At 42.2% G+C, this 57,671-nt stretch carries 56 protein-coding genes (1 of these 56 cut by a window edge); 2 read left to right on the forward strand and 54 right to left on the reverse strand.

The window, feature by feature from the left end; all coding sequences use genetic code 11:
- Positions 1-5: 5 nt before the first annotated feature.
- The 31 genes from NTX44_07670 to guaA all read right to left on the reverse strand — a co-directional run bounded on the left by NTX44_07670 (position 6) and on the right by guaA (position 34,151).
- Entirely contained in the window at positions 6-566 is a 561-nt protein-coding gene (locus NTX44_07670; protein ID MCX6121483.1) for a hypothetical protein, read from the reverse strand.
- Positions 567-797: 231 nt separating this feature from the next.
- Positions 798-1,238 carry a hypothetical protein gene (locus NTX44_07675; protein ID MCX6121484.1) on the reverse strand — a complete coding sequence of 147 codons (441 nt, stop codon included), beginning with the start codon at positions 1,236-1,238 and terminating at the stop codon, positions 798-800.
- On the reverse strand, positions 1,235-1,435 hold the full coding sequence (locus NTX44_07680; GenBank protein ID MCX6121485.1) for a hypothetical protein: 201 nt from the start codon (positions 1,433-1,435) through the stop codon (positions 1,235-1,237). Before NTX44_07680 ends, NTX44_07675 begins: the two co-directional genes overlap by 4 nt.
- A 3-nt stretch (positions 1,436-1,438) precedes the next feature.
- Positions 1,439-2,551, reverse strand: coding sequence for an alpha/beta hydrolase-fold protein (locus NTX44_07685; GenBank protein ID MCX6121486.1), 1,113 nt, complete (start codon positions 2,549-2,551; stop codon positions 1,439-1,441).
- A gap of 183 nt (positions 2,552-2,734) precedes the next feature.
- The gene (locus tag NTX44_07690; protein MCX6121487.1) at positions 2,735-3,976 is read right to left on the reverse strand and encodes an ABC transporter permease; all 1,242 of its coding nucleotides are present in this window, start codon (positions 3,974-3,976) and stop codon (positions 2,735-2,737) included.
- Positions 3,977-4,005: 29 nt separating this feature from the next.
- On the reverse strand, positions 4,006-5,238 hold the full coding sequence (locus NTX44_07695) for an ABC transporter permease (GenBank protein ID MCX6121488.1): 1,233 nt from the start codon (positions 5,236-5,238) through the stop codon (positions 4,006-4,008).
- 11 nt (positions 5,239-5,249) lie between these two features.
- Entirely contained in the window at positions 5,250-6,347 is a 1,098-nt protein-coding gene (locus tag NTX44_07700; GenBank protein ID MCX6121489.1) for an efflux RND transporter periplasmic adaptor subunit, read from the reverse strand.
- A gap of 150 nt (positions 6,348-6,497) precedes the next feature.
- The gene (gene pgl, locus NTX44_07705) at positions 6,498-7,280 is read right to left on the reverse strand and encodes a 6-phosphogluconolactonase (GenBank protein ID MCX6121490.1); all 783 of its coding nucleotides are present in this window, start codon (positions 7,278-7,280) and stop codon (positions 6,498-6,500) included.
- An 11-nt stretch (positions 7,281-7,291) separates the two neighbouring features.
- Entirely contained in the window at positions 7,292-8,770 is a 1,479-nt protein-coding gene (zwf, locus tag NTX44_07710) for a glucose-6-phosphate dehydrogenase (protein MCX6121491.1), read from the reverse strand.
- Between the two features lie 46 nt (positions 8,771-8,816).
- Positions 8,817-9,599, reverse strand: a complete 783-nt coding sequence (locus NTX44_07715; GenBank protein MCX6121492.1) for a hypothetical protein — start codon at positions 9,597-9,599, stop codon at positions 8,817-8,819.
- Positions 9,600-9,601: 2 nt separating this feature from the next.
- Positions 9,602-10,999: an MFS transporter gene (locus NTX44_07720; GenBank protein ID MCX6121493.1), complete on the reverse strand. Its 1,398-nt coding sequence runs from the start codon at positions 10,997-10,999 to the stop codon at positions 9,602-9,604.
- Positions 11,000-11,033: 34 nt separating this feature from the next.
- On the reverse strand, positions 11,034-13,238 hold the full coding sequence (gene glgB / locus NTX44_07725) for a 1,4-alpha-glucan branching protein GlgB (GenBank protein ID MCX6121494.1): 2,205 nt from the start codon (positions 13,236-13,238) through the stop codon (positions 11,034-11,036).
- Complete coding sequence (gene nadD / locus NTX44_07730) at positions 13,216-13,845, reverse strand: nicotinate-nucleotide adenylyltransferase (GenBank protein ID MCX6121495.1); 630 nt, start codon at positions 13,843-13,845, stop codon at positions 13,216-13,218. The genes glgB and nadD overlap by 23 nt, the downstream gene beginning before the upstream one ends.
- 15 nt (positions 13,846-13,860) lie before the next feature.
- On the reverse strand, positions 13,861-14,976 hold the full coding sequence (locus NTX44_07735) for a glycosyltransferase family 1 protein (protein MCX6121496.1): 1,116 nt from the start codon (positions 14,974-14,976) through the stop codon (positions 13,861-13,863).
- Positions 14,977-15,065: 89 nt separating this feature from the next.
- Complete coding sequence (locus NTX44_07740; GenBank protein ID MCX6121497.1) at positions 15,066-15,962, reverse strand: glycosyltransferase family 2 protein; 897 nt, start codon at positions 15,960-15,962, stop codon at positions 15,066-15,068.
- A complete protein-coding gene (locus NTX44_07745; GenBank protein MCX6121498.1) occupies positions 15,952-16,827 on the reverse strand; it encodes a glycosyltransferase family 2 protein in 876 nt (291 codons plus the stop codon). The genes NTX44_07740 and NTX44_07745 overlap by 11 nt, the downstream gene beginning before the upstream one ends.
- 10 nt (positions 16,828-16,837) lie before the next feature.
- Entirely contained in the window at positions 16,838-17,518 is a 681-nt protein-coding gene (locus NTX44_07750) for a class I SAM-dependent methyltransferase (GenBank protein ID MCX6121499.1), read from the reverse strand.
- Complete coding sequence (locus tag NTX44_07755; GenBank protein MCX6121500.1) at positions 17,515-19,110, reverse strand: oligosaccharide flippase family protein; 1,596 nt, start codon at positions 19,108-19,110, stop codon at positions 17,515-17,517. The genes NTX44_07750 and NTX44_07755 overlap by 4 nt, the downstream gene beginning before the upstream one ends.
- An 81-nt stretch (positions 19,111-19,191) precedes the next feature.
- The gene (locus NTX44_07760; GenBank protein ID MCX6121501.1) at positions 19,192-19,854 is read right to left on the reverse strand and encodes a phosphoribosylanthranilate isomerase; all 663 of its coding nucleotides are present in this window, start codon (positions 19,852-19,854) and stop codon (positions 19,192-19,194) included.
- Positions 19,854-20,693, reverse strand: coding sequence for a hemolysin family protein (locus NTX44_07765; GenBank protein ID MCX6121502.1), 840 nt, complete (start codon positions 20,691-20,693; stop codon positions 19,854-19,856). Before NTX44_07765 ends, NTX44_07760 begins: the two co-directional genes overlap by 1 nt.
- 11 nt (positions 20,694-20,704) lie before the next feature.
- Positions 20,705-21,433, reverse strand: a complete 729-nt coding sequence (gene truA, locus NTX44_07770; GenBank protein ID MCX6121503.1) for a tRNA pseudouridine(38-40) synthase TruA — start codon at positions 21,431-21,433, stop codon at positions 20,705-20,707.
- Between the two features lie 8 nt (positions 21,434-21,441).
- Positions 21,442-22,176: a hypothetical protein gene (locus NTX44_07775; GenBank protein ID MCX6121504.1), complete on the reverse strand. Its 735-nt coding sequence runs from the start codon at positions 22,174-22,176 to the stop codon at positions 21,442-21,444.
- A 14-nt stretch (positions 22,177-22,190) separates the two neighbouring features.
- Positions 22,191-23,561, reverse strand: a complete 1,371-nt coding sequence (gene mtaB / locus NTX44_07780) for a tRNA (N(6)-L-threonylcarbamoyladenosine(37)-C(2))-methylthiotransferase MtaB (protein MCX6121505.1) — start codon at positions 23,559-23,561, stop codon at positions 22,191-22,193.
- A gap of 24 nt (positions 23,562-23,585) precedes the next feature.
- Positions 23,586-25,358, reverse strand: a complete 1,773-nt coding sequence (gene rpsA / locus NTX44_07785; protein ID MCX6121506.1) for a 30S ribosomal protein S1 — start codon at positions 25,356-25,358, stop codon at positions 23,586-23,588.
- Between the two features lie 103 nt (positions 25,359-25,461).
- The gene (locus NTX44_07790; protein ID MCX6121507.1) at positions 25,462-26,397 is read right to left on the reverse strand and encodes a 4-hydroxy-3-methylbut-2-enyl diphosphate reductase; all 936 of its coding nucleotides are present in this window, start codon (positions 26,395-26,397) and stop codon (positions 25,462-25,464) included.
- The gene (cmk, locus tag NTX44_07795; protein ID MCX6121508.1) at positions 26,388-27,080 is read right to left on the reverse strand and encodes a (d)CMP kinase; all 693 of its coding nucleotides are present in this window, start codon (positions 27,078-27,080) and stop codon (positions 26,388-26,390) included. The genes NTX44_07790 and cmk overlap by 10 nt, the downstream gene beginning before the upstream one ends.
- Before the next feature lie 234 nt (positions 27,081-27,314).
- Entirely contained in the window at positions 27,315-28,040 is a 726-nt protein-coding gene (radC, locus tag NTX44_07800; GenBank protein ID MCX6121509.1) for a DNA repair protein RadC, read from the reverse strand.
- A 3-nt stretch (positions 28,041-28,043) separates the two neighbouring features.
- The gene (locus NTX44_07805) at positions 28,044-30,038 is read right to left on the reverse strand and encodes an ABC transporter substrate-binding protein (protein ID MCX6121510.1); all 1,995 of its coding nucleotides are present in this window, start codon (positions 30,036-30,038) and stop codon (positions 28,044-28,046) included.
- 65 nt (positions 30,039-30,103) lie between these two features.
- Entirely contained in the window at positions 30,104-31,801 is a 1,698-nt protein-coding gene (locus NTX44_07810) for a hypothetical protein (protein MCX6121511.1), read from the reverse strand.
- 5 nt (positions 31,802-31,806) lie between these two features.
- The gene (locus tag NTX44_07815; protein MCX6121512.1) at positions 31,807-32,529 is read right to left on the reverse strand and encodes an ABC transporter ATP-binding protein; all 723 of its coding nucleotides are present in this window, start codon (positions 32,527-32,529) and stop codon (positions 31,807-31,809) included.
- A gap of 77 nt (positions 32,530-32,606) precedes the next feature.
- On the reverse strand, positions 32,607-34,151 hold the full coding sequence (gene guaA, locus NTX44_07820) for a glutamine-hydrolyzing GMP synthase (GenBank protein MCX6121513.1): 1,545 nt from the start codon (positions 34,149-34,151) through the stop codon (positions 32,607-32,609).
- 118 nt (positions 34,152-34,269) lie between these two features.
- Between guaA and NTX44_07825 the strand changes: the two genes are divergently transcribed.
- Together NTX44_07825 and NTX44_07830 are read left to right on the forward strand one after the other, a co-directional pair.
- Entirely contained in the window at positions 34,270-34,980 is a 711-nt protein-coding gene (locus NTX44_07825) for a YebC/PmpR family DNA-binding transcriptional regulator (GenBank protein MCX6121514.1), read from the forward strand.
- A 243-nt stretch (positions 34,981-35,223) separates the two neighbouring features.
- Positions 35,224-36,432: a hypothetical protein gene (locus tag NTX44_07830; GenBank protein MCX6121515.1), complete on the forward strand. Its 1,209-nt coding sequence runs from the start codon at positions 35,224-35,226 to the stop codon at positions 36,430-36,432.
- Positions 36,433-36,518: 86 nt separating this feature from the next.
- Here NTX44_07830 and NTX44_07835 read toward each other — a convergent pair whose 3' ends face one another.
- The 23 genes from NTX44_07835 to metG all read right to left on the reverse strand — a co-directional run.
- On the reverse strand, positions 36,519-37,079 hold the full coding sequence (locus NTX44_07835) for a class I SAM-dependent methyltransferase (GenBank protein ID MCX6121516.1): 561 nt from the start codon (positions 37,077-37,079) through the stop codon (positions 36,519-36,521).
- A gap of 53 nt (positions 37,080-37,132) precedes the next feature.
- Entirely contained in the window at positions 37,133-37,507 is a 375-nt protein-coding gene (locus NTX44_07840) for an STAS/SEC14 domain-containing protein (protein ID MCX6121517.1), read from the reverse strand.
- Between the two features lie 191 nt (positions 37,508-37,698).
- Positions 37,699-38,088, reverse strand: coding sequence for a hypothetical protein (locus NTX44_07845; GenBank protein ID MCX6121518.1), 390 nt, complete (start codon positions 38,086-38,088; stop codon positions 37,699-37,701).
- Positions 38,089-38,409: 321 nt separating this feature from the next.
- Positions 38,410-38,988 carry a class I SAM-dependent methyltransferase gene (locus NTX44_07850; protein MCX6121519.1) on the reverse strand — a complete coding sequence of 193 codons (579 nt, stop codon included), beginning with the start codon at positions 38,986-38,988 and terminating at the stop codon, positions 38,410-38,412.
- 45 nt (positions 38,989-39,033) lie between these two features.
- A complete protein-coding gene (locus tag NTX44_07855) occupies positions 39,034-39,549 on the reverse strand; it encodes a hypothetical protein (protein ID MCX6121520.1) in 516 nt (171 codons plus the stop codon).
- 130 nt (positions 39,550-39,679) lie between these two features.
- The gene (locus tag NTX44_07860; protein MCX6121521.1) at positions 39,680-39,949 is read right to left on the reverse strand and encodes a hypothetical protein; all 270 of its coding nucleotides are present in this window, start codon (positions 39,947-39,949) and stop codon (positions 39,680-39,682) included.
- A 416-nt stretch (positions 39,950-40,365) separates the two neighbouring features.
- Positions 40,366-40,746, reverse strand: coding sequence for a hypothetical protein (locus tag NTX44_07865; protein MCX6121522.1), 381 nt, complete (start codon positions 40,744-40,746; stop codon positions 40,366-40,368).
- A 45-nt stretch (positions 40,747-40,791) separates the two neighbouring features.
- Positions 40,792-41,412 (reverse strand): LysE family transporter, encoded by a 621-nt coding sequence (locus tag NTX44_07870; protein MCX6121523.1) that lies wholly within the window; start codon positions 41,410-41,412, stop codon positions 40,792-40,794.
- Positions 41,413-41,738: 326 nt separating this feature from the next.
- The gene (locus tag NTX44_07875; GenBank protein MCX6121524.1) at positions 41,739-44,468 is read right to left on the reverse strand and encodes a T9SS type A sorting domain-containing protein; all 2,730 of its coding nucleotides are present in this window, start codon (positions 44,466-44,468) and stop codon (positions 41,739-41,741) included.
- Positions 44,469-44,851: 383 nt separating this feature from the next.
- A complete protein-coding gene (locus NTX44_07880) occupies positions 44,852-45,415 on the reverse strand; it encodes a DinB family protein (GenBank protein MCX6121525.1) in 564 nt (187 codons plus the stop codon).
- Between the two features lie 73 nt (positions 45,416-45,488).
- Entirely contained in the window at positions 45,489-45,923 is a 435-nt protein-coding gene (locus tag NTX44_07885) for a hypothetical protein (protein MCX6121526.1), read from the reverse strand.
- A gap of 23 nt (positions 45,924-45,946) precedes the next feature.
- A complete protein-coding gene (locus NTX44_07890; GenBank protein MCX6121527.1) occupies positions 45,947-46,429 on the reverse strand; it encodes a GNAT family N-acetyltransferase in 483 nt (160 codons plus the stop codon).
- Between the two features lie 139 nt (positions 46,430-46,568).
- A complete protein-coding gene (locus NTX44_07895; protein ID MCX6121528.1) occupies positions 46,569-46,973 on the reverse strand; it encodes a nuclear transport factor 2 family protein in 405 nt (134 codons plus the stop codon).
- 215 nt (positions 46,974-47,188) lie between these two features.
- The gene (locus tag NTX44_07900; GenBank protein MCX6121529.1) at positions 47,189-47,395 is read right to left on the reverse strand and encodes a hypothetical protein; all 207 of its coding nucleotides are present in this window, start codon (positions 47,393-47,395) and stop codon (positions 47,189-47,191) included.
- A 3-nt stretch (positions 47,396-47,398) separates the two neighbouring features.
- On the reverse strand, positions 47,399-48,547 hold the full coding sequence (locus NTX44_07905; GenBank protein MCX6121530.1) for a hypothetical protein: 1,149 nt from the start codon (positions 48,545-48,547) through the stop codon (positions 47,399-47,401).
- A gap of 252 nt (positions 48,548-48,799) precedes the next feature.
- Entirely contained in the window at positions 48,800-49,411 is a 612-nt protein-coding gene (locus NTX44_07910; protein MCX6121531.1) for a hypothetical protein, read from the reverse strand.
- Positions 49,412-49,749: 338 nt separating this feature from the next.
- Positions 49,750-50,844, reverse strand: a complete 1,095-nt coding sequence (gene mqnC / locus NTX44_07915) for a dehypoxanthine futalosine cyclase (GenBank protein MCX6121532.1) — start codon at positions 50,842-50,844, stop codon at positions 49,750-49,752.
- A gap of 11 nt (positions 50,845-50,855) precedes the next feature.
- Positions 50,856-51,707 (reverse strand): nucleotide-binding protein, encoded by an 852-nt coding sequence (locus NTX44_07920; protein ID MCX6121533.1) that lies wholly within the window; start codon positions 51,705-51,707, stop codon positions 50,856-50,858.
- A 243-nt stretch (positions 51,708-51,950) separates the two neighbouring features.
- Positions 51,951-53,819 (reverse strand): aminofutalosine synthase MqnE, encoded by a 1,869-nt coding sequence (gene mqnE, locus NTX44_07925; GenBank protein MCX6121534.1) that lies wholly within the window; start codon positions 53,817-53,819, stop codon positions 51,951-51,953.
- A 14-nt stretch (positions 53,820-53,833) separates the two neighbouring features.
- Positions 53,834-55,627: a UbiD family decarboxylase gene (locus NTX44_07930; protein MCX6121535.1), complete on the reverse strand. Its 1,794-nt coding sequence runs from the start codon at positions 55,625-55,627 to the stop codon at positions 53,834-53,836.
- A gap of 18 nt (positions 55,628-55,645) precedes the next feature.
- Positions 55,646-56,197 (reverse strand): UbiX family flavin prenyltransferase, encoded by a 552-nt coding sequence (locus NTX44_07935; protein ID MCX6121536.1) that lies wholly within the window; start codon positions 56,195-56,197, stop codon positions 55,646-55,648.
- Positions 56,194-57,042, reverse strand: coding sequence for a putative 4-hydroxybenzoate polyprenyltransferase (gene ubiA / locus NTX44_07940; protein ID MCX6121537.1), 849 nt, complete (start codon positions 57,040-57,042; stop codon positions 56,194-56,196). Before ubiA ends, NTX44_07935 begins: the two co-directional genes overlap by 4 nt.
- A gap of 55 nt (positions 57,043-57,097) precedes the next feature.
- Positions 57,098-57,671 carry the end of a methionine--tRNA ligase gene (metG, locus tag NTX44_07945; GenBank protein ID MCX6121538.1) on the reverse strand. It continues 1,499 nt past the right edge of the window, so only the last 574 of its 2,073 coding nucleotides appear in the window; its start codon lies beyond the right edge, outside the window; its stop codon occupies positions 57,098-57,100.

Genomic DNA, 57,671 nt, shown 5'->3' on the forward strand with positions numbered 1-57,671 from the left:
GTATTTCAACGTCCGACAAATGTTTTGATGTCTCCTCCATACTCCCATTCTTCTTCTCTATTTGACTTAAGTACTTTTTTTGCGCGCGCACGAAATGCAGGAGTCGCATAGGGAAGCATTTTCCGTACTATAATCTCAAGCTCCCTCTTGAGTTCCGGCTCTTCCTGCGTAATATTTGCAAGCACTGTCATAGAAAATGTTCTCACAGCAATAGGTTCATCGATCGAAGAGATTAGTGCAAAACAAAGATTTGCCACAACTCCCTGCAACTCGCGCGGTATGTCTGCAAACTGAAGTATACGCACAACATTGCGCTTCACGGCGTCGGGCACCCATGGTTCCTGCATTTTTTTTATCATTGGTTTAAGCCATGGGGAAACCAACTCGGGATGTAATTCAGCGCAATGACCGATAATCCAAGCTGATTTCTTCGCCAGCGGAGCCTCCCCTTGCAGGAATAATTCCATCAACAGTTGAAAGCGGTTCTTGTCTTTCCCCACCCACTTGACAAGCTTTACTACTTGCTCTTTTGTGCGAACGGCAAGTATTTCTTTTTCAATATCCATAGATAGAAAAAATAAACCGGGTCACCGGATGATTATACATCTTTCGAAAATATATCAAGCGTTGTTCGCTTCTGCCATCCCATGCGGTCACAGAATAATTCCGCTTCCTTGTTGTCACGATAGACAAAGAAATGGCATTTTGTAATCCCAACCCTGAGAAGTGCGTCTAGCGACCGCTGAGTTAAGTTTCGGCCGATCCCTCGTTTCCAGCGAATAAAACAACATGTATTTCTATTTCAACCCGAACTTCCTGATGTGCTCGTACAGAAGATATGCAGTACCGCCAGCCTGAACAGCTCCAAGAAGTGTCTTAAGCATACGGAACTCGTTCTGTTTAGCCAATTCCTGTTTCCATGGTGAGACAACATCGATCTGTTGTTGGAATTGTCCGGAAAGTGAAGTTGGAAGACTCGTGATTGATTGATGCAAAGACAATGGTACATATTCAGGGACGTCGCGCAATGATGATGGAAGAAGAATGTCTGCGTCAAAACTACGTAAGAGAGATTGATTGATAAGCGGTTTTTTGACAAGAGTATCGCGCACTTCCATTTTGCTCTGTTCTTGTGCGGAGAGAGCATAAGTCGCAGAAAAACTCAAGACCAAAATCCATACCACACAAGGTATAACTTGTGCAATGAGATTTCCAGATCGACCATGGATCGGCATCATTGTTCGTTTTCTTCCTTTTCAAGTGAAATATCGTTTCGGCAAACAACGCCGCCGTTTTGCGAACTATCAAACGACAAATCTTTCTTGAACAAAACAGTGGAACGAGCACAATTGATTTTCTTACTGAGCCTTTCCTCAGCCATATCAAATGAGCGAGTGTCGTTGTTTGCCGTGTTATGTGCCGTAGCCGACGCCAACTGCTATTCTTTGTATATTTCCCGAAGGCCGCGACTGATTGATGGAGCGACCCCGGAAAGATGTGTTTCTCTTTCGAACACCACGGTCTGCAGATGAAGACCCGGATAATGCCTGCTCTGCAGTAAGTCCTCAAGTTGCTTCACATTCGTTGTCGTCGCAGTCTCGGTGTAAGCGCGTGGTTCGAGTCCCCCGATTGATATGAACACCCTTGCGGGGAGATCCGAATGTCCGGCTGCATACTCCGCTTCATACTTAAACGTGACAAGACTGTCGAACCAGATGGATGGACTTCCGATGATATACCTCTTGAACATTTCGGGTTGGTGGAAAAGCGCATAGAGTCCAAAGAGACCTCCGTACGAATACCCGGCATATCCCACATCCCCCGACACCCGATAATTCTTCGTGATAAAGGGGAAGAGTTCTTCCCTCATAAACCGGATGAACCGCGGCGCGCCACCCGTCGGCCAACCGAGCTTCTGAGGATCAGGAATTGGGGTTGGGGTAAGGTCTCCGCTGCGCAACTTGAATACCGTACTCAAATTGTCTGTCTTATACCCCAGGCCGACGAGAATAAGTTGCGGCAATTCCCTGCCTATCTGCATCATTCGAATAATCTCATCTGTAGCAGCAAACATCAAATTTGCATCTGTTAAATACAGAACCGGATAATAGGTTGTATCAGTCAACCGATAGTTTTCCGGCAATGATACGAAAATCTTGATCTCTTCGCCGATGATTGAGGAATGTATGTACCTGACCTCTGTTTTGGGAAGCGTTACCGCTGCGTAAGTCATCGAGTCTGCCTGTTGCGCATTCGCGCAAGAGACGCACACAGCGAGTGTGAAAAGAAACACTTTGTAGTTGGCGAATCGCATGATACTAATTCCTTTCAAGATGGCTATGGCACATAACAAACATATATACGCAACACATACGACAGATGTTCCTGCTTTCGTTTCTTTGATAAATATTTGCGCCCCGACCAAATCAAGCTTCGATTCGCCATCCACTACCTTTCCTTTGATTGTTCCTTTCGGTATGTTTGTCTGTGCCCGGATGCACAATGGAATAAGGAATAAGACCATAAAGACCAAATGAATGTTCAATTTCATTGTAACCCCTCATACATTGATTTCAGACTTTGTAATTATGCTATTGACAACGATAAACTATGAAGATTGTTGCGGATTTTCGTCAGAACCGATGGGTTGAGACTACTAAACCGATGGGATAAGACCAAAGAAGAGAAACGAGCCCATACAATAATCTGAACGAGGAAAATAAAAGTGTCGCGTTCATTCGTAGCGCAGCGATTCGACCGGATCAACGCTGGCGGCTTTGCGGGCAGGAAAAACTCCTGCCATAAAACCAATCGCAGAAAGAATTCCGACCGTGATAAGAACGAGTGAGAAAGAAAGAACAGGCCTGCCAACAAACTGCATAGCCCCCTCTTCTGCGGGAAACATCCACATTATCGATACAATCGCATAGCAGAATAAAATCCCGATCGTACCTCCTGAAAGAGCAAGGAGTAATGATTCGAAAATAAACTGCGCCATTATATAACTCCGACGTGCACCGACTGCCATTTTGATGCCAATTTCTCTTGTTCTCTCTTTCACAACAACATACATAACATTAGCAACTCCAACACCTGCAATAAGCAGCGTAAGGAATCCAATAGAGAAAAGAAAGATAGAAACACCAAACCCGATTTTATTGCTGATCTTTTCAGCTTCGATAAAATCCCACATCTGAAGAGCGCGCTCGTCTTTCGTATCAAATCTGTATTTACGGCCGAGGACTTCATAAATAGAACTTTTTATCATTTCCTGTCTGCCCGGATCCGACGGTTGGAGGACAATGCTATTCACATTTTTATATCCATAGGATGTACGAAATGTCGTATATGGTATAATCGCGCGACGAGTATCGGGACCGTTATTCATCGCTGTTTGTACTTTTTTTTGAATGATGCCAACCATAATGTAGGGAACGCGATCAACCATAATGGTCTTGCCTATCGGATCTTCCTCTTTAAAAAGATCCTTTGCGATTTTTGTGCCAAGGACAAGAACGCGTCTCTGCTGCTCGACATCCACTTCATTAAGAAATCGTCCGCCGCTTGCCGGATACATACGCCGCATTTCTTCAAATCCGGGATCAACTCCCTCACACTCCGTCGTTGTATTATTTTTCCCGTAACTAAGAGTCACATTATTATGATACTGAGGAGAAATCAAACCTATACCCGGTACAGACTTACTAATTAATTCGACATCTTCCTCAACAAACCGAATTCTTCTTCCTTTTGGTAATCCCTGATACACAAGCCCAGTTTCCCCACCGTATAAAATAATGATACGATTACCAGCATTCATCATTCCTTTCATCATTTGCTCACCCAGCCCCCGCCCAAATGACAGAAGCAGTACAACGGCAATCGTCCCCCACGTGATGGCGATAAGCGTCAATGCGGCACGTGTACGATGCGCACGAAGATCATACAGGAAATCTCTAAATAGTTCAAAAAACATAATAAGCTATGAATGAAGTGACAAGAAAATTATGTTCTCAGACATTCAACAACATCAAGATTGGATGCGCGCCGAGCGGGCATCAATCCTGCTAATAAACCAACAGTAATCAAAACGAATACTGTGATAAGGACAACTTCCATCGACAAAATTGGTGTTCCCACATATTCTTTGATCGGTAAGAAACTTAAAGCAGCGATAATGCCATACGAAATAATAAATCCAATCGCTGAGCCTGTAAAGACTATAAAGAAAGTTTCAGAAAAGAATTGAAAAAGAATATTTACTTTCGTTGCACCAACGGCACGCTTCACACCGATTTCTTTAATGCGCTCCTGCACAACGATAAACATGATGTTCGCGACACCGAGCCCGGCAACTCCCAGCGTAAAACTACCGATAAGACCGAGAAAGATATTGATTCCAAGAAACATATAGAATGCCAACCGGTCAAAATCAGTGGTATCCCAAATCCATACTGCATTTTGATCTGTTGGATCGAATCTGTACTTCTTGCTCAGTGCTTCCCGAACCTGTTGTGCAGTTTCTTCACCCAAACGGGGATCTCTCACCTGATAAATAATATTATTCAAATAGACCGAGCCATAAACAGATTCAAACGTTGTGAGTGGGATAAAGATACGATCCTGATCTCTGCTATTATACGATGACGGTTGTGTTTTCTTTTGCATAACTCCAATAACAGTAAAAGGTGTTCGACCGATGAAAATCGTCTTACCAATCGCGTTTTGTTCGGCGAAAAGAAATTCTTTCACCTTGTCGCCGATAACAGCGACACGGCGCCTCTCTTGAATATCGAGCGTATTAATATATCGCCCACCGGCTTCCGGATTAATATTGCGTATATCACCGTAGACCACATTGACCCCAGAGATAAGCGGAGTCAGAATATTTTCTCCGACACGTGTCGGTGTCCGTTTGCCAAATTCCGGACTGATGCCGGAAACATTCGGTACCTGTGCAGCAATGAGTTTTGTATCCTCTTCAACGAACGACAGTGATCTCCCAATTCCATAACCTGCGTACGGTTTCGTTGTTTTCCCGGGCCACACAATCGCAAGCCCTTCGCCAATGCCATGCATATTCGCCATGGTTTGTTTCCTAAACCCAACACCAAAGGCTACCAGCACAACGATAGCCACCGTTCCCCAAATAATTCCGAACATCGTGAGAAAAGCCCGCAGCTTCTGCGCCTTTAAATCGACAATAAATTCCGATATAATTGTGCGAAACGTCTCCATAAGAATCTCAACTAATCGATTTTCTTTACAGGTTTTTCAAATACTTCGTCACTATCACTCAAACCAAAAACAACTTCAATATTAATCGCATCGCTCAAGCCTGTCTTGATATAATGTTTTTCATCTTTGCTTTTTCCCCTTGCAACATTAACAAATCCTGAGTCATTACTGAAGGTAATGACACGTTCAGGAATTGTCAAAACGTTGGTTTTCTTTTGAATGATGATGTTGGCATTTGCAGAATAGCCTGCACGAAGAACAGCATTCTTTGCAGCGGGAATAAGAATTTCTATCGGGAATACTGTAGAGTTATCTTTCTTTTCTGCCTTTAACCAGATTTTTCGAAGAATGCCGCGAATAGTATCGCTCGGCAATGCACCCACTTTCATTTCAACATCCATTCCTTCTTTCATCTTTCCCACATCGATTTCATCCACTGTTCCTTTAAAAATTAACCGCTCCATATTTGCCATCTTCATTAATACTGTACCTTCCTGATACGACGTCAATGGAGTTACAGGATCTCCAACTTCAATGGTTCTATTCAATACAAATCCAGAAATCGGAGCTTTTATGATCGATTCAATCTCCGTTTCGCCAATTTTGATCTTCCCGCTTTCCATCAAGGCAAGTTTTTCGATAGCAATTTTCAACCGAAGTTCCGATTCATCATATTGCTTTTGAAAATCCTCGTATTCTTTATCGGAAATGAGATGACTTTTCATCAGGCTTTCCTGACGCACGCGTTGCTTTTTCAAATTGTCTAAATCGACCTGACTCAATTGAACCTGACGTTTGGCGTCTGCAAGTTCAAGCGGTGTAGGATCAGGTCGCACTTCAAGGAGTGGTTCGCCGACTCTGACGTATACACCAACATCGACAAAGATGCGGCTGACCACTCCCGATACTTTCGATTTCACTGAAATCTCATTTTCGGGTTCGATAGTTCCTACGGCGAGTGCTTTATCTACCACCGTCCCTCTCACAACCTTGATCTTCGGAAGATCGCTTATGTCGGAGGATTTATTACTGCCGAAGAATAGAAACGAAGCACCGCCTAATACAATGACGGCTACAGAAGAAAGTATGATTTTCTTTTTCATAGTCATAGACGGATTACGTCCCATTTAAAGTGTCTGATGTATGATAAAAAGAATTTTAGCTTGAAACTATTATGAGATACGGAAGGAAATGCCTCATGTTACATTAAGATGAGATAAATATTTACTTTTAATAGCCCTCTCACGCCGGCACTGATCTTATTTATTAACCGAAGTCGCAACTCTTTCAATTATTATTGAAGAGTCTTCTTTCAACTGCAATGCCGCTTCCTCATCGATCATCCAACAGAAACTCCCTTCGATTGGTCGAATCAATGACGCAGGTAATTTCGTATCCGGGACTTTTGCGTCAAGAATACGCCGAACAATAGAAGCTTTCTTCTTGCCCGCGGCAAGGAAGACAATCTCATGGGATGCATTGAGAGCCGGAACAGTCAGTGTCACACGCCAATTATTGAATCGTTGCGTAAAAGCAGACCTCACAAGTGCCTTCTTTTCAAGTACGGCATCCGACCCAGGAAATAATGATGCAGTATGACCATCCTCTCCGACACCTAAGAGAACAAAGTCAAATACTACAGGAGCAGAACCGAAAACATTTCTAATTTCCTGCTCATATTTTTCTGATGCGATGGTTGGATCGATTTCCCCTTTTATCCTGTGCACATTTTCCGGAGGGATAGATATGTGCGATATCCATTCACGCTCTATCATACCATAATTACTGTTCGGATGATCGGGCGGGACGGCACGCTCGTCACAGAAGAATACATGAACCCGACTCCAATCAACTGATCCATTTGGTTTATTCTGACCCATGTGACGATACACGATCTTTGGAGTTTCACCACCAGAGAGAACAATGCAACATCTGGTATTTTTTTTTAGTGATCTGTGCATCACATCAATAATTTTACTCGCGACAGATGTTTCCAAATCGTTTCTGGTTTTCCAGATTTGGACAAGAGTTGGTTTTATCATCACAGATTGTGTCATGCACGATCAGATTTTTGATGTCCCTTACAATCTTGTATCCACCATCTCCCTTCACGTCCAATGAGGGTGTTTGCTGCATCCGGTCCCCAGCTGCCGGGCTGATACCGGAGCAACGGCGGGGCCAACTCACTCTCCCAGCCAGACCTAATGGAATCTATAAATTTCCAAGAAAGTTCAATGACATCACTTCGGGCAAATAACGATGCATCACCATGCAAAGCATCCAGTAGGAGCCGTTCATACGCTTCTGGAATAGCGCTCCCGCTGAAGGAATCACTGTAATGGAAATCCATATCAACAGGACGGGTCTGCAGCCCTTGATCAGGAACTTTTGCAAGGAAACACAGATGGATTCCTTCGTCCGGTTGAATGCACAGACTCAGCCGGTTGGTGAATAATTCCGTCTTCCCTGCTGCTACATCAAGTATTTGCGTCGGAGGGCGGCGAAACTGAATAGTTATTTCTGAAGATTTTTGTTTCATGTTTTTTCCCGACCGGAGATAAAACGGAACGCCCTGCCAACGCCAGTTATCTATATAGATCTGGATTGCAGCATAGGTTTCCGTCTGGGAGTTCGTGAGTATTCCTTCCTCGGAAAGATATCCATCATATTGGCCGCGAACCGTATACCGCGATGAATATTCCGGCGGAATTTCTCTTATCGCTTTTAATACTTTTACTTTCTCATTATGCAGTGCTTCCGCTTCAAAAACAACTGGTGTCTCCTTCGCCACGAGCATTAACAGATTTAAGAGATGATTTTGAAACATATCGCGCAATGTTCCTGTTTGATCAAAATATCCGGTGCGGTGCTCGATTCCGACGGACTCCGCAACGGTAATTTGAACATGATCGATATAATTTCTATTCCAGAGCGGTTCGAAGATGGCATTGCCGAATCGAAGCACGAGCACATTTTGTACAGTTTCTTTTCCAAGGTAATGGTCTATGCGATAAATCTGTCGCTCGCGCACCACAGAATGAAGTTCGCTGTTGAGAGCAATCGCAGACGCAAGGTCTTTGCCGAACGGCTTTTCAATCACAATTCGCCGGAAACCGCTTTGACCGGATTCCACTGTCAACGATGTTTCATGCAATTTTGCTATGATTTTGGAATACAACCCAGGGGCTGTGGCAAGATAGAACAACATATTATCAGGCCGGTTCTCGAACCTGCTGATTCGTTGTGCGAGGGCATGATAAGAATCAACATTCTCAATATCTCCCGATTGATAATGAAGACTTTGAGCAAATTCTTTCCATACATCTTTATCATACTCACCGGGAGCAAATGCAGCAACTGCTTCCTTCATTTTATCACGAAATGTATCATCGGAAAATTTCGATCGGGAGAATCCTATAATGTGAACTATTTCAGGGAGGCGTTTCTTGAGATAGTTGTTATACAATGCGGGGATGAGTTTTCTTGCTGTTAGGTCGCCTGATGCTCCGAAGATAACAAATGCCGTACTCATAGTTGTCCCTGTATATTGAAATGAGAATTTCTTATCGCTGCAAGAGTTACAGGTTATATTGATCCGGTTTTCGCCCCTTGAACAAATGATTATATTCATTTATTTGCTTTTTACAGGCAAGAGCTAGATCAACTTCGGTTACAGAAATTGCCGGATCTTGAACTCCAAGCCTGCAAAGAATTTTACCGTTAGGTGCAACGATCTCGCTTGTTCCAATGAACTTCAGTTCAACGCCTCCCCTATTTTCTTCTCCCACGCGATCTGCTGTTGCAGTGAATACTTTATTTTCCAAACAACGCGTGACCATCGCATCGGGACAATTCGGCAAGACGAGATTTGCCGGATGAACGATAAGCTGTGCGCCTTTGAGCGCGAGCGAACGGGCACTTTCAGGATACATCCAGTCAAAGCAAATCATGATTCCAACTTTACCAAAGGGCAGATCGAAAACAGGAAAGCCAAGATTACCAGGAGTGAAGAATACATTCTCCCTATAGAACAGATGCACCTTTCGATAAATTCCAATTATTCCATCAGGACCAACAAGTGCGGCTGAGTTATATATCTTATCTGCTTGTTCTGCAAATCCATAAACAACATAACAGGAATGCTTCGTTGTCCATTCGCTCATCGTGCGAAAGGTCGCGCCATCTGCTAGCTCTGCCAGCTTTCTCAGTTCGGTCTCATCAACAAAATTGTAGCCCGTGTTAAACAACTCCGGTAGAACGTAGAGATCGGCTGCAGCTGTTTCCATCAGCGACAACGCTTTATCAATATTCTTTTTAGTTTCACCAAATACCGGATACGTTTGAACAATAGCAAGGCGCATGGTTAACCTTCATGCTTTGTCTTAAAGCCTTTAATCATCCAAGGACGAGCAATGACTAATCCTATTGGACTGATGATTGCAATGAAACCATAGAGGAGCCACATCGCTTCCGTATTCATCTGCGATGGAGGAACTCCGGATGGGCAATAATGCATCAAAAACCACCCTGAATAGAGACTTGTGATAACTTTTGTTAAGAACCATGGAAATTGACCGATTCCCATATAAATCCCTGTCATATCTTTTGGTGCAATTTCTGCAACCCACTGCAGAAATCGCGGCTGCCACATCGCTTCACCGATGGACATAATAATTAAATATGAAAAGACAGTATAGATACTCGGTCCTATTGCCAGAATAAATGTCGGTGATGCCATAACGAATGTGCCGATGATCATCATTTTATATGTATCACTTTTTACGGTTAAGGCAGCAACCATTGGCGTGAGTACAAAAATAAGAATAGGATTGAAGTTCACAAAGAATTCAAAATCATTGCTGACAACACCGGTAAACGCCCGGCTGAAATACTGAGGCAGCGTAAGCCAATTATGTGCAAACAATGTTTGAACTGGAATTAGAATGAAAATAAAAAACATGAATCGTTTATCTCTGATTGGAAAATTTTTCAAATAGTATTTGATTTGTTCCAGAGCCGATTTTTTCTCTTCTGTTTTTGTTTCTTTCTTAGTCCAGCCGGAATCTTCCTGCGCTTCTTTGATCGCTTTCTTCGTCAGAAGAATCATAATGACGGCAATACCAAAGACAGTTAATACGACATACACCCAAAACACTCCTAGGATACCGTATGCATGCCGTACCGGCGGCGAGATAAAACCCGGAAGAAATCCGCCCAAGTTCATCAAGGCATACAACATTGCATATCCCATTGCTGCCGTCTTCTCTGTTGTAAAATATTTCACAGCTGCGTAACAGCCCGGCATATAAATACCATAGCCGATCACAACTCCAAGAATACCAAGCATCGCGACTATGTGCGACGAGGACCACATTCCAGTCGTTCTAAATAGCGGCGGTGCGATGCTCAGCAAAATTCTTCCGGCGAGCATAAATATGAGAGAGAGAATCAATGCTCGTCTCGATCCAATGATGTCAACTGTCGCACCAAGAAAAAGCATGCTGAGAGTAATGCCTGCCGTGAGCACTCCTACCATTTGCCCTGCATTGATATCATTGAGCCCGATAAAATCATTAAAGTAAATAGCGAGTAACCCAACAACACCGAAATAGGTCAATCCTTCCAGAAAAAAGGAAACATTGATTCCCCAAAGTGCCCGCGAGACATGAAACAAATCGATGAATGGCTGAGTTATTTCATGAAGTGTACTCCGCAGAACACTATTCTCTTGCTGTTCAGCGGCTGGTTTTATTTCTGACATAGTATCCTCTTCTATAATAATTATGAGTATTCATTCAAACATGTTTTAAGAACACAGCAGCAAGCGGAGGCAACGTAAGATTCAATGAAAACTTTCGGTTATGACAAGAGATGGATTCTGCTTGAATCTCTCCAGCATTTCCAACATTGCTCCCTTCATAATAAGCTGAATCACTATTTAATATCTCTCTGTATGATCCTTCATCTGGAACTCCAATACGATAATTATAACGCGGTACAGGTGTAAAATTGCAGACGGCCACAATCTTCTCTTTTCCGTCATACGATTTCCTCATAAACGTGATAACACTGCTTGCTTTGTCATGAAAATCAATCCATTCAAAACCGGAATAATGGAAATCAACTTGATGCAATGCACTTTCCTTCCGATAGACACGATTTAAATCCGAGATCCATTTCTGCATCCCTGCATGCGGTGGGAATTGAGTCAGGTGCCAGTCAAGAGATTGCTCGTGATTCCATTCATTACGCTGTGCAAACTCGCAGCCCATGAAAAGCAATTTCTTTCCGGGAAATCCATACATGAGTCCGTACAGCAAACGTAGATTTGCAAATTTCTGCCAATCATCACCCGGCATTTTATGAAGCAGCGAGGATTTTCCATGCACAACTTCATCGTGAGATAGTGGAAGTAAGAAGCGCTCAGAGAAAGCATAGAGAAGTGCGAATGTAAGATTGTTATGGTGATATGTGCGAAAGAGCGGGTCATGAGAAAAATATTTCAACATATCGTGCATCCAGCCCATATTCCATTTCAGGCTAAAACCAAGTCCGCCATATTGAAGATCTGTCGTCACTCCTGGATAGGCTGTCGATTCTTCCGCGATAGTCAACATCCCTGTGTAGTATTGATGAACGAGTTTGTTTGTGTCTTTCAGAAATGTAATCGCGTCTAAATTTTCCCGGCCGCCATATTCATTCGGTATCCATTCGCCTTTCTTGCGCGAATAATCGAGGTACAGCATCGATGCAACTGCATCAATCCGTAATCCATCAATGTGATATTTTTCTATCCAGAAGAGTGCGTTACTGATAAGAAAATTACGAACCTCTTTCCTTCCATAATTAAAAATATAGGTCCCCCAATCCTGATGTTCCCCTTTGCGTGGATCGGCGTGTTCATAGAGATGAGTTCCGTCAAACTGAGCAAGTGCAAATTGATCTTTGGGAAAATGTGCCGGAACCCAATCAAGAATCACGCCAATATTATTTTGATGACAGTAATCAACAAAGAACATAAAATCTTGCGGTGTACCGAATCGACTCGTCGGTGCAAAATATCCCGTTACTTGGTATCCCCAAGACGCATCGAAAGGATGCTCCATAACAGGAAGCAGTTCAATGTGCGTGTACCCTCGCTCTTGAACATGCGCAACCAATCTCTCTGCCAATTCATGGTACGTCAGCCATCGATTGTTCTCTTCTGGAATGCGAGCCCAAGAACCAAGATGTACTTCGTAAATAGATATTGGTTCTCCAAGATGGTCTGATTCTGCACGGCGTTTTATCCATCCTTCATCCTTCCACGTATGATTGAGAAGAAAGTTTATTTTCGATGCAGTCTTTGGACGCAGCTCCATTTCAGTTCCGTACGGATCGGCTTTGTCGACAACGTTTCCGGATTTTGTTTTTATCTGATATTTATAAAGTTCACCTTCTTGTAATCCCGGAATAAATATTTCCCAAACACCTGATGCACCGAGTACGCGCATTGCATGCCGCCGCCGATCCCAGTTGTTAAAGTTTCCGACGACGCTGACGTTTTTTGCATTCGGAGCCCACACGGCAAACCGTACACCGCACATACCATGTACTTCATAGGCATGGGCACCTAACTTATCATAAATGAGATGGTGATCGCCGCTGTTAAATAAGTACAAATCAAATTCCGTCAGTGTTGGAAGGAATGAATACGGATCGCTGAATATTTCTACTGCATTATCCTGCGTCTCTTTTTTCAATTTATATGGGAATACTTCAGAATAATTTGGAAGTAAAACTTCATAGAAACCCTCTTCCTTAATTTTTATCATCGCATATTCGGTGGACGTCGCTGCATCTATGACACTGACTTCCTTCGCTTCCGGTAGAAATGCTCGTATGACGACAGCATGCTTTCCTTTTACATCTATAATGTGAGCGCCCAGCACGGAAAATGGATCGTGATGTTCTGCCTGGATGATGCGCCTTACAGAATCAGTAGATGCGGTGGTTTTCATGGCTGGGCCTTTTTGTGGACACATGTGTCAGAACGGAGTATAGGGAATACTGGTTGATGTAGCGAATGAGAGCGTTTGGTACCAGACCTCGAATAGGAAATCCCATTTTAATTCTATTTCTAATCTCGGTTGAAGATATGCACAGCATACGACCTTTCAAGAGGAAATAATCAATGGAGCTATCTTTCAATAAGAGCCTGAATCCTTTTCGCTTATAAACCGCCAGTGATGCAAGTTTAAGAATTCTTTTCGGTGATTTCCATGAATTAAATTGTGCCAGATTATCTGCTCCGATAATGAGTATTAATTCAGCGTTTGGGAATCGTCGCTTGAACGTTTTCAGTGTGTCGACTGTGTAGGATATTCCCCGGCGCCTTAACTCGATTGTAGAAACCTTAAATTCTTTTTTTCCACTCACGGCCAACTTCAACATTTTCAATCGATGCTGTGCCATGGTCGATGAATGCTGTTGTTTGTGTGGCGGAATGTACGCCGGCACAAAATAGACACAGTGCAATCCAAGTTGTTTCTTGGCCTGTTTTGCAATGGCAAGATGCCCCTTATGAGGCGGATCGAACGTTCCGCCGAATATACCGATGCGATTCACAGAATATCTCAAATACTATGTTTGGACAAATACATCGAGAATGCCTCTGACTGTTTTTTCCCATGTAAATTGAAGACATCGTTCCCTCCCCTTTTGGACGAGATTCTTTCGTAAAAGGGTGTCCTTCATCAGACAGTTTATCTTCTCTGATATTGTATTCTCATCATACGGATCGATATAGAGGCCTGCATCACCGACGACTTCGGGCAATGATGTTGAATTTGATACTATAACCGGACATCCGCATTTCATAGCTTCTAATGGAGGAAAACCAAAGCCTTCATACAAGGATGGGTAAATAAAAATATCTGCAAGAGTATAAAAACTTGATAACTCGTTATCGTTGATGTAACCCGTTAGTGTTACAAAATCTTGTACGCCCTCTTTCATAATCAGTTGTTCTATTTCATGATATCCATATCCAGGAGCACCTGCCAACACAAGAGTGTGGATCCATCCATATGTTCTGCGGCCTTGTGCAAATGCTTTTATCAATCGTAAAACATTTTTCCGCGATTCAAGTGTTCCAATAAACAGAAGAAATGGATCACGAAGTACATAACGCTTTCTAATATCCGACAATAATTCTTGATCTGTTACTCGTTCGATCGAATGTTCCAAGCCAGCATGAACAACATTGATTTTATTCCCTATATCTGGAAAGTAACATAGTGCCTCAGCTTTTGTCGCATACGAATCTGTTAGAATAATGTCAGCTTTCTGAACAGAGCGCGAGATAACCTTTTGTTTATACAATCGGCGTACTGTGCTGAATGTTTGCGGCATAGCAAATGGTGCAAGATCATGAAGAACAATCGCCTGCTTCACATTCTGCAACAACAATGAAGCAGTATGATCAGGAGTGAACATAATGTCAAGATTATATTGTTTGGATAATCGTGGAAGCATTGTCTGTTCCCAAACGATGCGTTTTGTTGACGAGTTCACTAACACATGTGTCGGGACAAGTTCAACATTCTTTTCTTCATATTTCAAACTCGGCGAATTGCCAAAAACGACAAATTCGTGGTTCGCTCCAATCTTCGGAAGTAATTGAATAACATTTTTGGCAAATCGTGTAACACCAGTACGTCCATCTGTCAATATTTGTGCATTAAGTCCTATTCTCATTTTATGGTCAACTCATTGTAATAGACTTCAACGGTATTTTCTGCTTTTGAATATATGTTTCGATTCCATCATCAAGATCGTATCGGGCGTTAGGAACGATGTATATTGAACGATAATGCCATTTTTATGACAGAGTATGCTTGGCGGCGATCGTCAAACCGACGAGAAATTGTGAGAAACAGAAACCGTAATACCAGATACATCCGCAACGCGAATGTCTCGTACCTCGATCTATGTAATTGATAAAAAATAAGTTGAGAACGACGATATTCTATTTTGACATTACCGGTGTTTTCAGCAGTCCTGCTACCTCTTCCGACATGAATAATAGAGTACTGAGAACAATAGAACGATTGATAACCTGCATTCTGCAATCGGAAACATAAATCGACATCCTCTAAATACATGAAGTAACGCTCATCAAAACTGTTCACTTCTTCGAACGTCGACCTTCGCATCATCACAGCTGCAAACGAAATCCAATCAACTTGTTTTGGAGACCGGTCTTTCGGGATATTCTTGATCCAAGCCGTATCTCTTTTCGTACGAAGTTCATTCAAGAGAGATGGAAATTTTCCGTATGAATGCTGGTAGGTGCCATCGGAGTTCAGGAGCAACGGGCCGACCACACCGCAGGAGAGATTTTCTTTCAAGAATTGACAAAGAGGCGTGACAATATCTTCTTTGAAAACGGTGTCATTATTAACAAAAAAAATGAATTCCCCAGATGATTCACCCACGCCAATATTGTTTGCCTTGCCAAATCCGAAGTTCTCCTTTTGAGCTAATACTCGTATCTGAGGAAATTTTGTTTTGAGCAATTCAACGCTGCCGTCCTTGGAATCATTATCCACAACAATAACTTCAAAAGGGGCGTCTGGAGCATGTGCGAAGAATGATCGTAGGCACTCATCTGCCTGCTCTTTACCATTATGGTTTACAATAATAATTGAAACACTATAAGTATTTTCGGTTTTATTCTTCATACGTACCATTGTTCGGATAAAGCTCATCAAAATCATTTCGCCATAAAGCCAGAAATCCTTTAAGAACCATTCGAATTTTCATTATTTTTTGATTTTCATAGAGCAATACTTTTACAATCCCTCGCCAATATAACTTGGTATCTCTTCTAAAATATTCAGGGAAATCTTTTCCATAAATTTTTTTTAAATAGAACCGATTACGTGTTTGATAAAATAAACGAAATGGAGGATGATTTAAGGGGCGCACAGTCCAGAAAAGAAATTTTCGCGGCTTCAAGTCGCCTACGGTATGCTCCAATGTAATATGATTGGCTCTCACAACCTTATATCCGTTCTTGTTCATTCTTAAGCAATATTCATGATCCACATAATCAATAAACAATTTTTCGTCGAACCCACCAAGGTTGTTCCAGATTTTCAGATTTACAAGATTCCCGGAAGTCATTGTTGTGAGGATTTCCTCACTCTCCCCTTGAACTTTCTCCGGCAGATCATTTTTGACACGATGTACTGGTGACACAATGCCAATTCGTGCATCGTTCATCGAGAGAGAGATCATAGAATCGAGATTTGGACTTGTAAAGTAACTATCCTGATCCATGGTAAGAAGATATTGATAACCTTTTAAAAGAGCCATCCTTGCAATGTCATTCAGTGCCTTTGCAATCCCGACATTGCGACCTAAGGTGACGTATTCTATCTTTTTCACTCTTCTAAGTTCTTCGACATACTCATTTTTGCTCTTCGGTGAATTATCAAAGGCGTACATTATTCCAACGTCCGGCAAAAATGAATTGATATTCTGTGTCAAGGAGCACTTAGGGTGAAAAAGAATTACTACTGCAGCACATAGAGGCGTTTTCATGACTTGAGGATTATGTATTTACATCTTGAATATGCGCTACAGCATAAAGACGAAAATAATATTTAGGCCGTATCAAATGGATTTTGTTTAATACCTTCAGAATTATATTTTGCGATACATCCGCAAGAGACAAAGGATATATTGGATCTCCTTTCTGAATATCGACGACAGGGAATATTCCGGAAAGCAATTTCCGCAGAGTAGTTTCCGTAAACATATTTTTATGATCGCTGTCGAGAAAATGTTCAAAGATCAATCCTTGTTTTATGAGGCCTTCATATCCTTCGCAGTTCGGAACAGAAATAATAACATTTTTACGTGCCACTCTGGAGGCTTCTAAGAGAACTGCCTCCGGATTGGAGAGGTGCTCTGCTACTTCAAACATAATAACACTGTCAAAAGATTTGTCGGGAAATGGCAATGTATCACTCACCACATATGCTTTGATTCCACGTTTTTGGGCGATCGCAATGTACGCTGAATTAACATCTGCACCAATACAGGTATAACCTCTTTTCAATAATTCTAAGGTATAGTTCCCTGTTGCACAACCAAGGTCGAGTATACACTTCCCACAATGATGTACAGCAAAATCGATAAGCCGAGGATAAAACAGGTCATTGGGAGCATCAAGATAATAATTCTGAGTATCTCTGAAAGTGTTACGTTTTATCTCTTCTCCTATGGTCATAGGATTACATCCTTCTTGGAATGTTTATGTATCAAAGCTTTTACAAGGTTCATGTCATATTCATCAAGGGCGCCTAAATATTTTAGACAGACGGAATAACTGATCGCATAAGCAAAAAAGAGAGCACCAAGGACAGCTCCGCCATCGATCCTTGATGTAACGTTCACTGGAAAGCAAGTTTTATGAAATATCTGCTCAAGGATAATTGCGATCAGGAGACTTGAGAGCGGTTTCACTAATAAAAGCCAAAAATGATATACCTGTAAGTTTATTGAGGAACAAAATAAATAAATATAATAGCCTGAAGCAATACCAAGTGAAAGTGCGGTGGCAGCAGGGATGCCATAGAAACCTGCGATCAGAGGAAAGGTGAAGAGGAATAGTGGACTGAGAATAAAAAGGACAATTCCCATTTTCCTTTCCAAATGAGTTTTCCCAATTCCGGCGGCAATAGAACTTGCAGCACCGGTGGATGTATTAATAAAATATCCAACAAGCACTATTCTCACTATGAATGTAATGGTTTCGATTCCGTGTGTATCTATTGTACTACCCAGCCACGTAGTAAGAATCAATCGAGTCTCAGTGAAAATAAATCCTGTAACCAGGAGGCCAAGAATAATCATATATTTTGAAGCTCGTTCAAAGAGCAGTGTGACTTTCGTTGTTTCCTTATTGGTTTCTAATTCCGATGCCGCTGGTAATAAAGCTGATGCCAGAACCAAAGGAATCGAACGCGTCAGTGACGACAATTTTACAGAAATTTCATAAAATGCAGATGCAGCGGGACCAAAAAATCGCAATGCGACGATTTTATCAAACTGGAAAACAAGAAGCTGCGCCAAACGGCTTAATTGGAGATTTCCTCCAAAATGAAATAATCGTGCCATCACATGCCGGTCTACATTGGCAAGACGAGGATGAAGCTGTGGAAAAAGGTTCTTTGCCCACCAGATCATCCAAGAGACTGAGAATAGTTGTACTGCCAAGGTTCCTAATATTAATCCTTTGGCTCCCCACCCCAGATGCAAAACCAAGAGAGACATACAGAAATTTAAAATACTTGTCACCACAATGACACTATTTGAAATATCCATTCGCTGAAGTGCAATCATAATAACTGAAATGGGAGTAGCCGTATTCACTAGAACAAGAATAAACATTGCCGTTGTAAAAACAAAATAAGCTTCCGACTGTATATTTTGCGGAATGCTTAAGAGGGAAACAACTTCTTTCCCCAGAAAAAAGGAAAGACCAGCCAACGTTCCGCTGAGGATAAAAGAAAAAGCAATGCCGGTGCTGACAACAATATTAATCGCGCGATAATCCTGTTTTGAATAATATTCTGCAATGTACTTCGTGCATGCACTCCCAATACCAAAATCAATCAAACCGATGAACGACAATACAATAGCCCCTATAATCCATGCCCCGCCATAGAGTTCAACACCCAATTTCCGGATAATAAAGGGGATGAGAATGAAGTTCAGCAGCAAGAGAAACCAATTGCCCGCAACGCTAAAAAGTGTATTTCTAATAATTTTACTATGAATGGAGGATGTGACTACGGTATGTTCTATCTGTTCCTCCATTATGCATGATCCCTTATGACAACTTTCTTCATGGGCTACAAGTTCAAGAGTCTCGCTACGTTATGTTCCATTGCAGTTGCTTCAGTACTCTTCATCGTTAATTCCGTACGCGAGATTCACACTGCGCGCACAAGCGATGAAGTCTCTCATCTTATATAGATCCTTTTTGCCGGGTTGAATTTCAATACCAGCCTGTACATCAACACCATAGGGCTGCACAAAACGAACCGCATCCTCAATGTTGCCTGGGTTCAGATCCCCTGAAAGAATAATACGTCCATACTCTTTTGCCTTGATTGCAATATCCCAATGATATTTTTTAGGCAGTTGATTCCCAACTTCTTCGTTCTGATCTTTCAAGAGAAAGGCGTCTACCAAATAATTTCGCATGACCTCTATGTCGAATGATTGATTCATCTGGAACTGTTTAATCACGCTTACTTCAAAGTCTACGAGGTCGTCGGGCCCATTATTTCCAAGGAGTTGCACGGCGCTGAGCGGTACTTGTTTTAAGACGCTCTGAATATATTGATGACTTGCGTTTTCAAAAACTCCGATTTTCGAAATGTGTTCCGGCAGATTTGCAATGATGGAAGCTGCCTGTTCTGGACGAACGTATCGTTCGTTCGATCGATTGAAGATGAAGCCGACTGCATTTGCACCAAACGAACAGGCCGATTCTGCATCTAGAAGATTAGTAATTCCGCATATTTTAATAAACAGTTCTTGTAATGGAAACATCATCACTCTTCGTTCACATTGATTTTAAGGGAAGGACTCACCTTGACCTGCCGAATACGACGCGCACTCTTTGTGAGAATGGTAAAGACAAAGTTCTCTGTTTTGATTTCTTCATTGGATTCCGGTAGTTTGCCTGTAATTTTTTGCAAATAACCTGCTAATGTTTCATAATCAGGAGCTTCAGGCAGTTTCGCTCGAAATTGGACATTGAAATCCGCAATCGAAAGAGCCGCATCCACGATGACTGAACCATCGCTCGCCTGTTCTACTGACTTTCGCATTTCATCGTATTCATCAAGTATATCTCCAACAATTTCTTCAACAATATCTTCCATTGTCACAATGCCTTCGGTTCCGCCATATTCATCGATAACGATGCCGATGTGTACTTTGTTCAGTTGAAATTCCCGCAGAAGTAGACTGATTTTTTTCGTTTCAGGTATAAAGTACGCAGGACGAACAATATCTTGCAATATGATAAGCGATCGGTGTTCAAGAAGACTTAATAAATCCTTGCTATAGATGACGCCGATGATGTGGTCAATTGTTCCTTTATAGACTGGCAACCGCGAATACCCTTCTTCAATAACTTTGCGTACAAGCACATCGCGCGACATGGAAATATCGAGTGCGACAATATCCGGACGCGGCACCATAATTTCCTTTGCTGTGATGTCTGAGAATTGCAGAACACTTTTAATGAGTTCATGTTCTGTCTTATCGATAGTGCCGCTTAAGGAACTCGCTTCGATGACTTGCTTCAACTCGTCTTCCGAAAGCCTCGTTTGAAGTATACCGCCTTTGATAAGTGCATCGCGAAATATTTTCTTTATCGATTTCATGATTGAATCAATTAGTAAAGTATTTCTTCCAACACTAATCCTTTTGCCGGAGCAGACATTCCTGCAACCGATCGATCTTTTGCCTCAAGGATAGTACTAAAATTTTCTATTTTTGTATGCCTTCGTCCAATATTCACCATCGTGCCGACTAAGGAACGAACCATGCCATGCAAAAAACGATTTGCAGTGATCTCAAAAATTAACAACTTATTGTTTTCGGACCATTCAGCCGATGAAATCGTACAGCGATGCTGGTGCAGATCGTCTTCAACTTTACAAAACGCTCGAAATCCATGCTCCCCCACAATTTGCTGTGCACATTGTTGCATCAAATTGACATCAAGCTTCTGAAAAACCTGCCAGCAGTAATTTCTTTGAATTGCTGTCGGTTCTTGACTAATGGTATAGGAATACCGCCTTTTTTTTGCGTCAAATCGCGCATTAAAATCCACCTGAGCTTCCGTTGCTTCTCGGACAATAATACTATGCGGCAGCACAGAACTCAAACTTTTTGCTAACGTTTGTATTTCAACTTCTTTTTCTACAAAGAAACTTGCAACCTGACCTCGCGCATGAACGCCAGCATCTGTTCTGCCAGCTCCCGTAATTCTTAGATCCACTTGCAGAATTTGTTTTATCGCTTTTTCAATTTCTTCCTGGATAGATCGTCCATTCGTTTGGAATTGCCAGCCTACATAGTCTGTGCCATCATATTCAATTATTAACCGGATAGTTGGCATGCACGACGCTAAAATTTTGTCGAAATACTGAGGCCAATACCATCGATATGCGGACCGTTGTTCAGCGTAAATGTTTGAATTTCTATCTTATCCAACATGGATAGAGACTTGTTGTACGCGGCGGCTTTTCTGCCGGCAGAAAATGCTGAGAAGAGATGATTAACCACGACTGCAGCAATGATAAACTTTGCATTATTTTTAACTTCCCCGCTGCGGATCCGTAAATCTTTAAATTGTGCACGATTTGCTTCCGAATCCCATTGCCATTTGTACTGCTCTGCCGTATGAACAAGATCATTCTCGCGGTTTCTCAACTTCGTTTGATTATATTCATCGGTTGTATTGAAATTGCCGATGTCCACAGAATATTGATCGTCTTTATTATCGAAGTTAGCACCTGCATGTTGATTTGCAAATGTTCGAGCATCTTGTTGCAGCCAATCAGCGTGCATGCGGAATCCGCTGTAGGTAAGCCACAGACCACCTTCTGCGATGAGATTGTACTTTCCCGATTCAAATGATCCTGCATATAACTCGCCCATTCCAGGAAGAATGAGTGAGGCAACAACCGCCAACACTACCGATTTCTTAGATTCGGACGCACCGGAATAATCTAAATCAATGGGTGTTGTTGTTTTACTCTGCACTTCTTTGATTACCAATGCTGACATTGGCCGTGTTTGCGCAACGAGTTGCTCTATGAGGCAAAGAAAAATTGCAGTTGCGACAAGTAAGCGTTTCATAGCAAAATCTCCAATTAGATTGCAATGCGAATCGCCGAAGTGATATTCGGCTCTGCGATGATACCAATACATTTTTCAGATGAAGCTTCTTGAATGGAAACGTTAAGGATTTCATTTGTTATATGCGAATCTGCTTTCACATCGACTCTCATGTATTCTTCTGTCAAACCCGAGACTGATCCATGTGAATGAATCGATTCAAAAAGGACGGGGACTGTTTTTCCAATAAACCTATGATAAAAATCACTCCGTTTTTGATCGCTCAGTATATGCAGTCTCTTGCTCCTCTCTGCTTTGATCGAGGGATCGACCTTCTGAATATACTCTGATGCAGGAGTATTTGGTCTTTCTGAATAACTAAACACATGGAAATATGTAATAGGAAGATTGGCGAGATAGTTGTACGTATCCTCGAACAATTCATTACTCTCTCCGGGAAAACCGACAATGATGTCGGCGCCCATGCCTGCATGCGGAACATGAGACTTAATCCGTTCGATGCGATCCGTGTATACATGAGTCAGATATCTTCTTCGCATCAACCGCAGAATTGTATCTGATCCTGATTGTAATGGAATATGCCAATGATTGCAAAGTTTATCTTCGGCAAACCAGAAATCAAGCAGTTCATCTGTCAACAAGTTCGGTTCAATAGAACTGATGCGTATACGCATCAATCCGTCAACAGTGGTAAGTTGTTTGAGAAGCGTCAAAAGATCTATGCCATCGTTCTTGCCGTAATCTCCGACATTCACACCTGTCAATACGACTTCCTTGTAGCCCAACTCAACCGCTTCTCTTGCTTGCCGAACAATTTCTGCTATGGCAGCACTCCTGCTTTTGCCTCGTGCGAGAGGAATAGTACAATACGTACACGAATAATCGCAGCCATCTTGCACTTTCAGAAATGCACGCGTCCGTTCTTCAAATCCTGCTGAGGAGGCTAATCCAAAATTGTTCGTCTCACCAATACAAGAAACGAGAATATCAGCGTGGATTTTCTTTTTTCCATTTTGTATAAAATCAAAGAGAGAGAATTTCTCTTGTGTTCCCAAGACCAAATCCACTCCTTGAATTGCGGCGAGTTGTTCTGCTTGAAGTTGAGCATAACATCCAACGACAGCAACGAACGCATATGGCGAATGGCGTAATGCACGCCGCACTAATTGACGGCATTCACGATCTGCGGAAGCGGTTACACTGCAGGAGTTGATCACGACAACATCCGCTCCGTCATCAATACCCACTACCGTGTATCCATTGCTGGTGAATTGTTTTCCGATGGCAGCGGTTTCTGCGTAGTTGAGTTTGCAGCCAAGAGTATGTAATGCAATGCGCTTCATAAAGAAAAAGAGCAACCCGCCCCGACATATCGGAGCAGGCAACTCTTTTCTCGTTTCCGTTAAGCGTTAGTTTGAACCTTCGGGAATAGATTCATCCTTCGTGTCAAAAGACAGTTCATCCGGCATTTTCTCTACTTCAGCGGGAGTCGAGACGACATCTTTCATCGTCATCGGTGTGAGCTTATGGCTCGCAACATAATCATCCACAAGCTTCTGCTCCTTGCCGCGCAAATACTCAAGTGCGGAAAGAACAATCTTTTTACTTTCTTTATCGAACTCTATCACTTTTAAAGGTATATCATCACCCACTTTGAAGGATTCAGCAATATTCTTCACCGGTGTATGGGAAAGTTGTGACAGCGGCACGAAGCCGTCAACACCGAGCGGCATTTCTACAATAACACCTTTCTCTATGATGCGAACAATCTTGCCATCTACATCTGTACCAACTTTGTACTGCGACTCGAACGCTTCCCACGGATTATCGTTCACTTGTTTATGTCCTAGAGAGATGCGGCGTTGTTCGATATCCACCGACAGCACGATCACTTCGAGCTGATCACCTTTTTTCACTACTTCACCCGGGTGACGAATTTTCTTCGTCCATGATAAATCAGAAATATGCACAAGTCCATCAACACCTTCTTCGAGTTCAACGAACACACCGAAGTTCGTCAGGTTACGCACTGTGCCCATATGCTTGGATCCAATGGGATATTTTTGCATCAGCGTTGTCCACGGATCTGGTTCGAGCTGCTTCATACCAAGCGATATTTTCTTACCATCTTTATCTAACGAAAGAATAATCGCATCTACCATCTGTCCCATGGAAACTACTTGCGACGGATGTTTGATATGCTGTGTCCAGCTCATTTCTGAAATGTGAATAAGGCCTTCAATGCCTTTTTCAATTTCAACAAATGCACCGTAATCTGTGAGCGAAACAATTTTACCGTTAATTTTTGTGCCAACTGGATATTTCTGATCAATATTATCCCATGGATGCGGCTGCAACTGCTTCATACCAAGTGATATGCGCTTCTTCTCCGCGTCGAAATCCAGTACGACAATATTGACAGTTGCATCTAGTTTGACAATCTCCGATGGATGACTGACTCTTCCCCACGAAAGATCCGTAATATGAACCAACCCATCGACACCTCCAAGATCGACGAATACACCAAAATCGGTGATCGCCTTCACATGACCTTCGAGAATTTGTCCCTTCTCAAGACTATCAAGAATGACCTTACGCTGACTGGCAAGTTCTTCTTCAACCAATATTTTATGACTGACAACAACATTTTCTGACGGATGATTAACTTTCACGACACGGAAATCCATCTCGCGTCCGATGAAAGCATCAAAATCACGAACAGGCCGAACATCGATTTGCGAACCTGGTAAAAAGGCATCTAATCCCATAAGATCGACAACGATTCCGCCTTTTGTTCTTCGGACGCATCTGCCTTTCAGCACTTCGCCTGTTTCAAATGATTTTACAACACGTTCCCAGATACGCATGAAATCAGCACGCTTTCGCGACAAGACAAGCTGACCATCTTTGTCTTCAATGCTTTCGAGGAAAACTTCAATTTCATCGCCAATTTTAAGTTCCTTAATTTTCGGGAACTCACTTACCGACACGTTGCCTTCCGATTTGAATCCAATATCGACTGCAACGTTGGAATCGCCGATATGAACGACGCGCCCTTTGACGATTTCACCGGCATTAATCTTGCCCATCGTGCCGGAATACAGCTGCTCAAGTTGTTTGTATTCTTCTTCCGAATACCCGCTTTCCTCGAACTTTTCTGCGGAATTTTTTGTATCTGACATGCAACCTCCAAAAACTGCTTCCCGTGTTAGCGGGAATAACCGAATCACGCTTTCTTCGATGCCAGCCATGTCACATCGTCGAAAAACGCACTTCGGCGTTTATTTAGTGTGTGATGAGTTCGTTACCTATAGATGGCTGTGTACTAATTTTTGAATTCATGATGTTTTTCATCGTTTCAATCTTTTCCTTCACCTTCTCCATCAGCCATTGCGGAGTGGATGTTGCACCGGTGATGCCGACGGTTTCGATTCCTTCAAACCACTCCGGTTGAAGCTCCTGAACGTCCTCTATGAATTGAATCCGGGAATTGACTGATTTAACAATTTCGTATAACACTTTCCCATTCGAGCTATGTCTGCCTGCGACGAAAACAATAAGGTCGTTCTCCGCCGCGAATTCTCGAATCTTCTTTTCACGACCAAACACCTGGCCGCAAATGGTATCTTTTGCAAGAAACTCAGTCGCAAGTTCTTCCATAGAACCGACGACCAACTCTTTTATTCTTTTAGATAATTCTTCTTTGATGGAATAGTATGTCGGTTTGTCCATCGTTGTTTGAGAGAATAGAACAGTTTTCCGATCCATCTTCACTTTATCGATTTCATCCAGCGATTTTATAACGATCGCTTCGCCGTTTGTTTGACCTACGAGTCCGATAACTTCTGCATGTTCTATCTTGCCGAAAATAACGACTTGATACCCATCATCATAGAACCGGCGAATTCGCTCCTGCACTTTGGCAACCACCGGACACGTCGCATCGATCAATGTAATGCCAAGTTCTTGAGCGCGTGTATATGTCTCCGGCGGCTCACCATGCGCACGAATCAGAATTTTTGCGCCCCGGAGCTTCGATAAATCATCATGTGTCACTGTTTCAAGCCCCTCAGATCTAAGCCGTTCAATCTCCACAGGATTGTGAATGATATCGCCTAGGGAATATAGTTTTTCACCGGCGGCAAGTTCCTTCTCTGCAATATCCACAGTCCGAACAACTCCCCAACAGAATCCGGAAGATTTATCGACTGTCACTCGCATGATGTTTCTTTTTCCTTAATAATTTCATTTGCACGTTCCAAAATGAAATTGACTTGTTCCTCAATAGTTAAATTGGAAGTGTCTAATTCAATTGCATCCGCAGCTTTTCGCAACGGGCTAGCTTCACGGGTTGAATCTTTCTGATCACGTGCATCAATTTCTTGTATCAAATCATCCTGATTTGCCTCAATTCCAACCAGAGCAAGATCTTTTTTCCGTCGCCGGGCTCGTTCTTCAACACTTGCGACCATAAATATTTTTAACTCTGCTTTTGGAAGAACAACCGTCCCGATATCGCGTCCTTCCAAAACAACACCACCGCTTGACGCCATCTTTTGCTGCGCATGTACCATCACTTCGCGGACGCCTTTAAAACTGCTTACAGTACTGACAGAACAACTCACCAATTGTGTTCTGATTCGTTTCGTTACTTCTATGCCGTCCAAGAAGACCTTCGTGGTACTATCCTTCACTTCCAAACGGATAGCACTCGTCTGCGCTAGACGGACAATTTCTTTTTTATCGTTTAAATCTATTTTTTCGTCAAGCGCTTTCAGAGTAATAGCACGATACATTGCGCCTGTATCAATATGAAGATAACCCAATTTATGAGCCACCAACTTTGCTGTCGTGCTCTTACCTGATGCGGCTGGCCCATCTATCGCTATGGTTATCTTCTTCAACTCGTCCTTATGCACCTTTTGGATTAATAATATACAGAATAAAACATTGGAGAGCAATTAAGAATTCCCAACGCTTTTATGGATTTTCTGGTATAATGGATGGTGAAGTGGTAAGCAAAGATATTGCTTTAAAAGCCACTATATAGGAAGGGATGTGAAACAGAGGTCAGTAATCAATATTCAATAATCCGTTTCTCCTTCTGTCTTTTGACTTTTACAATTTTTCTATACATTTCACACCATCAGTCTGCGATCTGCGAGACTGACGAAACGGTCTGCCGCAATGATAATATGGTCATGCACCGCAATACCGATTATCTTCCCTGCTTCCACAAGCTGTTTAGTAATGGCGATATCATCCTGGCTTGGTTCCGGATTTCCACTGGGATGGTTGTGAACAAAAATAACTGCCGCTGCCGATTGGGTAATCGCCTCGCGAAAACATTCCCGGGGATGAGCAAGTGATGAACTCAATATTCCTTTGGTTATTTGTTTTGGTTCAAGGAGCCGGTTAATGGAGTTTAATGGAAATACCCAAAATTCTTCTTGTACTAAATCTTTGAACTTTGCCCCAAATCGTTGAACAATATCTTCAGGTGATTGGATTGTGAGCCGATCTTTTCTTTTCGTTTCCGGCAGCCGTTTCGCAAGTTCAAACGCTGCCACTAGAGCGATAGCTCGGCTTTCACCAATTCCACATTTTTTAATTTCTTCAACAGACAACAAAGATATTTCGTGCAGCGTTCTTTCGTCAGCGAAAAGACGCCGCGCGAGATCAACAGCCGTGACACCTTTACTCCCCATTCTAATAAGAATGGCAAGCAGTTCAGCATCGCTTAAATTGCCCACTCCGCGATGCAGAAGTTTTTCTCTTGGGCGTTCATCAGCAGGCCACGATGTGATCGGAATATGGTATAATCTCAGCTCAGATACTTGTACTGTGTCATGAGGTCGTTTCAATAGTTACTTCCCTACAGTAGCAAGATCAATTTTTCCGATATGATAAATTTGGCGCCCTTTGTACTGCAGCACGCTCAAGCAACTATTCACGCGGTTCTTCGAAAGTGATATGTGAGAATGCAATCCTTCAAATCCTTCCACCTTCGCAAGTTCTCTGGCAATATCCTGCCGTCTTGTTTTCCCCTGTGATACAATCTGAAGGATCATCTTTGCTACATCATAACCGAACACTGAATTCGTGCCTGGAGTTTTATTGTTGTTTGCTAATCGGTATTTTGCTTCAAACGTCCGGTATATTTCGCTTGATACATCAGGATACGAATCTGCAAAGAACATCACTCCATCGGTGTACTGGCGATTCTGATCAAGCGCCGATAGATCATTCCAATCTCCTGTACCAAGAATCTGTGTTTGAATATTGAAGTATTGTATTTGCGAACTCACAACTGGAATTTCTTCCGAACTCGCAATCGGCACAAAGAGAGCATCGATTGTCCTCACCGGCAATCCGAGACTATCATATTTTATGTGTTCAAGATGCGTCGGGATTTTTAGTGAGTCTGCAATCAGTTTTCCTCTGTCTCCAAATAACAAAGTGACAGGGGCGGTCAACTCACGTTCCATAAGCGAATCCAAGACGCGTTGATTAACGCCCCACTTTATAAATTTATTCAACTCAGACTGTCGCATCTTCGCACTAAAATCAATTGTCGGCACTTCCAGTCTCGATAACGCTATTCGCCTCATGTTCGTCAATTCGGTTCGTAAATCCATCGAGCCAGCAGCGTACCATTGCGCATCAATCATCTCGCCGCCTAGCGAATGAACTTCTGCAATGAACGATTCAGCGAGTTGCTTCCCTACAACATCTGTCGGTGCAAGCACAGCAAACGTACGAGCACCGAGTGTGTTGTACGCATAGAGCGCAGCATCGCGCCCTCGAGTGTCATAATCTGGATTTGCTTGGAAAATGTACAACCCGATGGCAGCAATTCCGCTCGCAGTTGCAGTCGGTGAGATCAGCGGGACACCACGTTCATTTGCAATGCCAGCACTCGCAAAAACTTCATTACTCGAAATCGGCCCGATGATGGCAGAGACTTTTTCGCCAGTGCACAAATCGGCTACCACCCGCGCAGCTATACTTGGATCTCTTTCAGTGTCGCGAACGTCAAGAATAATTTTTAAAGGAACTTTTTGATTGTACTCTTCAACGGCAAGCTGAATGCCTTCCAGAAATTCTACGCCCAACGCTCGTGTCGATGGACTTTCCGCTTTCAGCATCAATGGCAGAACTACGCCGATCTTCATTCCACGGTTTTCCAATTGTTCTAACATCGCAAGAGCTTCACTCACATATTTTATTTTTGATGGCAGCAATGCTGTTGTGTGCAGCATCTCTTCTGCTGTTGCAATATCTCCGGTATGTAAAAGTTTTTCAGCAATCCGTATAGTGATGAGTGATTTCATCTCATCGCTTTTAGCATCCGATTGAAGCCGTTGCAATTCCGGAAGTGTGAGGTACGATGATGTTAGCATTTCTATTAACTTCTCTGAACGTGTTATCAATTGTTTCTCGTGCGATGTCTGAAGTGTAATGAGACATTCCGATGCGGCATCTTCGTATCGTCCCGTGCGACAGTAATCAAGTGCAAGCGTGTAATGCGCGTCATCTCTATAGGTTGACTGAGGGTACAGGTCAAGCATATTTTTCAGAAGGCGAATGGATTCTCGATAATCCTTCAATTCATAAAACGCTTTCGCTCCCATAATAAGCGCACCGGTCGCCCGATGACTTCGCGGATAACTTTTAATCACGCGAGTGAATAAAACAGATGCAGTATCGAAACGGCCGGCTTGGAATGATCTCATTGCATCGACAAACTCGCGCTCCGCTTCTGGCTTGAACACAAGACTATCCTGCAGAGCTTGAGACTGTGCGCTGGTTGGCAATACAAACAGTAGAAAAAGAATTGCCGTAAATATAATTGATTTCATTGAAACTTTCATAAGGAGCTGCACATAGGGTTTGTTAAAGTACCATATCACAACGTAAGTTGCAATTAAAAATCACGACCCATCGACCGTCGTCCGATAAAATATCCGAGCAAAGAAAGAAGCGACGAAACAACAGCGAGGAGTATTCCCGCTATCAGAAGCAGTTTCGCGTGGAATATTTTAAACTGAAATAACGCTGCAAAATACGCAGACACGGGAACAAGAATAATAACCACAACAACAATAAGATACAGAAGCGTTGCGAGAAAGGTCAATGTGGCACCTTGCGTGGATGCTGCACGAATTGGATTTCGTTCAAGATAATTCGCAAAGAAGCCGCCAAACCCAAGATTCAATGAAACCATTGTGAGTGAAATCCAAAATGCATCGAACATGCCGAACCACAGCAACATCGAGCGCAATTCTGTTTTGCTCACAAAAGGAATATTGCTGGCAATGGCGATGTACTCTGCAATCGGTACTACCAGCACAAATCCTAAAATGAATTTAATCATAAATATTTTACTCCCCTTCATCGGACTACTTCGGAGCGCCCAAAATGTTTGCCCCTCCAATCCAATCATCGGGAATACAAATCGAAGCGCGAGCGAACTCACCATAAATCCGCCGAAAGTAAACATCACTAAATATGTCAATAATTGCACATCCATGATATGCAAATTAAGATCGATGTGGCTGACGCTCATTGCGAACAAGCCGGTCAAGATGACCATCACGACAAAATGAATCCATTGACTGGCTTCTCTGATAAATACAAAGAATTCCTTCTTCACCAACACTTCTATTTGTGAAGGAAAGAAACTGCGAGATCGAAAATCCATGAAGTGTCTATGAGCCGGATCATAAACCTTTTGCGATAGAGATTGTACATCCAGCGACACTAACCAGCTTCGATAATAGAATCGATGCGCAACAAAGAGGCAGACACCAAATGCCGCAAGGGTGACAGAGCAAAGAATACCGGCGTACGGTAATGCGTTCATCACCTCGCCCCGGGCAACATAAAAGAGAAATTGTGCTACCCATTGATTCGGCAGGTACTGAAGATAGCCTGGTGCTGCATGCGATAAATACGCATCAACATGGGGATAATACCGATTGACCTGTTCTACCAAGGTAATTGGATTGGAGGAATCGAAAAACAAGTAAATAAAAAAAAAGTAGAGTGCAAAAAGTCCAGCCATAACTTTTCGGAATCCAATTCTGCCAGCAAGCTTCATAATTCCCATCAGAATAAGGACGGCAAGACATGCAGAAAGAAACATAAATGGAATCAAGACGAAGAACATAACTCCGAGTAAAGAATACCATGGATATCCAAAATAACTGCCGTACCCAAACAGCGCCATAAACGCTATGACGAAGAGCGTTGTTGAGCTATAAAAGAAGTTGTCAAAAAATTTCAAAATGAAGATCGTGGTAAACGAGACCGGTTTTGTGAGAAGAAAACTAACTTCGGAAGAACGATAGAGCGTTGAGTACGAAACGATGATATTGCCAAGATTGACTGCAATAAAAAGCACAAACAACAGCATCGAGATAAATGTATGGTACAGATATAAACCGATGCGTGTGTGCTCCAGCATAAAGCGCGTTGCTGTAAAAGCGAATGTGTATGCACCATAGGCAAATCCACAAAAGACAAGAGAGGACGCGACACCACGCACCATGGAAACAGCGCGTTTATCAAATGCAGTTTTAAAGAACGAGAGAAGTTTGTAATGGAAGATGTGAAGAAACATACGCGCTATTGTTTTGTCACTTCCAGGAAAACGGATTCGAACTTCCCGTCGTACCGCGCTTTGTCTAATTGTAACTGCTCACGCGTATCGCAGAATACCAACTTTCCATTATTGATAATACCAATCCGATCGCAGAGTTCTTCAGCAACAGGCAGACTGTGCGTGGACATAAGAATAGAGACACCGTTCCGTGATTGCATGTGCAGCGTATCCCGCACTATTTTCGCGCTGCGTGGATCCAACCCTATCATCGGTTCATCGATGATGATTGTTTTCGGATGATGAAGAAGCGCAACGGCAATTGTTATTCGTTGTTTCATTCCCTGCGAATAATCTTCCGTTCGTTTATCTATCCAATTGCCTATTTCAAAATGATCAATAAGTTCAGCGACGCGATTATGCAATGCTGGTTTGGGAATCTTGAACAATCCACCGATGAAGTATAGAAATTCCCGGCCTGTGAGTTTTTCATACAAGAATGGAATATCCGGTACATAGGCAATGGACTGTTTAGCTTCCAGCGGCTGTTTGACAATATCGTACCCGTTCACGAGGATGCTGCCCGATGTCGGAGTAAACAGGCCGACAATCATTTTGATCGTCGTAGTTTTACCCGCACCATTGGGTCCGAGGAATCCAAAGAACTCACCTTTCGGAACAGTCAACGAAAGAGCATCAACCGCCGTGAAGCCGCCAAATTTTTTTGTAACATTCTGGAGTTGAATCATAAAAGCTGTCAGTGTTCAATAATCAGTAGCTTTAATCATCCACTTTTTACCCTCTACCTTTTACTTTTTACTTAAACTCACTCCCACTCTATTGTTGCCGGTGGTTTGGAGCTAATGTCATAGACCACCCGGTTGATACCGCGCAATTCATTCGTAATTCTGTTTGAAATATGAGCAAGCACATCGTTCGGAATTTTCGCCCAATCGGCTGTCATTCCATCCACGCTCGTTACTGCACGCAATGCGACGGCATTTTCGTATGTGCGCCCGTCGCCCATCACGCCAACGGAACGAATAGGGAGCAGAACCACAAATGCCTGCCAGATTTTATCGTAGAGATTTGAACGTTTAAGTTCCTGAATAAAAATATCATCTGCTTCACGAAGCAGTGCAAGTTTTTCTTTTGTGATATCGCCAAGCACGCGTACAGCAAGCCCAGGACCAGGAAATGGATGCCTCCCAATAAGATCTACCGGTACACCAAGCAGCCTTCCAATTTCACGCACTTCATCTTTGAAGAGCTCGCGAAACGGCTCGATGAGTTTGAAATTCATCTTCTCCGGTAATCCGCCGACATTATGGTGGGATTTAATCGTAACCGACGGGCCTTTGAACGATACCGACTCAATCACATCCGGATAGAGCGTGCCCTGTGCAAGATATTCGACGGAACCGCTTAACTTTTTTGCTTCCTCTTCAAACACTTCGATAAATGTCTTGCCAATTATTTTTCTTTTCTTTTCCGGATCATCCACACCTGCAAGACGGGATAGAAAAATATCAGTCGCATCGATGTAAGAGAGATTGATATGAAATGTATCGCGGAACGTTTTCACCACCTGTTCGCTTTCATTCTTTCGCATCAATCCATTATTGATGTGAACGCAATGTAGTTGATCTCCGATAGCGCGATGCAGTAAAACAGCCAGCACCGATGAATCAACGCCGCCGCTTAATGCGCATAACACTTTTGCCGATCCAATGTTTGCACGAATTCCTTTTTCCGCTTGCTCTACAAACGAAGCTGGTGTCCAATTGCCTTGCGCTTCGCAGACTTTGAAGAGAAAATTGGAAAGAATTTTCTTTCCATCCGGTGTGTGCACTACTTCCGGATGGAATTGTACGCCGAACATTTTTTTCTTCTGATTGCGGATAGCACAAATAGGCGCATTGTGAGAATGCGCTATCGGTTCAAATCCATCCGGCAATTGACTCAGAGCATCGCCGTGACTCATCCACACCGACGTAGCTGCATCAAGCCCGACGAAGAGATCGCTATGGTTGTCTATCTGCAAATCTGCTTTCCCGTATTCGCGACGGGCGGCAGAATTCACTTTACCTCCAAATCTATCCGCAAAAAGCTGGAGTCCGTAACAGATTCCGAGAATGGGAATTCCGAGATCGAAAATACGCGGATCGGGTTTCGGCGCTTCTTTTTCATAAACACTCATCGGACCACCCGACAAGATAATACCGACCGGTTGGAATTGCTTTATGTTTTCGATAGAATAATGAAACGGGTGGATTTCTGAATAAACTCCTAGCTCACGTACCCGCCGGGCAATGAGCTGTGTATATTGAGATCCAAAGTCGAGGACAAGAAGAGATTGTGTGTGTTCCATAAATTAATATAGGAAAAAGTCAGGTGCCGTTCAAAATCACAACTCTTCCAAATGTGACAGAAGATTCGTATCTTATTCACATAAATTATTTTCAAATCAATGAAGTAACGGAAAATTTATGGGCAGAATATACGAAACAAGAAAGTATGTGATGTTCGCGCGTTTTGCACGGATGTCGAAAGCATTTAATAGAATCGGACGCGAAATAAACGTTGCAGTCAAAATGGGTGGCCCTGATCCTAAGGGAAATCCACGGCTCCGTATCGCTATTCAAAATGCAAAAAGCGTCAACATGCCGAAAGATCGCGTGGAAGCCGCTATTAAGCGTGCATCAGATAAAGACACAACCGGTTATGAAGAAGTTATTTATGAAGGGTATGCTCCGCATGGCATTGGTGTCATTGTCGAATGCACAACCGATAACCCAACACGCACCGTTGCCAATGTCCGGCATTACTTAACCAAAGGCGGCGGATCACTTGGTTCATCAGGTTCGCTTATGTTTATGTTCGAACGCAAAGGATTGATTCGCATTGCGGCATCAGCGATTCCTCATATTGATGAATTCGAATTAGAACTCATCGACCACGGCCTTGATGATCTTTCTCAACATGAGCAAGAACTGCTTATTTACACTTCCTTTCAAGATTACGGCAAAATGTTAAAATACCTTGAAGAGAAAAAAATTGATGTCAAAAACTCTGAACTTCAGTACCTTCCCACAACAACAAAAGAATTATTGGAAGAACAAGCAAAAGAAGTAAAGGAATTGATTGACAAAATAGAAGAAGACGACGACGTGCAGTCGGTCTTTCACAATATGGCTTAGCTGAGGAATTCTTCGGAAAGATATCCATTTCCACTGCGCTCATATTTCAAAGAAATCCTGTTTTTGTCAAAGATGTGGCAAATACAAATCCGACTACCGTGTACTAAAAAACAAACAGAATGAATCAGGAAATAGACAATTCATTCCATTTTTCGCCATAATACCTCAAGAATTATTGAATTTCGTGGCACATTGCTTGCGATACTATGCATAGCAAATGTAAATCAATGTGCGAGGTACAGTATGAAACGATTACTTTTTATTCTATCAATTTTCAGTATTGCTTTTGTACTGAGTCCGAAATCTTCAGCAACGCCCACTCCAGTTCTGTCTGATGTTGGAATGCAATTCGGTTTCTTCTATTCATCGCTTGCACCTCATGGCGAATGGATTGAAGTAGAATCCGGAACACGCGTCTGGCATCCGTTTCACATACCTCATCGCTGGCGTCCGTACCTTGTAGGCCGGTGGGTATGGACTGAGGAGTATGGATGGTATTGGATGTCCAACGAACCATTTGGTTGGATCACGTACCACTATGGACGCTGGTATTATGATAATTACTACGGTTGGGTCTGGATGCCGGATGACGTATGGGCGCCGGCATGGGTAGAGTGGCGCTATGACAATGATTATATTGGCTGGGCTCCGTTGCCGCCTTATGCAACATTTCATATGACATTGGGAATTCGATTCACGACTCATTGGATGGCGCCGGCGCATTATTGGAACTTTGTTCGTTACAATCGTTTCGGTTCCGTCATTCGCTATCGCGACACGGCGCCTGAAGAATATGCACGGCGTCTCATTCGCACTGGCCGTACCGGTCAGCAGTACGGAATTGACCACGAACGTATAATAAACCGTGGAGTTGATAGAACCGTTATTGAACATCGAGGCAACGTGCGATTCACAAAAACAGAAGTAAGGGAAATCCGTGGACAATCCGGCGAAAGAATGACACGATCAAACGACAACCAGCGCATGGAACGCATAGAAGTGTATCGTCCTACACGTGATGAGATGCAGCGCAGTACGGACCGCATAGAAACACGGCGGGGTGAGCGAAATCTTTCAATCGATATGAATAAAGTCGAACGATCGCGTGTCGAATCTCGTACATCGTCCGATGAACGTCTCCCCCGCAGTGAGACAAGAACAGATAAACCTGGACGTGAATCTGGACTGCAGAGAGATATTCTTCAAAATGAACAGATCCATGAACGTACACCGCAAGTGCAAGAGCAACAATCGCAACGTGATACACAGGAAAAACGCCGAGAGTTGATTCAACGATACGAACGTAAACAGAAACCTTCGCCACCTGCTGATCGTGAAGCTCAGCGACAGCGGATAGAACAAAGAAGGGAGAATTCGCGGATCACACAACCTCGTAAGCCAATTCAGGAACGACGATCAGAAAATAAAACCGAACGGCGAAGAAGCGATTAAATTTACTCAAGATGATCTCTTCAAAAACAACGAGGTACAGAGTGAACCATTGTTTCTCAATCTTGATTCATCAAGGAACGACTGATTTAGACATTTTTCAACAGTGCAGACCAACTCAATGGTAATTTGGGACCTTGATATATTTTGAATCCATTATTTTCGGCAAGCTTGATCGTTAATTCAAATTCTTTTTGAGAGACATGAAACAATTTGGGTTCTACAATAAGAAATTGTCCCTTTTCGTTTAAGATATTTTTCAATTGTTTAAAAAACGAATTTTTATCCGGGACTTCATGAACCATATAAAAGGTTAAAATAAAATCGACTTTTTCTGATATATTGATTTTATCTTTATCACATTTTACGAGCTTAATCCTTTCTTCCAACTCTGTTCCCTTAATTTTATTGCCAAGTTTTTGCAGCATTCCATCCTGTAGATCAGCTGAAATTACTTTTCCACTCTTGCCGATCATCTTAGCCATTTCTATAGAGAAAAATCCAGGACCGCATCCAATATCGAGGACGGTCATTCCTTCTTTCATGTAGGGAGCAAGTATTTTTCGCGGATTTTGCAGCCATCCTCTTATTTTATTATCGAGTGAATTTGCAAGTTCAACAGGACAAACCCGATTTCTTTCACTATCCATAGTTCCTCCAATTAAAAATGACTTGTTGGACGGTAAACATCTTATTATTTCATTTATTCTTTCGCTAAAAGCCAGTTATATGCTTCTTCTTCATTAGAAAATATTTTTATTTCCATCTGTTGATGCTCAAGGATTGATTGGAACATCCGTGCAATACCATATTGAAGCGAATTACCCGTTAATATTGCAGTTTTCACTATCTGCGGCAATTGAATAGTACGGAGGTTCTCTGCAAAATCCATAAGTTCATCGAATCCTATCTTAATCCCATGAAGTTCCCTCATGTCTTCTATACGATTGATTAAATTCAATTCATTCCTACCTACTATGAGTGAATCTTTTAACACTCCCTGGATATCATTATTGTCTAACGTTCCACTATATGTAACTCTGATGAACTTCGTGCTTGCGTCTATAGAATATGACATCGGAATATTCCTTTCGTTTACTGCTTAACTGATTGGGAAGCGATCGGTTAACATATCCACCACACCACGATTGATCGGTTATCACGGTACATATTTTGTTAGTGGCGCAATCACGTTAAAAAGTAATTCAAGTTCTATGTTTTTGCAAATTCCATTTATGTCTTTCAAGTGAGCTGTTAGAATGCGGCGTTTTAATAAAATACATAAATCAAATTTAATTGCAGCTCATCGACAGTTTTGATATCCGCAAACGGCAATTCGATATCTGTTGCATAATGGCCGCTGGAAAGATTTTTCATTTTGAAAAGGAGTTCCAATTTTATTGGCTGCCACAAAATATGTTCCCGCGAAATCGAGGCGGCAAAAAAAGGTCCGCTTTTCGTTTCATCTTCAAATGTCATTGTTTTACCTGACGTAATTCCTTTTCGAGTTGCAGTAAATCTGTCGAATGTGAATCCCAGACCGAACGTAAGACAATATCCATCATATACTGCTTGAGGTATGTTGATGCTGAACTCATAAGCAGTGAACGACGATGTGCTGTTGATATGTTCTAGACTGTTAGGCGAAGGAGGCATCATGAAACCATACGTCAAATAACCATCATAGGATCTTTCATGCGTGGCATAAATATATTCGACTTACAGGTTTACCTTCCAGATATGCTTGCTGAGAGATCCCCCCACACCAATCGGATTTTGTATTTCATAATTATGAGTCCAGATTATCACAGGAGAAATTCCGATCTCCTGTGCATTGATATTCGTAGAAAGAAATATCGAAAAGAATAAAATAAGTGATTTATTCATATCGATTGCGACTCAAGGACTGTAATACCATCAATCACAAAGTTAAAAAATATATCTTATATTGATCGATTAATTAGACCCACTTTCGATTATTCAGTTGTTGATCCCTTTGATGAGTTGCATACCCCAATGATAGGGCTCAAAAAACCTGCTATTTCCATGGAAGTGCAGATCGAGACCGCCGATCGAACCAAGAATCGTCTCTTGGTCGGGTCGCAAATGAACAATTGGGCCGCGCGGTGTTTTTATGTCTTTTCGCCAATGAAGGATAGCTGCTACACCAGATTGTTTGAGAATTCGAGAAGCCTCTTCAAGCAACAGTCTTCGTTCGTTGAAGTGCAGGATATTAAAAAGTAATATCATTCCGACGCTCTCTGAGTCTAATCCTGTTCCCATTTCAAGAACATCGCGAAGAGAGAATTGAACGTTGAAAAGACCGGATTGTTGAACATTGTGCCTCGCCGTCTCAAGCATATTCGGCTCGATGTCAAACGCAATAACTTGAGCATGTGTTTTCTTGGCAACGGGAACAGTGAAAGTACCATAGCCACAACCAATCTCGACAATGGGTCCAGTTATATTTTCAAGATCTAACCAATGTACGATATGAGAAATATTAAACAAACTATTCCAATAAATCTCATCCGGCATCCCGCTGTCAATTACCTTCATTGTTTCACCAATATACGCTGAACGTTGGTAAGCTTGACCTTATCACTATTTCCTGTTGAGCTTCACACGAGCAAAGGGCTGAAGTCTCCCATTCTCTTCCCCATCCATCAGCCAACGCCAAGTGTCAGTATCTCTGTTATACACGAACGTTGTGTGGAAAATGCTGCCGTCACTGCCTTTAAACAAGAACGCAATTTCATCGCCGTTCCGCTTTCCGTGGCCAATGGCCTGATCCGAGAGGCCGCCTCCGCCGGTTACGTCGAGCCAAAGACATGCATACTGGCTCGATGGTTTGTCCCAGCCAATGAAGACGATCGCTTCATAAGCTGCTTCGCCGTCGGGATTCTTTTCGTGCGATATTTCGTGAAGCCGCACATACTGATGGCCCAGGACCCACTCTGTAACAATATCATGTGTCGTCTCTTTTCCAGCAATCGTGCCTTGAAGGATCCATTTTCCAATCATGTGATCAAGTAAGGAATCCTGAAATATTGGTTGTTGAGCCGAAACAGTGCAAAATATCAAAATAACAAATAAAGAAATTTTTAAGGTTAGTTTCATCAAATGTTCCTTCAAATAAATGGCACATAGCAGCTGAAATTGAACTTACAGTTCCGATTTATTTTATCTGAGAACGACTTGTTAGACCGCCGCTATACTTATAATGAATATTGCTGAATAAAACACCCCATCACTTCGTTTTATTTTGTAGCGAATCTTTTTCTTTCATAAGCAAGGGCTGGTCATTTTTCATAATTTCATGTTTAAGCAACTTTAACTCATGGCTCTCAATCTTCTTTGTCTGTTCATTGTGTTTGTGAATCTGCTTCTGTGGAACTTTTAATTTAAGATGGGTAGTGTCAGCTGGAGATTCTTTGATCGAGCTGTGTTGTGCAGAAATACACTCCGAAGCACAGAGAATAAAATCAACGCATAATAATATCGCTAATACTTTTTTCATGTTTGATCCTCCTATGTGATTGTCTAATTGTGCGGGCTGAAACTATCTCTTTTCTTCGTATCGCGGAACGAATGGTTATTCGGTTTTACGTGCGAGTTTTATAATTCTTTTTTAATGTGTGGTGAAAAGTATATTTATTCCTAATGCAATAAATAAAGTACCACATGCTTTATTGAGTACAAAAGCTATTTTTTATCTTTTCTAAGAATTTTTGTCATAGAGGATGAAAATATTGCAACCATTAAGCACCATACTGAACCAGTAAAAATGAAAGTGAAACCCAAGAATAAAAATAATTTTGAGTACCAAACATATTCTATCCTGAAACATAGTGAGCACTTTGGGCGAATTCTCCGTGTTTTTTTACGGTGATTACCTGGCTACGAAACGCCAAATATTTTTTCTGGCTAACCTACTTATTCTACCAACGGTTTTCGAAATTCTATAAGTTCAATAGGTCCACCATTATCAATAAGCATAGCGACTCTTACTCCGTCTGAAGGTGAACTAATTTCACCTAACAAAGTTTGGCCCACGATTGCGGCATCAAGATCGTCGACTTCGAATGCGATGTGTGGTACTGTTCTGATAAGTTCAGATATCTGACACTCTGGCTCGAATCGCATCCACTCAACACCATAAGGACTGGTATCAAAGCCAGACACATATATTTTTAGGTGTGGTATATAACGCTCATTTGGACGAGGAGTCGAAGTTGGAATTCCCATGTGATGATACCGCCAACCCTCTTTGGCAATTGCAGATGGTGGCTCGTGATCTTGACGTTTTTGTTGCATATTGTTTCCTACAAATTGGTTTATCGGTCATATAATGAATGGCGTCTATGTGGCCGATGATCTGAAAATAATTATTAACATCTGATATACACCCATGAGTGCAAGTATTACTGACGAAATTAAAATTAGCGCATGCTTTCCCTTTATTGATAAAAACCGTGAAGTTCCAAAAAGAATAATGGTACTTGCCAGGGTGGATACCATTGTTATATAGAATGCGAAAACAAGTACTACAGCATGTAATGGACTTTTATTCCATGCTGATAAAACGGCAGGACCGAGTACTAAACTCCAGCCGAGATATGGATTAGGATTGAGAATATTTACTGTCGCTGCTTGAATGAGAGTACGTGGTGCTGAATCTTTGATATTGTCTTGCGGTTCTGTCTTTTTTTTCCATTGACGATAACTTGCCCAAGCGAAATAGAGAAGAAGAATGCCGCCTGCACATTGAAGCACTCCACGCATTGAAGCAGGAATATTATTGAGCAGTAACAGTACGAGCAAAGCAATCGGCCCGTCACTGAGCAGTGGTGAAAATGAAGCTGGAAGCGTTCGTTTCCAACCTTTCCGAGCAACGCTGGAAAAAAGAAATGCCTGTAAGGGCCCCGGTTGTACGGCTGCAGCAAATGCAAATCCACAACCTATAAAAATCGATTCTAACATTTCAGTTTTCTTTGTTTTCCTTAAGCGGCCTAACAATTCATCACAAAGATGCTATGCTCGCAACTTTTGCACATGAACCGCATGAGCCATAAGGACATACCGTAACTTTCTATGCTGTACGACGCCTCTGCGTGCCTTGCCGATGTATCATAGACACTTCCTTGTGCACTTCATCTCAGCGGACAAGCCGGCATGCAGGCGCATTCATCTTTAGTATCTTTGTATAATACAGTATTGCGCTCTGCGCACCGTCATTCTCACGCCGCCTGCCGCGATTCATGTATCGAGACAAGCCGAGCTTGAATTGCTGGCTAAGTGCAATTGCCTTATCGCAACAAAATAAGTTTCTTGGTCTCTGTAAATGAACCTGCTTGGAGATGATAGAAGTATACTCCACTTGGCATGTTTGCCGCATTCCATTGGTATGAGTGATTTCCTGCTGGCAAATCTTCGAAAATAGTTGTTGCCACTTCTCTTCCAAGTACGTCAAACATCTTTAACGACACAAATGATTTTGATGCGAGACTAAATGATATCGTTGTGCTCGGGTTGAAGGGATTGGGATAATTTTGCTCAAGGGAAAATGTGAAAATAGATGCCTTCTGATTTGAAACATCCGTTACTTTAAAGTTGAGTTGATTACTTAAAGCACTCATATTCCCATGGATGTCTTCCGCGCGAATAACATAAAATAGTTCCGAACTGGAAGAAATTTCAGTATCACAATAACTCGTATCGGTTGTATAGGCGTACCGAGAAAGAGTATCTGCATTGAGTATTGGCATTTTACTTCGATAGATTGCATAGCCACTCAAATCGTTCTCTGTATTTCTATTCCAAGAAAGAAATATCGAAGTTGGTGTCTGGTGACCCGAAAGGTACTGAGGTGCAACGGGAGGAATATTATCGACTGAATTGGCACTATCAATATTGGAATCGTAAAATATATTAGGATCTGATGTTTGGGCGGATATCATAAAATAGTGCCTCCCATTTGTGAAAGCCGTTGAATCATAAAGAGTCTTTGCAGTAAATGAATAACCTTGCGCACAATGGGACGGTTGATTCGCTATCCACTCCCAATAAATCATATTCGAGGGAGTTGAAGAGGAATTCATAATCCTTAAGGCGTTATAAGAGAGTGGTTGAGATACTGCTGATTTATTTAATAGAACTTTATTCATTGAAAGAGGTATCGCACGCCATATACTGTAATATGGAAGAAGATTGACATTCGTGTCAAGAATAGAAGAATTCCATTTTAATACTACGTTGCCTCCTTGGTCATTCGGAACATCACGACAGGATACGAGCAACGGCTTTTTAGGAAACTCATTGCACCATATCCCGCTATTATACACTCCTGCGTAAAGATCACCTTTAAGAATCGTAAGTGATTGGACATTGAGCGATTGGTTATTCATGATACTCCAGGTGCTTCCGCCATTTGTTGAGAAAGCCACTCCCAGAGGTGTTCCTGAATACATTGATGAGTTATTTACAAGAAAAGTACCTTGATTGAATGCAGGAACTCCTTTATTGTATCTCCAGGTATTTCCAAAATCGTTTGAGGAGAAAACCGAATCATTCAACGATGCATATATCGTATTGTCTTTGGAACCAAGAGATCCAAAATTAGTACTGGTAAAAGAAACATAAATAATATCAGGTTTAGAAATACTCCAGCTTGTTCCGCCATTTGATGAAACAAAAACGCCGCTCGTTGTGCCTGCAAAGATATAATTCTCGTCAAGTCTCTCAAGCGCAAATACCCGAGTGTCTGTTAATCCAGTATTGACGGATGTAAATGTTGTCCCGTTATCTGATGAATAAAAAATACCATTATCTGTTCCGGCCATGATCGTAAAGCCACTGACCGATATTGTGTATATTGTTGCAGATAAAACTGAACTCCATGAATTCCCATTATCAGAAGACCGAACAAGTGCAGTTGATGTACCGGCAAATATTGTGGATGAATTGTTTGCCAAAATGTTTACTGGCCCTATGGGGGCAAGCAATGACCACGATAAGCCACGATCAGATGACTTAAATACTCCTCCAGCCCAACTATAGTTGGTTCCGGCATATAAATTGTTGTTAAATGATATCACCGAACTGGGATTGGTTAATCGCATCCCATCTGATGAAAAGTTCCAGGATAATCCATTATCCGACGAGAGATATGTTCCGCCATATGTCCCTGCAAGAACTGTTTGATTATGTGTATAAACGGAAAATACATTGTTCCCCATAAATGTAAATGTTGATTTTGTCCATGTCGAACCGCTATCGATGGATGTATGTACACCAGATTGAGAACCTGCGTAAAGATAGTTTCCACTCGAAGCTATCGAATTAACTAGATCATTGTCAATATCAATGATCTTTTTAGTCCACGTTAAGCCTGAATCTGGAGAACTGAACAAACCTCCTCCCGTCCCTGCAAAAATATATCTACCGTAAACAAGAAATGACGTAATACTTGTATACGTCAGTCCTGAGTTGCTTATTGTCCAACTATCACCGCCATCGGAACTAATAAATACTCCACCGGCAGTGCCTGCAAATATTTTTACACCTTGTAGTGTTACAGCCTTGACTATCCCTTCACTCATACCTGAATTAGATAACGCCCACGTATTTCCATTATCTGTTGATCGATAAAAGCCAAGATGACTGCCGGCGTATATATTTGAACCCGATTGAGCTAATGCATAAAATGCTGTTATTTCAATAATTCTTTTCCAGTTAGAACCATTGTCATAGGAAACATAAAGACCGTGTTGTCCACCAGCATACAGAGTCTTACCTGAAGAGAGCAATGAATATATTTGATCTAAAGGACTATGAGGACAAAATGCCCAGCTTTTTCCATTGTCGATGGAGCTATAAATTCCATAATACGTTCCTGCAAAAATATTTGAACCACAGAGAGTATAGCACTGGATAGTTCCACCTGCTGGACCATTTGTCTGGGTCCATTGAGCCGCTGATTGACTCATAACAATGAAATAAGAAATCAATATCAGCAAAACGCGGAAAATAGTTTTCATTTTCATTTCTCCTTTTATGAATACATGCTAAATGTTAATCACGCCCTCACGGATGGCGTCTCCACCAAAAAGACGGTGGACAAGTAAGTCCCGATTCGATCTTCGATTGAATCGAGGATCCCGCACATCGTGACTCCCGCACTGCATATTTTCACACTGTACTAAATCTGTACTAATAGTAAATTTATATCTTTTTAATTTGTATTGCTAAATAAGAAATTGTTTCGTGTTTCGTGCGATACATTCTCACGCCTCCGGCAATCAGCGAGTGCCAAATGCGCTGTCGTTTGCAGCCCTATCTTCGATATCCTGCTCATATTGCGGGGAGTTCCAGATTGGCCAACCACTTCAATTCTTCAAGCGGAATCGTCTCAGCGAAAGCTTCAAAGAGATGTCGATTCCTTCGCTTGGTGCTGTAAGATCCGTTTGAGCAGCAACATCTGTCCAGCATGGTACGCGTGGTGCTGAGTCAACCCATGCAAAAGATGTGCGCAGTCGTAGTCCCGATTCGGCACCGGAGCATTTAGATCGACATCGCTCAAAGTTTTGAGGGTTGCGATCAATCCCGATTGTGAACGGCGGAGATTCTCGAATGCAGCAGCCCAAGCATTTTCGCTCATATCGCGGACCGGTGGCCAATCAGCTTCACCGTCAAGCTCCGAAACTTTCCCCAGCACTCGCAAATGAACGGCGTTCACCCACGCGGTGAGATGGTACACAAGTTCCCAAATTGAATGCCCGCCGGGTACCGGATGCACAGCGGCCTCCTTGGCGGTTATGCCTTCGAGTATCTCGCGGATCGACGCTCCCTGCCATGAATCACCTTCCAGTGAGCGGTGGAGTTGGTCGACAATCCCTTCAATTCCTCTCATGTCTCGATTTCTCTTCCGATACTCACGATGCTCGAAAACCGAATAGCCACTTTCTGCACCAGCGAAAAGATCCAACTCTTCATTGCATGCTGGTGATTGATTTATCGGCCAGTATCTTTTACGGGCCGCGGATCAGGAAACATTACTACTAATTTCGTAATACCTTAATTTTATCAGCGAATGACTTTAAAGTTGATATTGTATATTGTTCCTCGCATTTTTTCCATTCTTCGTTTCCTGCGAATGCTACAACTCCAAACAATGGTATAACAGTACAAATAATTAACAATCCTATTGTTACCTTTATGGAAAGAATTAGAATTAATAGAGTTGATGTAATTCCACCTCGTAAAAGGACATATTCGTAGAGAATAAATCGCGTTTTCCCCTTCTTACGTATCTTCTCCCAATTTGATACACGTCTTTTACGCGCCATAATTTCTGAATAAAGAATCAATGCAATTAAAATAAATCCAATTATATTAAATCTCAGGGTAGAATAATTTAATCCCTGTTTCCAATTTAGTATTGAAAAGAAAACAATTGCAACAATAACTTGGATGATGAACGACGCTCTTTTCATATAACATGCCTAAAAGTAATATTTTACAGTATCAGTTCCCAATAGCCAACATCGACCCATTGACCTAATTTATAACCTACTTCTTTTAAATGAGCAACCTTTTGAAATCCAAAATTTTCACACAATGCAATACTTGCTTGATTTGGTAATGCGATTCCGCATATCACACTATGAATTGATCTTTCTCTCAGAACCTTCAATAACTCCTCTTTCAAGATCGTACCTATTCCTTTCCTGACATAATCAGAATCGATATATGTACCAGTTTCAACTGAATAGCGATATGCCGATCTTTCCTTCCATTTACTCGCATAGGTGTAGCCAATCACTCTTCCGTTTTCTTCATACACCAACCATGGATAATTCTGTGTGATATTTTTTATACGGGACACCATTTCGTCTTCTTCTAACGGCGTCTCCTCAAAAGTAATTCTGGTACCTGCAATATATTTATTGTAGATACGACATATATCACCAGTATCAGATTCTTTCACTTGTCTTATCATAATTTTCCTCATAACATAATTTATACATGAGTTTGTGCTCTATTGGATCTCCGCTCCGCCAAAGAATTGTTCATCAGACTGCAATGGACTTATCAAGCGGACAAGCCGGCAGGAGAGTTGCTGGTGAGACGACTCGTTATTATTTACGATTCTCTCTTACTTCTTCTAACTCCATCATTGTTCGCCACACTGCAACCCACTTATCAGAAATGCATTGAAACACCCAAAGGTCTCTACCCTTTGATCGTTCCTGATACTTCGCTCGTTCATATAGCATCTCGAATTGGAAACTCACAACAGCACAATCTCCAATTACGTTTATTTGTTCATTGCTCTCCCTATATTCAAGAACTCGCGCATTTGTACAGAATTCGACAAAACTTGCGAGAAGTGCATCGCGTCCTGTTACCTCGCCTGAAAATCCAGGAAAATTCATGACAATATCGGAATGTAAGTATTGCGACATTTCAAGAGGAGCATTGGATCGCCATGCTTGGTTTATTGCAGAAATCACTTTATGCGCTTTGAGTTTTGAGTCTTCCATTTTACCTCCATCGTGATATGTTCTTTACACTACTAAACAGATGATCGCTCCGCCAACCTGCCCGCCATGCGTTCCCGCCCGAACGACTGTTCAGTCGTGCGGGCTGGCGGGAGAGCCGCTGGTTAGGTTGCACATTAAAACAATATTCTTTGATGTATGTTAGAAGATGGAAATTGTATGAGAAATGTATTAAGCGTAACGGGTGATGAGTAGGTTCACTCCTTGATAAGATTGTCTTTCTTAACACCATCTTCGCTTGGCAGCATATTTCGTGTTTCAGCTGATTTCGTCTTCAGTCTGGGTCCTTCTTGCATAAGATTGGGTAGTGTAACAAAATTGCTTTGTTCTATCTGAAAAGTTGAAAACACAACATTATTGTTGCTAAAACCGATTTGGGACTCAAGTTTGAAAGAGATTGACATAGCTTAAACTCCTTTTAAATTAGTGCGCCATCCTTCAAAGAGCACATCCATATAAAATTGTGTTGGCAATCCTGCAATGTATAGCGGGAGACCTGGAACTATTGGCTGAATATTATTTAATCCCGTCTGAACATTAGGATTAACTACTCCTGGATAAGTCTGAGTAATCATTGAAATACGCAAATCCGATTCGTATGTCCATGATTTTTGAGTTGTCTCAACATATCCACGAATATATGACTTCTGCAATTGTTGTTGCTGTCCTAAATCACTTAACAAATTTTGTGGTGTTCTTAGTTCCAAAGCGTCACTGTACTTCTGAAAAATATTCCAAATGAGATCGTGCTCAACTTTTTCTGGAAATTTTACTCCTTTTCCAAAAATCTTTTGTGCATCACGTCTGTTAACCGCGTGTGTATGTGAGTATAATTTCTCAGTCAACGTCGATACAATGGTCGATATTTTTTTCTTATCCTCGTTCTTGAGATGAAGTCTAAGTAGTTTTTCTGCTATCATGCGAATTTGCGTGTGTACTCTTTGCACATGACCAAGTGAAAGCGGATGAATCTGCGAAGTTAATTGTTTGAAAACCTCCAATATATGGTCAGGTGAAGTAAGCTTGACTTTTTCATTTTCCTTTGCAAAACTGAAATATGAGGTAACGTCTTCTACACTGATACCTTTTCTCTTATCCTTGACAAGTTCATCCACAGGATTAAATGGGTTACCTGTGGTGGGATCGACCGAAGTTAGCTCTGCAGCTTCACACATTACTATTTCATGGGCTCCCATTGCTATGAGTGTACCAGCGCTATGCGCACGAAAAGGTACAAGTACACAAAACTTGGATTTTGCAAACTCTCTGATCAGAGATACGATAGGATAAACGACATCAACTGCACCACCTCTTGTGTATAAAAACAAGTCAATATTTTCTGTTGGTCCAATAGTCTGTAGTGCCTCATAAATTACGGGCACTACATTTGGCTCAACACTATGAGCAAGCTCCAAACCAGGTCCTCCCGTTGGCCGATCTCCAGTTATGTATGTAAGAATACGAGAAGAACGTTTTTGTTCCAATTCTTGTATAGCAGCCTTACGTACATCAAATGGCGTCATTGCCTGCTGACCGGGATTTTGTGTAGTTGTCATGGCATTAAAACTTTACCAAAAAATAGGGACAATGTCAATGTCCCCCAATAACCATCAATATTAAGCATTTTTATGCTATGTGCCGCCTAACGGATGGCGGCTAAGCTGCCGCACTGATAACTTTCATAATGTACTAAACGAAACAAGTTCATGCTAAAAATTTTATTATTAAGAACCGAAACCTATGCAAGCCATGCTTAACGTACCACGCTCATCCGGTCAGCTTGAGTTGCTGGTTGGGCAACATACCATCTATTGAATTGCAGAAATAATTGTTCCCAAAACAACTATCAAAAATCCAGTTATTTGTCCTCTAATTCCGCCAACAGCCACATCTGTTATGAGTGTCTTTAACTCAGAACTCGTGGTATTTATGGAAGCTATTTTTTCTTGGAAGTCCACTTTTTGTTCATTCATTTTTTTGTGAAAATCGTTTATGCAATTATCTAGCGCATTCTCCAGATAGCTTAATTGTCTTTCTAGGAATGCAACCTTATCGGACAATTCGGTATAATTGTGACTAACTGTAGCATTAGCTTGCATACCTGCCGATGTCATCTCAACTGTCCCAGTTATTGCTACAATGTTCTTTTTGGACCAGAAAGGAAATGATTTAAATAATTCGATTGTTTCTCTCTTAATTGCTTGTACAATTGTCTGACCCTTGAATCCTCGAAGGTTCGTATCTATCGACCAGACAAGTTGGAAGCCACCAATTATTTGAAGGGCTACACCATACCAATTGTTGAAGGACGATTCTTGCGCAGCTAAATAGGATCGCAGAATAAAATACATTATCAATACTGACGGTAAAGGTAGTAATGGCAATATACGTTTTCGAAACCAATCAAAGTATTTTTTCATTTTCTTCCCGTGGTATGTTGTCTAACATCTAATTAGATAGATTTTGTCTATCTTTTGTTCTTATAAGCGTTCAACAAAGACTCTAACCTTTCGGTCTATTAACATCATCGTATGTTTGGAAAAACACTTAATTAGGTAAATCTGCACACGCTGCTCCCGGTGTGCACATTATATCGGAGAACTGGTTTTAATCTACAAACGTGAGGTGAGAAATGCAAACTGGAACATTGAGGTGCTGAAACAATCCCTCTCGCGTAACCTTCCCTTTATAACCTTCCGAAGGTTCTCAAGGTTTATGTATAGGAAACCTTCGGAAGGTTGCTTCTCACGGAAGGCTTCTATGCGGCTTCTTCTATTTTATCCACCTTCAGGATCTCATAAAGTGTGGTTCGTTGCGCGGGAATAAATCCAGCATCCCTAATCATGTTCTTGCACTCTTCAACGCTGGTCGTATTCACAAACTTTGCGGCAGCGTGAACATTTTCTTCCAACAATATACCGCCAAAATCATCGCCGCCAAAGTGGAGTGCAATCTGTCCGATCTTCTTCCCTTCTGAAAACCATGATGCCTGAATGTGCTGAAAATTATCCAGATAGATTCGCGAAAAGGCAATCATCTGTAAGTAACGTGTAGGTGTGGCATAATGCGGAATGATTTTTTCCAACGGCGTATTGCCCGGCTTAAACGACCATGGTACGAATGCAGTGAATCCATCTGTCTCTTCCTGCAGTTGGCGTATAGCTTCAAGGTGTTCAACAATATCCTCTTCCGTTTCAAGGTGACCGTACATCATTGTTGCTGTCGTCTTGTAGCCTATCCGATGGGCGATGCGCATTACATTCAGCCAGTCGGCAGATGTGCCTTTACGGCTGCTTATTTTTTTCTTCACACGATCGGAGAGAATTTCTGCACCTCCGCCGGGAAGAGAGCGCAATCCTTTTTCCCATAATTTTTCAAGCACTTGCTCTATGGACAAGCCGGAGACGTGCGACATTCCGATAATTTCAGACGTTGAAAAGAAATGCGGATAAATCTCCGGAACTTCCTTCACTGTACGTTCAACAAGTTCAAGATAATAATCGAATGGAATCGTTGGATCCACGCCTCCCTGCAAAAGTACTGTCGTAATTCCGCCTGCTGCCGCTTCCTTAAATTTCTGTATCAATTGATCGATCGATAATCTATATGCCCCTTCTTCGCCGGGATGGCGGTAGAATGCGCAGAAAATACAATCGATATCACAAACATTTGAATAGTTCGGATTCGTATCCAAAAGGTATGTCACCCACTGGTTTGGATTTTTGCGAAACCGAATCTCACTTGCCAGGTCGCCTAAATCCAGCAGCTCTGCATTCCGCAGAAGGAACAATCCTTCTTCAGAAGAGATGCGATTGCCGTCCCGGACTTTGTGATATACCTGTTCTAACGTCATTGATACCATTTCTAAAAATTAAATTGATATCCGGCTGATTTAAGATCTTTCAGCAAGCCAAAGCTCGCTTCTTCCAACTTCACAGTAATTAATTTCACTAAGACGCCCGGCATGGTATTCGGAAAGCTGACGTCTGATGAGTGAAGTACACAGACTCGATTTTTGCCAAGTTTGCCGACAAAATGTCCAATCTCGAACATAGCATAGGCAAGATCGTCTGGTGTGATAACAAAAAAAACAAATTTTATCTCCGCTTCCATTTGAAGCGAATCTAGTGAAATCATATGTCCATGCATACGTTCTATAACAACTTCTTCTAATCCAATTTCATGAAGGAATTGCAGCAGTTGAACATGCAATGGATCATCTAATTCTCCAATGACATACACTTTCTTGGTCTGCGAGCTCGATGGCGCTTGTGTAATTGGCTGCATTGGTGATTCAGCAGGTTTTTTGGGGGGCGGCTTTAAGATGCGCTTTCCACTCGACGAGTCCGTCGCAGTCTGACTACCGGCTTCTGAGGATGTCACTGTTGAAGATTCAGCAGCAGCGGTTGGAACTGGGACAGATACAAGATCTGGTGATGCTTTCAGCTTTTCGTATAATTCATTCAGACATGATAGAATTAACTGTACAGACGATTGATAAAACAATCCGCCGTGCGAATCGCCAAGAATTTTCTGTTTGTATGGAAATCCAATGGGTCCTGACAATTCGAGGATTTCCAGACACGCCTTTCGCCACTCAAGATATTTATTTTGCAGGCGTGCGTTGTACCCAGAATAATCAAAACCACCAATCGGCGCTAACCGTGTTCCAGTTTCGATTAATTCCCTAAATTTATTAACAATCTGTTCTGACATATTCTGCCTATAACCAATTTCCCTGTAATTAAATGATGTTGCACACTAAACAATCTCAATAAAAGAATTAATAGTTTTTATAGAGTTGTCCACCTCCCCATCCCGTCCCGATTGATTTTATCAAGCGGGACGGGATTTCCCCTCCTCAAACGAGGAGGGGATTAAGGGGTGGTGTACTTTTTCTTATAACATTTCATGTTGATCAGCATAGAAGATGGTTTTACGTAAAATCCTTATTTAATTCTACGCGTGTTCAATACTTTCGAGTTCATGGAGAAGTCCGTGAAACAAATCAATTGAAACTCGTTCCCTTTCACCAACTCTAAAGTTAAAACCTTCAAGATATTCTACCGATTCATCACTCGTGAGATTAATGCGTTTTGAATGCGATTGTCCAACGATCGCATAATTTTCTTCCGCGCTTTCAAGTGATTGCTGAATGATCCCGCATAATTCATCTTTCCGTTGTGCAGGCATGGATTTCTGTACAGCCCAGAGCGCAAAGACAAACGGCAATTTCTTCCATTCATACCATTCTGTTGCAAGATCATACACAATTTCAAATCCTGCAAGTCCGCACTTTCGCGATCGTAATGCTTCATCGCCAATAAGGAGAACAGCATCGAATTCTGTGTAATCATTTACTCCGGAATTCATCCGTTTGAAGAGAGCTTTTACTCCGTACCGTTTCTCCAGCAGCACTTTCAAGAGCATCACCGATGTCGCCGTGTCGTCGATAATGCCGATCGTTTTTCCCGTCAGATCCTGCCAGCCATGATTTGAAAACAGAAGTACGCTTTTTACTTGATCGCGTGTGGCAATACAATAATCAAGCGGCTCTAACAGATCTTTTTGTTGAAAATAATTTACCAAGGAAAATAATCCGGCATCGAGCATACCTTTGGAAGAGAGCACTCCCATCCGTCTCGGTGTCACCGGAAGAATTTTGAACTGACGCCTTTCGATATTCTCGTAGAACGGAACCGAATTGAGATACGGTATTTTTCCGATAACATTCTCTGTATAGAGTTTTATCGGATTGTAATATATATCCCGTTCAACAGGAATTTTTCCCGCATCGCGAATAATTTTAATGAGCTGATCTTTTGCCATTGACGATGGACTAATAGCGCCGGCATCATGCGCAATGCGTTCGCCGCCGACAGTACCATCCATATCGTCTGCGCCGAAGTTCAGCGCCACAGAAGCAACTTCTTCCGTCAACATGACCCAATACGCTTTGATATGGGGAAAATTATCCAGCATCAAGCGTGAAACTGCAATCATTTTCAAATCATCGATAGCGGATGTAAATTGACCACGCGGCTTGATTCCGGTATCGCCCGGCTGGAATGCCAGAGGTATGAATGATAAAAAACCATTTGTCTCATCCTGCAGCTCGCGTAATTTTATAAAGTGCTCCAATCGTTCTTCGATCGTTTCAATATGACCGTAAAGAATTGTCGCATTGGAAGCAATGCCCAACCTGTGAGCCATCCGATGAATATCCAGCCAGCGTTGAGCACCAATCTTCTGATGAAAAAGTTCTTTTCGAACACGTTCCGAAAACACTTCTGCACCGCCGCCTGGCATGGTGCGCATACCAGCTTCTTTTAATTGGCGAAGCACGTCTTCAATTGTGAGTTTAAACTTCTTGTGAAAGAAATCAATCTCTACAGCTGTGAACGCTTTGATGTCAAGATGCGGAAAGTTCGTGCGCATCTGCCGCATCATATCTAAATAATATTCCCACTTCCATTCAGGATGCAAACCGCCGGTCATATGCACTTCTTGAATTTCAGGCGTCAGTTTTGCGAGCATCTCGGCAATAGTCATCTCGTATGCGCCGGGTTCGCCCTGCTTCACGGCGAAGTTACAAAATTTACACGAGAGCACACAGACGTTGGTCGGTTCGATTTTTTGATTCAAAACAAAATAGACCGCGTCGCCGCTTCGGTTCTTCTGAACGAAATAAGCCATCTTCCCGAGCGACAATACATCGTTTGTTTGGAACAATACCTTGCCATCGTCAAGCGTTAAGCGTTCACCGGCTTGCACCTTCTTCCAAATCGGCTGAAGCCGCACATCTCTAAAATGAAGTTCACTATTCAATTCCTAATGCTCCTTTATTTCCAATAACTCTCCCAGCGCTCATCAACACGTTTGACGATAGCTGGATCCATTTTCAAAGCTTCCGGATATCCTTTTTTCCAGGTTGCATCGATTCCCATAACGCCTTTATAGATTGGCGAAATGCCGATGAGATTCTGTTCGCTAAAGATGATATCACGTTCACAATCGAATCGAGTAAAAATACCCCAGATGTAACTTTCTTGATTTCTTATATCCACATCTTCGCTGACTGCCGCGATCATCTTTAAGTTTTGCAATGCTTTTTGTTTCACCAATTTCTCAATCACTGCACGACCTTGATTTCGCACTTTCACAATCAGCAATGATTCTTCTATCATCGTGCTGTCGATAATTCGTCTGTCTATGGATTTAAGATTCGCAATTTGAGATTCTAATTTTGTAAACAACGATTCCCTTTTTAATGATTGAATTGTTACCGTTTCTGATCGTTGCTTCTTCGTAGCATCGATAATCATTTTGCTGCCGAGTTCCATCTTGAAGCTGGTAAAGTCTAACGTATCGAGCGGTACTTTCGGCAATAAGACGAAATCGAAATGCGGATCAAAGTAATCACGAATTTCTCGTATAACCAGTGACCAATTTCGCGGATTCACATCTTGCGAGACGAGCACAAGACACTTCGTCAACGCTAATTGCCCAGTGCCAAGCAAACCCAGCGCTGTTTTCATCGCTTCTTTTTTATAACGCTCTTCAACTGACACAACGAGTAAATTGTGAAATCCCGCTTCAGAGTATGCCCAGATATCCCGCACTTCCTTGTGAATTAATTTCACCAGAGGACCAAGAATTTGCTGAGTCGCCTCTCCTAAATATTTATCTTCCATCGGCGGAATGCCGACTACGGTTGCCGGATAGATAGGTTTTGTTCGATGCGTGATTGTCCGCAAATAAAAAACCGGAAATGGCGCTGCATTTGAATAATGGCCAAAGTGATCGCCAAATGGTCCTTCCATTCTCCGTTCGTTTGGAGGTACGATACCTTCTAAAATAAACTCAGCATTTGCAGGAACATGAATGCTAATGTTCTTTCCACGCGTCATTGGAATCCTGTCCCCACGCAGGAACGATGCGAACATGACCTCATCAAATCCTTCAGGCAGGGCAGATATTGAAGCAAACAATAATGCAGGATCTGTTCCGAGCGCAACGGCCACTTCGATATCTTTTCCCAACTGTTCTGCATGATGATAATGAAATCCGCCCCCTTTTTGAATTTGCCAATGCATGCCGGTTATTGCATCATCATAGACATGCATTCTATAGAGACCGACGTTGCGTTTTCGCTCGACAGGATCGTATGTGAATACTTGGCCTTGTGTAACAAATCTGCCTCCATCGCCAGGCCAGCAAGTTTGGATAGGAAGTTCGTTAAGATGTGGCGTCTCGCTCACTTGTTGTGAATTTCCCGATGAAACGGTCCGCATTTTTGCTTTCAGCACTCGTCTGACGAATGTACGGTTCTCCCAAAGTGCCGATGGCTTTGGCGGTAGTATTTGATCAAAGAATGAAATCAACTCATCACCAATTTGCTGCGGATGCCTGCCAAGCGCCAATTCAATTCTTCGTTCTGACGCATAGATATTAATAGCAAGCGGATACTTCGAACCTTTTACATTCTCAAAAAGTAAAGCCGGTTTATTTTCGCGCAGTGCGTGCATCGCAATTTCTGTTACTTCGAGATATGGGTCCACTTCGACGCTTATGCGCTTCAATTCACCTATAGATTCAAGGTATTGAACAAATTCTCTGAGTGCGGGAAATTTCATGAAACATTCACTAATATATTATTCCAGTTCTTCACTCCGCCAACCCTTTGGTGTGCGCATTCCAATGACTCCAAGTAATTTATCAACAAAAGCGCCGATGTATTCATCCACTGTTTTCGGAACATAGTACATGGGCGGTGAAATCGGCATAATAATAACACCATCGCGCGAGAGTTTCGCACATTGTTCAAGCGTTATTGTAGAAAGCGGCGTTTCTCGTACACACAGAATAAGTTTATATCGTTCTTTCATTGCAACGTGTGCAGTCCGTGTGATAAGTGTATCGCTTATACCGGAAGCTATTTTTCCAAGCGTCGATGTTGAACACGGTAGAATAACACACGCATCGAACCGATTAGTTCCGGATGCCATCGGCGCCGCCAGATCATCATCAGAAAACTGCCGCTTGACGAACGGCGCTAAATCATGATCGCTGATGCCAAGTTCATCTTGCAAAAGCACTTTTCCCCATTTACTCACGATGAGATATTTATCTGCGCTGCATTGCTTTAAAAATTCTTTTGCATACACAGCACCTGAGGAACCTGTAATTCCTATGATAATTCTCATGGGAAATAGACTCCAACGAGAACCATTGCGAGGACAGCAAATCCGAGAACAGCATTAATCTTGAAAAAAGCCATTTCGACATTGTTAGCTTTTTTTTGTTCGAGATATAATAAATATCCTGATACGAGGAGAAATGGTAACGCGGCAAGCGCACGAATTTGCATAAAAAATAATATTGTGAGAACCACAAAAGCGACAAGATGAAGCGTGGCAGAAATGCGCAGCGCTTTTATTTTTCCAAACCGTGAACTAAATGAGTGCAGATTCTCGCCACGATCAAAAGCTTCGTCTAAAGTTGAATAAATAATGTCAAATCCCGTCACCCAACAAAGTGTAAAGAGCGCAAGAAGCAATCCCGGTCCAATATTCGATAGAGAATTCTTTACGGCGAACCAACCACCAAGCGGCGCCATTGAAAGACCAAGGCCGACACCAAAATGCGCGTATGATGTGAAGCGTTTCATATAGGGATAGAACGTGAAAATGACAAGCGGAAGTGGCGAGAGCATCAAACAGAATGTCGAAATACTTGCAGCACACAGGAAATAGACGGCGAGACCGATGACGAGAATGACTGTGGCATCTCCAGACGACATTCTGCCGCTGGGCAATTCACGGCTGACTGTACGCGGATTACGTTTATCTATTTTTCGATCGATGATACGATTCAGTGCGAGTGCAACAGTGCGCGCTCCTGTTGCACCAAGAAGAATGAGTAACATAAGCTGTATCGTCGGAGGATTCTTTGACGCGATGAATACTCCGCTAAAAATAAGCGGCAAAGAAAATAACGTATGTTCAATTTTTACGAATCGTGCAATACTTTTAATTTTTTGTATCGCCATAGTATTCCTTACAACTCTCGCATAATGCTGAAACATCATGTTCAGGCACAATGTTTTACTTCACAGTTGCTCCCGTGGAAATTTCTGACTGCACGCCAACCAGTGTCAGACCGCCGGATTCATCGCTGGCAGCGAGTATCATTCCCTGCGAATCCTGGCCCATGAGTTTTGCAGGTTGAAGATTCGCTACAACAACTATCAACTTCCCTATCAAATCTTCCGGTGTATAATGCTTTGCAATTCCTGCGACAACCTGCCGGCGTTCGTTTCCAATCTCAACCTGCAGTTTTAATAGTTTCTCTGATTTTGGCACTTTCACTGCCTCGATGACACGCGCCACGCGAAGATCAATCTTTTTGAAATCATCAAGTGTAATAGTTGGCTTGAGCGGAATAATAGACAAAGAAGCTGGTGGTGTCTCCTCCCCTTCAAGAAATTTCATTATTTCATCAATCTGTGTATCGGTTATTTTATTGATAAGAATTTCTGGTTTATGAAGTTGATGGCCATCCTTTAATTGAAAACTCGAAGCAGAATCCCATCCATCTTCCTTCGATGTTGTATCAAGATTCAAGAGTTTCCATATTTTCGCGGACGTAGCTGGAATCACCGGTTCCAGCAGGATTGCA

Source organism: Ignavibacteriales bacterium (genome assembly GCA_026390575.1).
Lineage (GTDB): Bacteria > Bacteroidota > Ignavibacteria > UBA10030 > UBA10030 > Fen-1298.

Coding starts and splice junctions, on each gene's coding strand:
- NTX44_07890 (MCX6121527.1), bottom strand. CDS start 46,429: ATGATAAGACAAGTGAAAGAATCTGATACTGGTGATATATGTCGTATC.
- zwf (MCX6121491.1), bottom strand. CDS start 8,770: ATGAGTACGGCATTTGTTATCTTCGGAGCATCAGGCGACCTAACAGCA.
- NTX44_07905 (MCX6121530.1), bottom strand. CDS start 48,547: ATGACAACTACACAAAATCCCGGTCAGCAGGCAATGACGCCATTTGAT.
- NTX44_07900 (MCX6121529.1), bottom strand. CDS start 47,395: ATGTCAATCTCTTTCAAACTTGAGTCCCAAATCGGTTTTAGCAACAAT.
- truA (MCX6121503.1), bottom strand. CDS start 21,433: ATGCCAACTATCCGGTTAATAATTGAATATGATGGCACAGACTATGTA.
- NTX44_07720 (MCX6121493.1), bottom strand. CDS start 10,999: ATGTCAGAAATAAAACCAGCCGCTGAACAGCAAGAGAATAGTGTTCTG.
- ubiA (MCX6121537.1), bottom strand. CDS start 57,042: ATGGCGATACAAAAAATTAAAAGTATTGCACGATTCGTAAAAATTGAA.
- NTX44_07845 (MCX6121518.1), bottom strand. CDS start 38,088: ATGATGCCTCCTTCGCCTAACAGTCTAGAACATATCAACAGCACATCG.
- NTX44_07855 (MCX6121520.1), bottom strand. CDS start 39,549: ATGAAACTAACCTTAAAAATTTCTTTATTTGTTATTTTGATATTTTGC.
- NTX44_07805 (MCX6121510.1), bottom strand. CDS start 30,038: ATGAAATCAATTATATTTACGGCAATTCTTTTTCTACTGTTTGTATTG.
- NTX44_07920 (MCX6121533.1), bottom strand. CDS start 51,707: ATGTCAGAACAGATTGTTAATAAATTTAGGGAATTAATCGAAACTGGA.
- NTX44_07935 (MCX6121536.1), bottom strand. CDS start 56,197: ATGAGAATTATCATAGGAATTACAGGTTCCTCAGGTGCTGTGTATGCA.
- NTX44_07675 (MCX6121484.1), bottom strand. CDS start 1,238: ATGATGCCGATCCATGGTCGATCTGGAAATCTCATTGCACAAGTTATA.
- NTX44_07850 (MCX6121519.1), bottom strand. CDS start 38,988: ATGAAGGTAATTGACAGCGGGATGCCGGATGAGATTTATTGGAATAGT.
- NTX44_07885 (MCX6121526.1), bottom strand. CDS start 45,923: ATGAAAAGAGCGTCGTTCATCATCCAAGTTATTGTTGCAATTGTTTTC.
- NTX44_07740 (MCX6121497.1), bottom strand. CDS start 15,962: ATGAAGAATAAAACCGAAAATACTTATAGTGTTTCAATTATTATTGTA.
- NTX44_07760 (MCX6121501.1), bottom strand. CDS start 19,854: ATGATGTTTCCATTACAAGAACTGTTTATTAAAATATGCGGAATTACT.
- NTX44_07865 (MCX6121522.1), bottom strand. CDS start 40,746: ATGCAACAAAAACGTCAAGATCACGAGCCACCATCTGCAATTGCCAAA.
- NTX44_07715 (MCX6121492.1), bottom strand. CDS start 9,599: ATGCGCCTTGCTATTGTTCAAACGTATCCGGTATTTGGTGAAACTAAA.
- NTX44_07825 (MCX6121514.1), top strand. CDS start 34,270: ATGGGCAGAATATACGAAACAAGAAAGTATGTGATGTTCGCGCGTTTT.
- NTX44_07700 (MCX6121489.1), bottom strand. CDS start 6,347: ATGACTATGAAAAAGAAAATCATACTTTCTTCTGTAGCCGTCATTGTA.
- NTX44_07690 (MCX6121487.1), bottom strand. CDS start 3,976: ATGTTTTTTGAACTATTTAGAGATTTCCTGTATGATCTTCGTGCGCAT.
- NTX44_07670 (MCX6121483.1), bottom strand. CDS start 566: ATGGATATTGAAAAAGAAATACTTGCCGTTCGCACAAAAGAGCAAGTA.
- pgl (MCX6121490.1), bottom strand. CDS start 7,280: ATGATAAAACCAACTCTTGTCCAAATCTGGAAAACCAGAAACGATTTG.
- NTX44_07875 (MCX6121524.1), bottom strand. CDS start 44,468: ATGAAAACTATTTTCCGCGTTTTGCTGATATTGATTTCTTATTTCATT.
- NTX44_07870 (MCX6121523.1), bottom strand. CDS start 41,412: ATGTTAGAATCGATTTTTATAGGTTGTGGATTTGCATTTGCTGCAGCC.
- NTX44_07830 (MCX6121515.1), top strand. CDS start 35,224: ATGAAACGATTACTTTTTATTCTATCAATTTTCAGTATTGCTTTTGTA.
- NTX44_07860 (MCX6121521.1), bottom strand. CDS start 39,949: ATGAAAAAAGTATTAGCGATATTATTATGCGTTGATTTTATTCTCTGT.
- NTX44_07745 (MCX6121498.1), bottom strand. CDS start 16,827: ATGAAAACGCCTCTATGTGCTGCAGTAGTAATTCTTTTTCACCCTAAG.
- rpsA (MCX6121506.1), bottom strand. CDS start 25,358: ATGTCAGATACAAAAAATTCCGCAGAAAAGTTCGAGGAAAGCGGGTAT.
- NTX44_07695 (MCX6121488.1), bottom strand. CDS start 5,238: ATGGAGACGTTTCGCACAATTATATCGGAATTTATTGTCGATTTAAAG.
- NTX44_07750 (MCX6121499.1), bottom strand. CDS start 17,518: ATGACCATAGGAGAAGAGATAAAACGTAACACTTTCAGAGATACTCAG.
- NTX44_07775 (MCX6121504.1), bottom strand. CDS start 22,176: ATGAAACGCTTACTTGTCGCAACTGCAATTTTTCTTTGCCTCATAGAG.
- mqnC (MCX6121532.1), bottom strand. CDS start 50,844: ATGACGTTAGAACAGGTATATCACAAAGTCCGGGACGGCAATCGCATC.
- NTX44_07910 (MCX6121531.1), bottom strand. CDS start 49,411: ATGAAAAAATACTTTGATTGGTTTCGAAAACGTATATTGCCATTACTA.
- NTX44_07790 (MCX6121507.1), bottom strand. CDS start 26,397: ATGCGAGTGACAGTCGATAAATCTTCCGGATTCTGTTGGGGAGTTGTT.
- NTX44_07755 (MCX6121500.1), bottom strand. CDS start 19,110: ATGGAGGAACAGATAGAACATACCGTAGTCACATCCTCCATTCATAGT.
- NTX44_07765 (MCX6121502.1), bottom strand. CDS start 20,693: ATGAAATCGATAAAGAAAATATTTCGCGATGCACTTATCAAAGGCGGT.
- NTX44_07930 (MCX6121535.1), bottom strand. CDS start 55,627: ATGAAATTTCCCGCACTCAGAGAATTTGTTCAATACCTTGAATCTATA.
- NTX44_07685 (MCX6121486.1), bottom strand. CDS start 2,551: ATGAAATTGAACATTCATTTGGTCTTTATGGTCTTATTCCTTATTCCA.
- glgB (MCX6121494.1), bottom strand. CDS start 13,238: ATGAAAACCACCGCATCTACTGATTCTGTAAGGCGCATCATCCAGGCA.
- NTX44_07895 (MCX6121528.1), bottom strand. CDS start 46,973: ATGGAAGACTCAAAACTCAAAGCGCATAAAGTGATTTCTGCAATAAAC.
- NTX44_07835 (MCX6121516.1), bottom strand. CDS start 37,079: ATGGATAGTGAAAGAAATCGGGTTTGTCCTGTTGAACTTGCAAATTCA.
- NTX44_07840 (MCX6121517.1), bottom strand. CDS start 37,507: ATGTCATATTCTATAGACGCAAGCACGAAGTTCATCAGAGTTACATAT.
- NTX44_07735 (MCX6121496.1), bottom strand. CDS start 14,976: ATGAGAATAGGACTTAATGCACAAATATTGACAGATGGACGTACTGGT.
- guaA (MCX6121513.1), bottom strand. CDS start 34,151: ATGGAACACACACAATCTCTTCTTGTCCTCGACTTTGGATCTCAATAT.
- NTX44_07815 (MCX6121512.1), bottom strand. CDS start 32,529: ATGATTCAACTCCAGAATGTTACAAAAAAATTTGGCGGCTTCACGGCG.
- NTX44_07810 (MCX6121511.1), bottom strand. CDS start 31,801: ATGTTTCTTCACATCTTCCATTACAAACTTCTCTCGTTCTTTAAAACT.